This is a genomic window from Oceanisphaera psychrotolerans, from assembly GCF_001870485.1.
Taxonomy (GTDB): Bacteria; Pseudomonadota; Gammaproteobacteria; order Enterobacterales; family Aeromonadaceae; genus Oceanimonas; species Oceanimonas psychrotolerans.
On the sequence record NZ_MDKE01000006.1, the window covers coordinates 55,273 to 97,806 of the forward strand.

The window sequence follows — 42,534 nt, forward strand, 5'->3', positions numbered from 1 at the left end:
GGTTTGCTGTGGGGTCGATCATCAGGGCGAACTGGACGCGATTCGCATCATGAACGAGTCGCTGCTGGTACAGGGGGAGGCGGTCGGCGGCACGCTGTCGGTACAAGAGGTGACCGACTGGCTCAAGCGCCACCGCTATCAGTAGTCGGTGGCGCCAGGCGACATCAGTAGCGGCGGTCAGGACAGTCGTGCAAAGTGGTGGATGGTTTCGGCCAGCAACTGAATCTTGTGCACCATCCGCGACAACAGATCCTGATATTCATCATCGGTGGCCATTTCCAGCAGCTCCAGCTCTTCCGCCAGTTCGGCGACATAGGGCATGAAATGATCCGCATGAGTGATGAACTGGCTGTCTTCTCGCAGAACGGCGCTGAATTTTGCCTGTCCCTTGTTGCGCAGGGCCTGCAGTTTTTGATCGGCATCGATGGCCTGATGGTAAAGCTCTTTAATGGTGTCATGCAGTTTGGCAGTGACGGAATCGTGCATGGGTACTCCTTAACGGGGCTCAAGGCCAAGATCGACAGGGGTCTTGCTGGTTTCGCCACCGATTTCCCGCACCAGCTTGGGTACCAGAAAACCGGGCAGTCGGGTAAGCAGCTGGGCCATCAGTTGCCTGGCCTGTTGCTCCTCGACGTTAAAGTGAGCGGCCCCTTCGACCTTGTCCAGCAGGTATAGATAATAAGGTAAGACTCCGGCTTCAAACAGTCGCTCCGACAGCCGGCTCAGGGTGTCGGCATCGTCATTGACCCCGGCCAGCAGCACGCCCTGATTGAGCAGGGTAATGCCGGCGCTGCGCCAGTCCAGCAGTGTGCTTGCCAGCGTGTCGTCCACTTCATTGGCGTGATTGACGTGCAGCACCATCACCGTCTGCAGTCGGCTGAGACGGAGCCGTTGCAGCAGCCCATCGGTCAGCCGGCTCGGGATCACCACCGGCAGCCGGGTATGGATACGCAGTCGCTTCAGATGCGGAATGGCTTCCAGTCCGGTGATCAGGGTATCGAGATGCTCGTCCTTGGCCATCAGCGGGTCGCCGCCCGAGAGGATCACCTCGTTGATCTCCGGGTGCGCGGCGATATAGTCCAGCGCCCGCTCCCGGCCGGCCTTGTCCGGACTGTTGTCGTCGTAGGGGAAGTGGCGTCGAAAGCAATAGCGGCAATTGACGGCACAGCCACCCCGTACTATCAGCAATACCCGTGAACGGTATTTGTGCAACAGACCGGGGAGCGCGCTGTCGTGCTCTGCGAGCGGGTCCTTGACAAAGCCCGGAACCTGCAGGAACTCCTCGGCCAGAGGTAATACCTGGCGCAGCAGCGGGTCGTGTGGATTACCTTTTTCCATCTTGTCGGCAAAGGGGCGTGGCACCCGCATGGGGAACAAACGACGGGCGGTCAGCCCTGCCTGCCAGGGGCCGGGATCCAGTTCCAGGTACTCAAGCAGTTGTTCGGGAGAGGTAAAGACCTGGGCAAGTTCTTTTTGCCAGTTAATATGTGAATCACTCCCGTTTAGGGGTATCATTGCCGGCATTTTCTGCAACTCTGTCAAACTCACGAGGGTAAAATGGCCTCTTATAGTACCAATGATTTCCGCGCCGGCCTAAAGATTATGCTGGATGGCGAGCCGTGTGCCATTGTCGAAAACGAATTCGTCAAGCCCGGCAAGGGGCAGGCGTTCAGCCGCGTGAAGATCCGTCGTCTGCTCAACGGCAAGATGCTGGAAAAAACCTTCAAGTCCGGTGACACCGTGGAAGCCGCCGATGTGGTGGATATGGAACTGGCCTATCTGTACAACGATGGCGAGTTCTATCACTTCATGAACAACGAGACGTTCGAGCAGCTGGCCGCCGACGAGAAAGCCGTGTCTGATGCCAAGTTGTGGCTGAAAGAACAGGACGTGTGCACCCTGACGCTGTGGAACGGTGCCGCGATTTCCGTGACACCACCCAACTTCGTCGAGCTGGAAGTGGTAGAAACCGACCCGGGCCTGAAAGGCGATACCGCCGGCACCGGCGGCAAGCCTGCCACCCTGACCACCGGCGCCGTGGTACGAGTGCCGCTGTTCATCCAGATTGGTGAAGTGCTGAAGGTTGATACCCGCTCCGGTGAATACGTTTCCCGCGTGAAGTAAGCAGCGAGCCTTGCTCAATAAAACGGCGCCTTTCGGCGCCGTTTTTGTTGATCACTCTTTACCGTAGACGTTGTTTTCCTGCTCCCGCACCCGGATGAAGGTGGTGCGCTTGGTCAGCTCTTTCAGACGCTGTGCTCCCACATAGGTACAGGTTGAGCGCACACCACCCAGAATATCCTGAATGGTGTCTTCCACCGGGCCGCGATAGGCCAGCTCGACGGTCTTGCCCTCGGCGGCCCTGTACCTGGCCACGCCGCCGGCGTGTTTGTCCATGGCGCTGGCGGAGCTCATGCCGTAGAACTTCATGAATGTCTTGCCATCGCGCTCGACCAGCTCACCGCCGCATTCTTCGTGGGCCGCCAGCATGCCACCCAGCATTACGAAGTCGGCACCGCCACCAAAGGCCTTCGACACATCGCCAGGGCAGGTACAGCCACCGTCGCCGATGATTTGTCCGCCCAGACCGTGAGCCGCATCGGCGCACTCGATAATGGCCGACAGCTGCGGATAGCCGACGCCGGTCTTGACCCGGGTGGTACAGACCGAACCCGGGCCGATGCCGACCTTGACGATATCGGCACCGGACAGGATCAACTCTTCCACCATCTCACCGGTGACCACGTTGCCGGCGATAATGGTGTGCCCGGGCCATTGCCGGCGCGCCTTGCTGACAAAAGAGGTGAAGTGCTCGCTGTAACCGTTGGCCACATCGATACAGATAAAGCCGAGTTCATCGGACAGCGCCAGGATCTGTTGCAGCTTTTCAAAATCCTTGTCGGAGGTGCCGCTGGAGACGATAACGTGCTGCAGCACATCGGCGGTTTGCGCCTGTACGAAAGCCTGCCACTCGGCTACCGAGTAATGTTTGTGTACCGCGGTCAGGATTTGATGCCGGGCCAGGGCGCGGGCCATGGCAAAGGTGGCAACGGTATCCATGTTGGCGGCGATAATCGGCACGCCGGCCCAGCGACGAGCCGAATGCTTAAACACAAATTCGCGGCCCAGCTCTACCTGAGAGCGGCTGTTGAGAGTAGAGCGCTTGGGGCGAAACAGCACATCACTAAAGCCCAGTTTCAAGTCTTCTTCAATACGCATGGTATTACCTCGGTAAGTGACAGGCACAAAAAAACCGGGGGTTTCTTAGGCCCCCGGTTTTCAGCATTGTAGGTTTGTGAAAACTTTTTGCAACTATTCTGACTCTCTGTTCAAGAAATCAATCCCGACCGGGGATGGGACACCGAGGACTGGAAACGGATGCCGGGTCGATGTTATGGGAACTCGGTGCTGTTATTTTGTTCAAAACTACAGCATGCTGTTAGCATCTTGAGCGGAGGATTGCGTGATGTTCAAAATACTGGGGCTGGACCATCTGGTTCTGCGGGTGAGGCAACCGGAGCGGATGCTGGATTTTTACTGTCGTGTGCTCGGTTGTACCCTGGAGCGCCAAAAAAATGATATTGGTCTCTATCAATTGCGGGCCGGGGAGCAGCTTATCGATCTGGTCGATATTCGCGGGCCGCTGGGGGGCGACGGTGAAGCACCGGAACAGCGCAAGGCCAACCTGGATCACTTCTGTCTGAGAATAGATCCTTTCGATATCGACGCGCTTTGCACCTATCTCGCGCTGAACGGGGTGATCATCGAAGCGCCGGAGATACGTTATGGTGCCGAGGGGGAAGGGCCGTCGGTTTATCTGTTCGATCCGGAAGGGAATGAGATCGAGCTGAAAGGCTCCCTCTAGGCTGGCAAGCGCCCGTATTAAGAGTAAAATCCCCGGCTTTGGGCGCTGATTCCATGACTTCAACTACCTGGCCGCCGACGGCCTCTCTGGCGTTTTTACAACAACGAGCCCGGCTGCTGGCGCGGATCCGCGGTTTCTTTGCCGAGCGTGACGTGCTGGAAGTCGATACCCCGACTCTGGCCAGTGCCGGCGTGACCGATGTACACCTGAACAACTTCGATACCCGTTTCGTCGGCCCCGGTATGGCACAAGGGCTGGCGCTCTATCTGCAGACCTCGCCGGAATTTCATATGAAGCGCCTGCTGGCGGCGGGCAGCGGGGCCATCTACCAGATCTGCAAGGCCTACCGCAACGAAGAGGCCGGGCGGCTGCATAACCCGGAATTTACCATGCTGGAGTGGTACCGACCCGGCTTCGACCATCACCGGCTGATGGATGAAATGGCCGATCTGCTGCAGCTGGTGCTGGGGGGCGGTACGCCCTCGCGACTCAGTTACCAGCAGGCGTTCATCGACACCCTGGGGGTTTGTCCGCTGACCGGTTCGATGGATCAGCTGCGGGCCGCCGGGCGAGGGCTGGGGGCCGATGATTTGCTGGTGCGGGAACATCACAGAGACACCCTGTTGCAACTGCTGTTTGCGCTGGGAGTCGAGCCCCGCATCGGCCAGACCGAGCCCTGCTTCGTGTATCACTTTCCGGCCAGTCAGGCGGCCCTGGCCCGGATCAGTCCGCAGGATGAACGGGTGGCGGAGCGGTTCGAGGTCTATTTCAAGGGCGTCGAGCTGGCCAACGGCTTTCACGAATTGAGTGATGCCGGCGAGCAGCGCCGCCGGTTCGAACAGGATAATCGGGAGCGTATCCGGTGTGGATTACCGACCCGACCGGTGGATGAATATCTTCTGGCCGCACTGGAAGCCGGGTTGCCGGATTGTGCCGGGGTGGCGCTGGGAGTCGATCGCCTGGTGATGCTGGCGCTCGGTGCCGAGCGGCTGGAGCAGGTGATTGCCTTTCCGGTTACCCGCGCCTGACTCCGCAATCGGCCGCCTCAGGGCCGGGGCGGATAATTCTGCAGCAGCTCGGCGACCTGCTGTTCGATGCGCCGACGGCGCTCTGCACCCTTGATATTATCGCCGGGCAAGGCGCGAGGGTGCCTGCTGCGCCACAGTATTCGGTCGCTGTGTGGTGGCGTCAGCCACAGCACCAGTTTTTGTTCCTTCACCGCCCCATACACCCGCTCATCGTCGTCCCATGAACCAGGGTGAGGGGACAGCATGCGTGGCATCACCGTCAGCAGTCGGGTCTCTTCCTGAAGCCGGTAATGCAGCCACAGGGAGGCCTGGTCCGGGGTGGTCAGGCGCAGACCCTGTGCCGGCAGCATGGCCCTCGTTGCCGCACCGATGCGGGAGCCATCGAGGGAGCCGATATCGTTATCCGGCGCCAGCGCCACACTGGTGAAGCTGTGAAAGTCGACGTCTTCGGCATAGTCGTAGGGGGCGGCACAGCCGCCCAGCAGCAGTGCCAGAACGAACAGGCGGAACATGGACATGGAGAGAGCTCCGGCCGGGAGTGATGGCTTATTTACTCCCGGCCGGGCCGAAAAAGCAAGGGACGTGCTGGTTTATGAGGATATGTTGTCGAGCTGATTTTCTTTAACGTTATGTGTTAATTCAATATTTCTCTGGCCAGCTCCAGCAGGGCCATGCGCGAGGGATGGTCTCCCCTGTCCTTGTGCCAGGCGAAGTAGAAATAACGGCTCAGGGACAGCTCGGGCACCGGTAGGGCGACCAGCTGCCCACTGGACAGCTCCTCGGCCACGCTGAGTCGAGACATGCAGCTGAGCCAGGCCCGGGATTGCAGCAGCCGCTTGATGGTCGGCAGATGCGGATATTCCTGCCGAATGTTCAAGGGCCCGAGGCGACCCTGCAGCGCCTGTTCAAAGGTATCCCGGGTACCCGAGCCGGGCTCGCGCAGTATCCATTCGCAGTCTTCCAGCTGCGCCAGGGTTACGCTCTGTTCCTGGCATAATGGGTGCTGTGGTCTGCATACAATCACCAGCTCGTCCTGACACCAGGGTTCCAGTTTGAGCCATTTTTCCTGAGTATGGGCTTCAATCAGTGCCATTTCCAGCGTGCCACGATACAGCTGCTGCAACAGGCTGTGGGTATTGTCGACGCTGAGCCGGATATCGAGCCGGGGGTAACGGCGGGCGCTGTGGTCGATCAGCTCCGGGATCCAATAATCGGCGATGGTGCGGCTGGCGCCCAGGCGCAGCTGACCGGCGATGGGGCTCTTGCCTTTGAACCCCTGCTCGATCTGATAGCTTTCGGCCAGTATTTTCTGCGCTCTCGGCAGCAGCCAGAGCCCCCAGGCGTTGAGCCTGAGTCGGCGTCCGACCCGGTCGAACAGCGGATGAGCCAGCTGGCGTTCGAGCTCCTGCAACGACATGGTGGCCGCGGACTGAGTCATCGCCAGCAATTCGGCGGCCCGGCTCAGGCTGCCGTTTTCCGCCACGCTGACAAAGAGCCGCAGCTGTTTGAGGGTGAAGTTCATTTCAGGCCCATAGGTATCGGTGCATCATTGTTCGCGGTTCACGCCGGTCTGACATCGTCACCTCGCCGGGAGGAGGGGAGGATCGGCTGCTCACCGAGCAGACGGATATCCACCTGCTGGTGCGGTATCCTGATATCGTGCCGGCGCAACCGGGTCAGCAGCAGGTTATGCAGCTCGTGAGTCATGGGCATACGGTGACTCATGTCTTCCACATAGACCCTGACCTCATAGACCAGCGCCGAGTCGGTCAGCTCCACCAGAAACACTTCGGGTACCGGGTTATCCAAGATCCGGCTGCATTCACGGATGGCCTCCTGGGTGATCTGCTGCACCAGTTCGATGTCGGCGTCGAGTCGCACCCGTACCAGCAGTTTGACTCGGGTAATGGCATCGGACAGCGACCAGTTGACGAACTGCTCGGTGATAAAGGCCTTGTTGGGCACGATGATTTCGCGTCTGTCCCAGTCGACGATGGTGGTGGCACGGGTCTTGATCTTGGAGACGGTGCCGGTCAGCTCGCGGATGGTCACGGTATCGCCGATGCGAATCGGTTTTTCGAACAGGATGATCAGACCAGAAACGAAGTTGGCGAAGATCTCCTGCAGACCAAAACCCAGGCCTACCGACAGGGCCGCCACCAGCCACTGGGTCTTGGACCAGTCGATGCCCAGCATGGCGAAGGTGGTGAAGGCGCCGATCATCAGCACCAGATATTTGGAAATGGTGGTAATGGCAAAGCCGGTGCCCGGTGACAGGTTCAGGTGCTGCAGCAGGCTCAGCTCCATCAGGCCCGGCAGGTTGCGAGCGGTGATCCAGGTCAGCACCACCACGAACAGGGCAATTACCAGATCCTTGAGCGAGATGGGTACCAGGGTGTCTTCTCCGGCCAGGGAGCTGGAAACCTGCCACACCTCTATGCTGTCGAGGAAGCTGAAGGCGGTATTGATCTCGGACCACAGCAGCATCAGGCTGAGAATATAGCCCAGCATCAGCGCCGAACGCAGCAGCCCCAGCGACTGGGCGCTGATGATGTCCAGATCCACGGCGGCCACGGCGGCGGCTTCCGCCTCCGGACTGGTCTGGGTTTCGGGGGTGTCTTCTTTTTCCTTGCGCTGGGCGATGATCTCGGCGCGTCGGGCCTTGGCCCGTTCGAAGGCCAGCCGCCGGCGCTGGATCAGCATCCAGCGCCGCACCAGGTAGTAGAACATGAGGAAACTCATGCCGACCAGTACCGAAATTTCCAGCTGGCGCAGCAGGGTATGGGCGGTAAACAGATAGCCCATCACGGTGGCGACCAGCGCCAGCAGCGGCGCGACGATGAGCAGCCCCCACAGAATATGGTTCACCAGAGTCAGGTGTTCCTGCCGGGGCGGGGAGACCAGCAGTGGCAGATCTTCCTGATACAGACGCCAGGAAAACAGGCTGGTCAGCAGACAGATCACGATAAAGCTGAGTCGTCCCAGGGTATCGTACAGGGAGAAATCCCGATAATCCTGTGCCACATAAAACATCAGCAAGGCGGGGAGCAAGGCCAGCATCAGGGTCTGGAACTGGCGCCATACTCGCCGCACCCGCTCAACGGGCAGGTTGAAGTGCACCACCAGCAGCCCTTTGCTCATCATCAGATTACCGGCAAACAGCAGGATAAACACCGGCAGCATCAGTTGATGCAGGGCATGGGACAGGGCGACCACCACCTGTGGTGCCCAGGGCGAGTCGACCGCATTGCCGAGCAGCGACAGCAGGGCCGGTATCGGCATGGCGGTCAGCAGGCTCAGCAGCAGGGTATTGAAGGTATAGTCGTATCTGTCCTGGGTCACGTTGCCGATATGGGCGCTGATTTTGTCCAGATAGGCGCGCAGGCTGCGACGGCTCAATATCCACAGATAGAGCACCAGCACCGAGCTGAGACCATAGAGGGTCAGGCTGGCCCCGCTTTGCTGCAGCAGCGTCTGGGGCAGCGCCGTCCAGGTCGATAGGGTCAGCAACCAGCCGAGGGTTTCCATCAGCGCGGCCGGAAACTGGCTGCCGACGGGACGCAAATCCGGCAGCCAGAACAGGCGCTCGTCGGTGAGGGCCCGGATTTCCTGCAGCTGGCTGTTTTGCCGGCTGTAGGCCACTTTCAGGCGGGTCTGTTCGTGGATCTGGTTGTCGGTGGCACTGATCAGCCGCTCCAGCAGCCGACGCTGGGTGTCCAGCAGTTCATCTATTTGTTGTCGTTGCTGCTCGGTGATCCCCTGCGCCTTGTCGCTCAGCAACAATTCGGTCCGATAGCTGTTGTTTCGCAGGTTGTCGAGCGACTCCTGATAGCCGTATTTGTCGACCCGGCTTTGCACGATGCGGGCCTCAAGCTGGGGCAGGGAGTAGGGGGCGGGCAGTTCGCTCAGGCGGTTGCGCAGGTTTTCGCCGAAACCGCGGCTGACCTGCAGCCACTCCAGTTGCTCCTTGAGGTTGGCTTTCATGTCGGCCAGCTCGGAGGCGGCCCGCTCCACCGCCTGGTATTCCAGTTGCAGCGCTTCCACTTCCCGGCTTTTTTCACTCAGCAGCCCCGACAGGCGCTGGTTGGCTGCCTGTTGTTCGGCCAGCAGCAGAGAGTCGGTTTCCACTTCATCGAGCAGTCGATCACTTTCGGCAATGGCCGCTTCGGTGGTGGCGCGCCGCAATTCGTTCTGGCGCTGCTGCAGGGCTTCGATGATGGCGTCCTGATCCTGTATCTGGCGTTGCAGAATATCCAGTTTCAGCCGGTTGATGCTGTCTCTGTTCCCGGAGGACAACTGTTCCAGCTCCAGCGCCTGGATCCGGCGTTGCAGACTCTGCTCCCGTGCCATGGCGAGGATGCGGTTGGCAGTATGTTGCCGCCCCTGAGCCTCGACAAACTGGAACTCGTCCAGATTTTGCTGGGTGCGCCGAAGTTGCTGGCGCAGATCGTCGAGCAGGTTGTGCAGGCCGCTGTTGCTCAGCTCCTGCAGGTTGAGGGCATTGGTCAGCTCTTCACGTTGACGCCGGAGTTCGAGCCGTCGGGCCTGAGCTTCAACCAGCGCCTGTTGTACGCCTTCCTCATCCAGCTGTGAAATGTTACCGGTATCCGTTGGCTTGAGTCTGGCCTGTTGTTGTTCCAGTTTCTTGAGCTCGGCCGGATATTCATCCATGAATTTCTTGAGGCTCTTGGTCTGTTCTTTATAGCGTTCGCCTTCCCGCACCAGCTGCAGAGCCTGATTATAATTATCTCGCAGTTTCTTCAGTTCGGGTTTATCCCCTTCGGGGACTTCCGACAGCAGCGCCTCGATATCGGCAACGCTCTGATCGGCCAACAGTGGGGCCGGCAGCAGTAAGGCTAACAACAACAGGATGGGGGCAAACACGGTTGGCTCTCAACAAAAAGGAAGTTCGGGCCGCGGCCGCTTGTGCCGGCCGCGGCGATACAGGTTAATCCTGGTTCAGTCTGCCAAATTCAGTCCCCATACGAGTAGGGGTGCCGGGAAGCTGGCTTTCGGACAGTGTAACGCTGCCGGGCGCAAACAAACAGACGACGGTACTGCCCAGTTTGAAACGGCCCATCTCGTCGCCTTTGGCCAGACGGGGCGCGGTAGCGGGATCATAATCCCAGCGCTGAATACGCTTGCCCGCAGGCGGCGTCACGGTGCCGGCCCAGACGGTTTCGATGCTGGCCACTATGGTGGCTCCCACCAGTACCAGTGACATGGGGCCGGCCGGGGTATCGAAAATGCAGACGACCCGTTCGTTGCGGGCAAACAGCTCGGGGACGCGGGAGGCGGTCAGCGGGTTGACCGAGAACAGCTCACCCGGCACATAAATCATGGTTTTCAGTACACCGTCGATCGGCATGTGGATACGGTGATAATCCCTGGGTGCCAGATAGATGGTGGCGAAATCGCCCCCCATGAAGGGTGCGGCCAGCTCCTTGTCGCCACCGAGCAGGGTGCGAGCACTGTAATCGTGGCCCTTGGCCTGGATGATACGGCCCTGGGAGATGGGGGCGAGCTGGCTGATGGCGCCGTCGACCGGCATGGCCAGCAGTTGTTCGCCGGCCACCAGCGGGCGGGCGTCTTCTTTAAGGGCGCGGGTAAAGAAGTCGTTGAAGCTGGCATAGTGGGTTGGATCTTCATGCAGCGCTTCACTCATGTCGACCCGATACTGGCGGATAAAACGCCGGATCAGCCACTGAGTCAGCTTGCCGCCTTCCATGGCGGCCAGGCGGCCAATGAGACGAGACAGCAGGTGTTTGGGGAGCAGGTATTGCAGCAGAATTTTCAAATGGTCTGTCATGATGATTCCGAAAAATAACGGGGTGATAATCAGGCCTTGGGATGATGGCGACTGGGTTTGTCGGCCATGGCATCCATGATGCGGTGATAGCTCTCGAGACGCTCGGGATGAATGTGTCCCTCTTCCTTCGCCTGCTGCAGCAAACAGCCGGGATCGCTGCCGTGCTTGCAGTCGCGGAAGCGGCAACCGCCGAGGTAGTCCCGAAACTCGCGGAAACACCAGGCCACTCGTTCAGGTGCCAGGTGCCAGAGCGAAAACTCGCGAATACCGGGAGAGTCGATAAGCGATCCGCCGGACGGAAAATGATAGAGCCGGGCGGTGGTGGTGGTGTGCTGGCCCAGTCCGGAGTTGTCGGACACGGCGCCGGTGATGGCTTCTACATGCGGCATCACCGCATTGACCAGCGAGGATTTACCCACCCCGGACTGACCGACGAAGATGCTGGTATGATCCTTCAAGGCGTCCTTGAGCTCGTCCAGTCCTTCGCCGGTATCGCAACTGACCAGTAACAGCTGATAACCGATATCACGGTAGCGTTGCAGTGCCTGCTCCGCCTGTTGGCGCTGTTGGGCGCTGAGCAGGTCGGCCTTGTTCAGCACGATCATCGGCGGCATCTCGACGTCTTCGGCCGCCACCAGATAGCGATCGATCACGTGGCAACTCAGCTCCGGCAATACCGAAGACACCAGCACTATCTGGTCGATGTTGGCGGCGACTGGCTTGATGCCGTCATAGTAGTCGGGGCGGGTCAGCACGGTCTTGCGGGGGTGTACCGCTTCCACCACGCCGCTGATGCCCTGGCTGGTATCGAGGCCCGGACGCCAGACCACGCGATCGCCGGTGACCAGCGACGACAGGGTACGCCGCATGTTGCAGCGATGGATCTGCCGTTCATGGTCTTCGATATCGGCGTGCTGACCGAATCGGCTGATCACCAGCCCGTCCTGCCGGGGGCCGAGCTGGCTGTCGTCGATGGTTTCCGCCGACTGGCGCTTGAGACGACGGCTGTGATTATCACTGACCCGTCGTTTCTGGCCTTTGCTGAGCTTTTTTTTCTTGGTCACGATATCCTCGAACCTGCTTTCATTGCCGGCTATGATACACTTTCCCGCTGGAACTTGTCCCTATTGCCACCTTGCTTGCGAGATAACATGAGCCAAAATGCAGAAAATCTGGTCTGGATCGATCTGGAGATGACCGGCCTGGAGCCGGATGAACACAAGATTATCGAAATCGCCAGCATCATCACCGACAAAGAGCTGAATATACTGGCCGAAGGACCGGTATTGGCCATTCATCAAAACGAGGCCGAGCTGGCCAAGATGGACGAGTGGAACGTGCGTACCCATACCGGTTCCGGACTGGTGGCGCGGGTACAGGCAAGCAAGGTGACTGAAGAAGAGGCGGTGGCACAGACGCTGGCGTTTCTACGTGAATGGGTGCCGGAGCAGGCGTCACCGCTGTGTGGCAACTCCATCGGTCAGGACCGGCGTTTTCTGGTTCGACACATGCCGACGCTGGAAGCCTTCTTCCATTACCGCAATGTGGATGTCAGCACCGTCAAGGAACTGGTGCGCCGCTGGCAGCCGGCTTTGTTGGCGCAGTTCACCAAAAAAGGCAGCCATCAGGCACTGGATGATATCCGCGAGTCCATTGCCGAACTGCAGTTCTACCGGGAGACGGTGTTCAAAATCTGAGTGTATTTCGCTCTGATGCCGATGTTTTCGCCAAACGGAAAGCGGGGACGAAAAAAGTCTTGCATTCGATTAATCGGTTCGTATAATTCGCCTCCCGTAGCCAGTCGCAATTGTGAAGCAAGCCGCTGCCTACAAAAGAAATCTGCGGGAATAGCTCAGCTGGTAGAGCACAACCTTGCCAAGGTTGGGGTCGCGAGTTCGAATCTCGTTTCCCGCTCCAAATACAAAAAAACCGACCTTATGGTCGGTTTTTTTGTATTTGTCTCTGTCTCTCCATCAAGCACTTACGCATCCACCCCATTAAGCAAATGATCTGCTTCATTCCGGTGTATCTGCGTTAGGCCAAACCGATGCTACAGATCATCAGCGGGCGTGTTTGGGCATGCCCTTGTCCACCGCCCGGATCAGCCGTTCCGTCTTGCGGTCCACCTGTGCCAGTCCGGCCCGCTGTCGGGCCAGGGCCCAGTCGATATGCTCCTGCACCATTTCATCTGCTTCTTCCCGTTTCTGCTCCAGAGCGGCGATGATGGCCGGACTGGCCGGGGCATTGCCCAGGGCCACGGCGATATTGCGCAGCCAGCGCCGATGGCCGATGCGCCGGATGGGACTGCCTTCGGTCTGCTTGAGGAAGTGGGCTTCGCTCCAGTCGAACAGCGCCAGCAGCTCGGGCGCATGCAGGTTGTCCCGGGCGGCAAAGTCCGGCTCCTGACTGGCATTGGCGAACCGATTCCAGGGGCAAATCAACTGGCAGTCGTCGCAGCCGTAGATGCGGTTACCCATCAGCGGGCGAAGCTCCTCGGGTATGGGGCCGTCCAGCTCGATGGTGAGATAGGAGATACAGCGGCGGGCATCCACCACATAAGGGGCGACGATGGCGCCGGTGGGGCAGGCGGTGATGCAGGCCACGCATTTACCGCAGCCTTCTTCCACCGGCTGGTCGATAGGCAGGGGCAGGTTGACCAGCAATTCCCCGAGAAAGAAGAAGGAGCCCTGCTGGCGATTGAGCAGCAGCGAGTGCTTGCCGGTCCAGCCGAGGCCGGCCTTGGCCGCCAGCGGACGTTCCAGTACCGGTGCCGAATCGACAAAGGGGCGAGCGACCAGGTCGCTCGCCCGTTGCTCGATTTTATCGGCCAGTTTCTTCAGTCGTTGCCGCAGCACCTTGTGATAATCCCGGCCCAGGGCATAGCGGCTGATATAGCCCTGCTCGGCGTTGCTCAGCACCCGGGCAATGGCCGCCTGCTCCGGCAGGTAGTTCATGCGCACCGAGATCACCCTCAGGGTGCCGGGCAGCAGTTCGTGCGGGCGGGCGCGCATCATGCCGTGGCGGGCCATGTAGTCCATTTCACCGTGATAACCCTGGTCCAGCCAGTCGGCCAGCAGCGGCTCCTGTTCGGCGAGATCGGTATCGGTAATACCCACCTGGTCAAAGCCTAGCTCTGCTGCCCAGAGCTTGATATCGTGGGCCAAAGTCTCAAAGTCGGGAGCGGTCATGGGCATTATCGGTCTGGAAAAGTCTCACAGTTTAACACAGTCGCTGTGGAGCTCGGAGCAGATCCGGAAGGGCGAGCGGCAGGCGGCGGCCGCCTGTGGCATGGCCATGTTCGAGCTGATGACCCGGGCGGGGCTGGCGCTGTTCGAACTGTCCCGGGACCGTTGGCCCGACGCCCGGCACTGGTGGGTGTTCACCGGCGGTGGCAACAACGGCGGTGACGGCTACGTGGTGGCTCGCCTGGCCCGGGCGGCCGGTATTCGGGTGCAGCTGGTACAGTTGGGTGATGCCGAGCAACTGAGCGGCGACGCCGCCATCGCCCGGGATCACTATCGGGCCGATGGCGGCGCCATCGAAAGCCTGAATGCGCTGCAGGATACGCCCGATCTGATTATCGATGCCTTGCTCGGTACCGGCCTCAGTGGCGACGTAAGGGAAAATGCCCGGCGCCATATTCGCCTGATCAATCAAACCCCCGCACCGGTGCTGGCGGTGGATGTGCCGTCCGGGCTCTGCGCCGATACCGGACGCATACTGGGCGAGTCTGTCGAAGCCTGCATGACCCTGTCCTTTATCGGACTCAAGGCCGGCTTGCTGACCGGACGCGGACCCGATGTCACCGGTCAGGTACTGCTGGCGAGCCTGGGCATTCAGCCCCGCTTGCAACAAACACCGGTAGCCAGCCTGATGCACTGGGATCAACTGCGACGACAGTTGCCCCGCCGCCGCCGTGGTGCCCACAAGGGCGAAGCCGGACGCTTGCTGATTGTTGGTGGCAATGAAGGTATGAATGGTGCCGTTCGTCTGGCCGGCGAAGCGGCGCTGCGTTGCGCCACCGGGCTGGTGCGGCTGCTCAGCCATCCGGCCCATGCGCATCTGCTTAATCTGCCTCGACCCGAGCTGATGACGGCGGCTTTTCCCGGCTTTGACGACTGGCACTGGGGTGATGCTCTGGTGCTGGGGCCCGGTCTGGGACGAGACGTCTGGTCTCATGACCTGTTTGAGGCGGCGTACGAGGTCGGGCTTGAGGCAGATAAGCCCATGGTGATCGATGCGGACGGGCTCTGGTGGCTGGCTTGTCGGCAGGATGATTTACCGGTGCGGCGGCCCTGGGTGCTGACGCCTCATCCGGGGGAGGCGGCGATGCTGCTGGATTGCAATACTGCCGAGATAGAGGCGGATCGACTGGCGGCGGTGCGGGCCATTCAGCAAAAATATGGCGGTGTGGTGGTATTGAAAGGCGCCGGCTCTCTGATCGCAGATGAGCACCATGTCAGATTATGTCATTATGGTAATCCCGGCATGGCGTCGGGCGGGATGGGCGATTTGTTATCTGGTATAATTGGCGCCTTTATAGCCCAGGGACTGACTCCCTTTAATGCTGCCTCGGTGGCGGTATGTCTTCATGGCATGGCCGGTGACAGTGCCGCCAAAGGTGGCGGTATGCTCGGATTATTGGCATCGGATTTACTCTCTTCACTCAGAAGTCTTATTAATCAACATGATGAACATGACAACAAACACTCTGACCCTGACGCTTGCCGATGAGCAACAGACCCTGGCGTTGGGTAAAAAACTGGCGCAATCCTGTTGCGAGGCGAGCATCATTTTCCTGCATGGTGATCTGGGCGCGGGGAAAACCACCCTGAGCCGCGGGATAATCCAGGCGCTGGGACATGAAGGCAAGGTGAAAAGCCCGACCTATACCCTGGTTGAACCCTATCAGGCCGGTGGCTGGCAGGTCTATCACTTCGATCTGTATCGCCTGGCCGATCCGGAAGAGCTGGAGTACATGGGCATTCGTGATTATTTTACTCCGGATAGTCTCTGTCTGGTGGAATGGCCACAGCGTGGCCATGGCATGCTGCCGCCGCCGGATCTGGAAGTGACACTGAGCTATCAAGGCATACAACGACAGGCATTAATGGAAGCCCGCACCCCGACTGGCGTGGCGTTACTGGAGAAAATAAAAACGTGAAGTCGATACTGGCATTTTTCTGTTTGTGGTTCAGCGTATCGGCCTGGGCAAACCAGCTTGAAAGTATCCGTATCTGGCCGTCGCCGGATAACACCCGCATCGTGCTCGATATGGGCTCGGCACCAGCCTACGAGTATTTTATGCTCAATGGTCCTCATCGTCTGGTGGTGGATCTGAAGCAGACCCAGGGCCGGGTCAAATTTGCCGCGATCAACAATAACAGCGAGCTGATCACCCGGATTCGAAGCAGTAAGCCACCGGTGCCGAGCAGCTACCGACTGGTATTCGAGCTCAAGTCCGGAGTCAAGCCGGTGGTCTTTCCGCTGGCACCGGCCGGTGACTATGGCCACCGACTGGTGATCGACCTGCCTTATGCCGATCAGAGCCGGGCTCCGCAGCAGGTCGTACGCAAGGCGGCCCCGGTGGGACAGAAAGAAATCATCATCGCCATCGATCCGGGGCATGGGGGTGAAGACCCGGGCGCATAGGACCGAGAAAAAACCGTGAAAAACACATAACGCTCGCCATTTCCCGCCGTCTGGCCGACATCATCAATAAAGATCCGGGCATGAGGGCGGTGCTGACCCGTACCGGTGATTACTATGTCAATCTCAACCGGCGCTCCGAGATTGCACGCAAGGCCAAGGCGGATCTGCTGCTGTCCATTCATGCGGACAGCGTGGCCAACAGCGGGCCGCGTGGCGCCTCGGTATGGGTGTTGTCGTCCAACAGAGCCAACCGGGAGATGGCCGGCTGGCTGGAAAAGCAAGAGCGTCAGTCGGAGCTGTTGGGAGGAGTGGGCGCCGTGATTTCCCAGACCGATGGCAACCCCTACCTGACCCGCACCTTTCTCGACTTGTCGATGGACAAGTCCCGGGCCGACAGTTACGCCATCAGCGAACACATCCTGTCTGCCATGAGCAAGGTGGTACGGCTGCACAAGCGCAAGCCGGAGCATGCCAGTCTGGCGGTGCTCAAGTCACCGGATATCCCTTCGCTGTTGGTTGAAGCCGGATTTATTTCCAACCCGCAGGAAGAGCAGTTGCTGCTGACCGCGGCGCATCAGCAGCAGGTGGCGCAGGCGGTATTCAACGGGCTCAAGTCCTATTACCGGCAAAATCCGCCCGGTGGCACCATGATGGCCAGTCAGCCATCCGGTGGCCCGGCGCGTCAGCACAAGGTGCAGAGCGGAGAAAGCCTGTCGTTGATCGCTCAGCGTTACGGTATCAGCGTCAGCCGACTGAAGGGTCATAACAGCCTGAAGTCCGATGTGGTCCGCATCGGTCAGGTGCTGGATATTCCGGGGAGCTGATATGCCAATCCAGATACTCCCGGCCCGGCTGGCGAACCAGATTGCCGCCGGTGAGGTGGTGGAACGACCGGCTTCGGTGGTGAAGGAGCTGGTGGAAAACAGCTTGGATGCGGGGGCTACCCGTATCGAGGTGGATATCGAGAAGGGAGGCGCCAAGCTGATCCGCATCCGTGATAACGGCTGTGGTATCGGCAAGGACGAACTGACCCTGGCCCTGTCGCGTCATGCCACCTCCAAGGTCAGCACTCTGGAAGATCTGGAGCAGATCCTGAGTCTGGGCTTTCGTGGCGAAGCCCTGGCGTCGATAAGCTCGGTGTCACGACTGACGCTGACCTCCAGGCCGGCCGGACAAGGCGAGGCCTGGCAGGCGATGGCGGAAGGTCGGGACATGGAGGTCAAGCTTCAGCCGGCCTCGCATCCCGAGGGCACCACGTTGGAAGTGAGCGATTTGTTTTTTAACACGCCGGCGCGGCGCAAATTCATGCGTACCGAAAAAACCGAGTTCGGTCATATCGACGAGGTGATTCGCCGCATCGGCTTGAGTCGCTTCGACGTCGATCTGGTGCTGCGTCATAACGGCAAGCAGGTACGCCAGTATCGCGCCGGGCGGTTGCCGTCCCAGCAGGACAAACGGCTGGCGGCGGTCTGTGGTCCGGCCTTCATGAACTCGGCGTTGAAGCTCGACAGCGAACACCATGGCCTGCGGTTATGGGGCTGGCTGGCACCGCCGGAAGCGGCCCGGGCCCAGCCGGATGTGCAGTATACCTACGTGAATGGCCGCATGATGCGGGACAAGCTGCTCAATCATGCGGTACGCCAGGCCTATGGTGATCGTCTGCCGGCCGAGGGGCATGGAGCCTTTGTGCTCTATCTGGAGCTGGATGCGCGGGAAGTGGACGTGAATGTGCATCCGGCCAAGCATGAGGTGCGGTTTCATCAGTCCCGGCTGGTACATGACTTTATCTGCCAGGTGCTGTTACAGGTGCTGGAGCAGCAGCCGCTGCCCGATACCGGCACGGATGAAGAACCGGCACCGCCGGATGACATGTCGGCCAGAACGCGCGAGCCGGTCAGCTATCAGGCGCCCCGTCACGGTTATGGCGGGGCAATGGCGGCCCGGGAGCCTCGGCCGGCGGCGGTCAGCCGGGGGGAATGGCGGGGCCTCGACAGCCTGCTGACGACGCTGGCGCCCGCCGAACATGCACCGGGGCGCCATTCACCAACACCGCCGTCACCCCAGCACCGAGTTGATCAGTCGGTATCACCGACGGTGCATGCACCGAGCTTCGAGCATGGTCAACCGCTGCTGCTGGTCAGGGAGCGGGGGCTGGTGGTACTGCATCAGCAGCAACTCTGGCTGTGTGACCTCCATCGAGCCCAGGCCTACGCCGATGGCCTGGCCTTGTTTGACGTCTGGCAGCAGGGACTGACACCGCAACCGCTGTTGTTGCCGATCCGCATATCCCTCGAACCGGAGCAACAGGCGGCACTGGAGCGATATCAGGACCGGTTGCAAAAACTGGGGATAGAGTTGAAAACCGGCACTGGCGACACCATTATTCTGACCCGGGTGCCGCAGCCGTTGCGCCATGCGGATCTGGCGCGGCTGTTTCCCGAGTTACTGGTGCGGCTGGATCGGGAGGCGGAGCCATCGGCGTTGTGCCAGTGGCTGGCCGCGCAGGGAAAACCGGGGCCGCAACGGTGGTCGATGGCCGAAGCGGTGGCCTTGTGGCAGCGGTTGTTGCCGGCTTTGCCGAGCAGGCTTGACGAGCTGCCGTTCCTGCAACCGGTGGCAATAGAGCAACAACTAGACAGGTGGACAGATGGGGACTAAACCCCTTGCAGTATTTTTGATGGGCCCCACAGCTTCGGGGAAAACCGGTCTGGCCATGGAGCTCTGCCGGCAATTGCCCTGCGAACTGATCAGCGTCGACTCGGCATTGGTGTATCGGGGCATGGATATCGGTACGGCCAAACCCACCCCCGACGAGTTGGCGGTGGTGCCTCACCGCCTGATCGATTTGCTGGATCCCAGAGACGCCTATTCCGCCGCCAACTTCCGCAACGATGCGCTGGCGGCGATGGCCGAGATTTCGGCGGCCGGCCGGATCCCGCTGCTGGTCGGCGGCACCATGCTCTATTTCAAGGCCCTGCTGGAAGGGTTGTCGCCGTTGCCCGCTGCCGATGCCGCCATTCGCGCACAAATCGAGACCGAGGCCCGGCAACATGGCTGGGACACCCTGCACGAGCAGCTGGCCGAACTCGACCCGGTGGCGGCGGCGCGCATCCACCCTAACGATCCGCAGCGGCTGTCCCGGGCGCTGGAAGTTTTTCGTATTTCCGGTAAAACGCTCACAGAATTAACGCAGAGCAAGGGTGATCCCTTGCCTTACAAAGTGTTACAGTTCGCGATTGCGCCAACTGAGCGAGCCGAGCTGCACCGGCGTATTGCCGAGCGTTTCCGGCTGATGCTGACCCAGGGCTTCGAGCAGGAAGTCAGGGCACTGTATGAGCGGGGCGATCTGCATCCGGATCTGCCGTCCATACGTTGTGTCGGCTATCGCCAGATGTGGGATTACCTGGAAGGGGTTGTCGGCTATGATGAAATGGTGGAACGAGGCATTGCCGCGACCCGTCAGCTGGCCAAGCGGCAGCTGACCTGGCTCAGAGGATGGCCGGATTTGCATTGGCTGGATACGGATAATAAAGACGTCTGCCATGATGTGATCGCACAGATCAGGCGGGCTAATAATGAATGACAACAATAACAATTTTCCACTATGACAAAAAATAAGGACAACAAGATGGCTAAGGGACAATCTTTGCAGGATCCGTTTCTGAATGCGCTGCGACGAGAGCGGGTCCCGGTCTCTATTTATCTGGTGAATGGCATCAAGTTACAGGGACAGGTAGAGTCATTCGATCAATTCGTTATTCTGCTTAAAAATACCGTCAGTCAGATGGTGTACAAACATGCCATTTCGACCGTAGTCCCGTCCCGTCCGGTCAATCACCAGACACCGCCGGTGGCGGGTGCCGAGCCGGCCGAACCCGAACAGAATCAAGATTGATCTTGACTCACCGTCTTTTGCTGCAACCTTGCAGCCCATTGCCGTGCGTCTGTTCTGAACAATGGAGGAAGCGCCTTGTTTGAGCGTTATCAAGGTGGCGAGTCCGCCATTTTGGTTCATATTAATTTTGCCGACGACGACGAGCGGGAAGATCTCGAAGAGCTGGAATTACTGGCCGACTCTGCCGGGGTAACCACCTGCGCCGTGCTCACCGGCAGCCGGGGCTCGCCTCAGTCCAAGTATTTTGCCGGCACCGGCAAGGTAGAAGAGCTGGCGTCGCTGGTGCAGATGCATCAGGCCGATGTGGTGATCTTCAACCACAGCCTGAGCCCGGCTCAGGAACGTAACCTGGAGCGGGAAGTGAAGTGCCGGGTGCTGGATCGTACCGGTCTGATCCTGGACATCTTCGCCCAGCGCGCCCGAACCCACGAAGGCAAGCTACAGGTCGAACTGGCCCAGTTGCGTCATCTGTCGACCCGCCTGGTCAGAGGTTGGACCCACCTGGAGCGACAGAAAGGCGGTATCGGCCTGCGTGGGCCAGGGGAAACCCAGCTCGAAACCGACCGTCGATTGCTGCGTGATCGCATCAAATATATCCAGAAACGACTGGAAAAGGTGTCCCGTCAGCGGGAGCAGGGCCGGCGCGCGCGCAAGCGTAACGAGATCCCGACATTATCGCTGGTGGGCTATACCAACGCCGGCAAGTCGACCCTGTTCAACCGGCTGACGCAGGCCGGAGTCTATGCGGCGGATCAGCTGTTCGCCACTCTGGATCCGACCCTGCGCAAGATTGAACTGCCCGATGCCGGCCCGGTGATCCTGGCCGATACCGTCGGTTTTATTCGTCATCTGCCTCATGATCTGATCGCCGCCTTCAAGGCCACGCTGCAGGAAACCCGGGATGCGGACTTGTTGCTGCATGTGGTGGACTGTGCCGATGAGCAGATGCGGGAGAATATCGACGAAGTGAATTCGGTGCTCGAGCAGATTGATGCCGATGAAGTGCCGATGCTGCTGGTATTCAACAAGATAGATAAACTGGAACAACCCAGCAGCCGTATCGAGCTGGATGAGCAGGGGCAGCCCCGGGCCGTTTGGCTTTCGGCGCAAGAAGCACTGGGAATCGACGGTCTGCTGGATGCCTTGAACCGGCTGTTGGCCGGGGTGCTGGTGGAACACCGGCTGACCCTGCCACCGTCGGCGTCCAGGCTGCGCAGCAGACTCTATGCCCTGAATGGGGTAGTGCAGGAGTCCTTCGGGGAGCAGGGAGAGTTTGTGGTCGATATCCGGTTACAGCAGGCCGATTGGCAACGCCTGCTTAAACAGGAAGGTGAACAGCTAGAGCGCTTTATAAGCGATTGATTGCTTGGTAAAGTTACTTTCATAAACCAGAAAGACGGAGAGACAAATGGCTTGGAATGAGCCTGGAAATGGTGGCAAAGACCGTGATCCCTGGGGGAATAACGGCAAACATCAGGGCCCGCCAGATCTGGATCAGGTGATTCGTAACCTGAGTAGTAAATTGGGTGGCTTGCTGGGCAATCGTGGCTCCGGCGGCGGTGGTGTCGGCTCCTTCGGTATTGTGGTGGGGCTGGTACTCGCACTGGTGGTGTGGGTGGTCAGCGGCTTCTATACCATAGGGGAAGCCCAGCGTGGCGTGGTGCTGCGGTTCGGTAACTACTACCAAACCGTAGAGCCGGGCCTGAGCTGGAAGGCGACCTTTATCGATCGGGTGTTTCCGGTCGATGTGGAACCGTGCGTTCGCTGCCGGCATCCGGTTTTATGCTGACCCGGGATGAAAACCTGGTTCGTGTCGAAATGGATGTGCAGTATCGTGTGCTTGAGCCTCGTGACTACCTGTTCAACGTGACCAATGCCGACGACAGCTTGCGGCAGGCGCTCGACAGTGCCCTGCGCTATGTGGTGGGTCACAGCACCATGGACGATGTGCTGACCGTGGGCCGTGAACGAGTGCGTCAGGAAACGCGTGAGTTGCTGGAGCAGATTACCGAGCCTTATCAGCTGGGCCTGGCGGTGCTGGATCTCAACTTCCTGCCGGCGCGTCCGCCGGAAGAAGTAAAAGACGCCTTCGATGATGCCATTGCGGCACAGGAAGACGAACAGCGCTTTATTCGTGAAGCCGAAGCCTATGCCCGTGAAATCGAGCCCAAGGCTCGCGGTCAGGTACAGCGACTGCTGCAGGAAGCCGAAGCCTATAAAGAGCAGGTTTCCCTGCGTGCCGAAGGTGAAGTGGCTCGCTTCCGTGAGTTGCTGCCTCAGTATCAGCAGCAGCCCGAGTTGACTCGTGACCGTATTTACCTGGAAACGATGGAAGAGATCTACAGCAAGGTCAACAAGGTGATTGTGGATACGCCGGAAGGTAACAACAGCCTGCTTTATCTGCCGCTGGACAAACTGGCCGAGCAGAATGCCAACCGCGCCACCCGGGTTGATCCCAATATCATTACTTCCGACTATCTGAACGGTAATGTGCCTGCCAATCAAGACAGCGGACAGCTTAGACCCGGTTCCGATAACGGTTCCATTCGTCCGACAGGGAGAAACTAAGCGATGAAAAGAGTATTAATCGTGGTTCTTGCCCTGATTGCCATCGTGCTCTACTCCTCGGTATTTGTGGTGGTAGAAGGCGAGCGGGGCATTGTGCTGCAATTCGGCAAGGTGAAGCGGGAGCAAGGCTCCGATCTGCCTACCGTCTATGAGCCCGGTCTGCACTTCAAGGTGCCGATGATCGATCAGGTACGCAAGCTGGATGCCCGCATTCAGACGCTGGACGATCAGGTGGATCGCTTCGTGACCTCGGAGAAGAAAGATCTGATCATTGACTCCTACGTCAAGTGGCGCATCGATAACTTCGCCAACTACTATCTGGCGACCGGTGGCGGTAATCGCCTGCAGGCCGAAAGCCTGCTGCGCCGGCGGATCAACAACAGCCTGCGTTCCGAAATCGGTAGCCGCACCATTCGCGACATCGTGTCCGGTGAGCGGGGCGATGTGATGGAAAGCGCGCTGCGTGGCCTGTTGGAGTCGTCTTCCGAGCTGGGGATCAAGGTGCTGGACGTGCGGATCAAGCAGATCAACCTGCCGACCGAAGTGTCCAACTCCATCTACCAGCGCATGAGAGCCGAGCGTACCGCCGTGGCCCGTGAACACAGATCCCAGGGTCGTGAGCAGGCCGAAATCATCAAGGCCGAAGCGGATCGTCGGGTAACGGTAATGATCGCCGAAGCCCAGCGTAATTCCCGTACCCTGCGGGGTCAGGGAGACGCATTGGCTGCGAACATCTATTCCGATGCCTACTCGGTGGATCCGGAATTTTTCAGCTTTATCCGTAGTCTCGAAGCCTATCGCAAGAGTTTCGAGCAGGGGGACATGATGATCCTCAAGCCGGAGGGCGATTTCTTCCGTTATCTCAAAAATCCTTCGGGACTGGCTCAGTAAAATCAAAAGCCCGGGCAACCGGGCTTTTTTCTATCCGACATTTTCCATCAAACCATGTCTTATCATGTTCCGGCCTTGGTCAAAATTTGATAGACTCCATTTTTAATAACTTGACAGTTAGTGAAAGGAAAAATGGGACAAAACGTTGTTGTACTTGGCACCCAGTGGGGTGACGAAGGCAAGGGTAAGGTCGTAGACCTCCTTACCGACAAGGCCCGTTATGTTGTGCGCTATCAGGGCGGACACAATGCCGGTCATACTCTGGTCATCGACGGTAAAAAAACCGTACTCCATCTTATTCCATCAGGCATTCTGCGTGATAACTGTACCTGCATCATTGCCAATGGCGTGGTGCTGTCGCCCGAAGCTCTGCTGAAGGAAATGGCGGGTCTGGAAGCCAGCGGTGTACCGGTGCGTGAGCGCCTGGTGCTGAGCGAAGCGTGCCCGTTGATCCTCAAGTATCATGTCGCCATGGACGTGGCTCGTGAAGAAGCCCGTGGCGCCAAGGCGATTGGTACTACCGGCCGTGGTATCGGTCCGGCCTATGAAGACAAGGTAGCTCGTCGCGGTTTGCGCGTGGGTGACCTGTTCGATATGGCCAGCTTTGCCGACAAGCTGAAAGAAGTCCTGGCTTATTACAACTTCCAGCTCACCGGTTTCTACGGCGTTGAAGCCGTCTCCTACGAGGAAGTGCTGGAGCAGGCCAAGGGCTATGCCGAGTTGCTGACCAGCATGGTAGTGGATGTAACCGACGTGCTGGACCGGGCGCGCAAGAACGGTGAAAAGATCATGTTCGAAGGTGCCCAGGGCACGCTGCTGGACATCGACCACGGTACCTATCCTTATGTGACCTCGTCCAACACCACCGCCGGCGGCGTGGCCACCGGCTCTGGTTTCGGCCCCTGCTACCTGGATTATGTGCTGGGTATCGTCAAGGCCTATACCACCCGCGTGGGCTCGGGTCCTTTCCCTACCGAACTGTTTGATGACGTGGGTCAGCACCTGGGCGTCAAGGGGCAGGAGTTCGGTGCCACTACCGGTCGCAAGCGTCGCACCGGCTGGTTTGATGCGGTAGCCATGAAGCGCGCCATTCAGGTCAACTCCATCTCCGGCTTCTGCCTGACCAAGCTGGATGTGCTGGACGGTCTGGAAGAAGTGAAGATCTGCGTTGGCTATCAGATGCCCGATGGTTCGGTCAAGGATGTACCGCCGATGGCGGCCGAGGGCTATGAAACCGTCAAGCCGGTTTATGAGTCCATGCCTGGCTGGAGCGACAACACCTTCGGTGTGACCACGGTGGAAGGTCTGCCTCAGGCGGCCCGCAACTACATCAATCGTATCGAAGAGCTGACCGGTGTACCGGTAGATATCATCTCTACCGGTCCTGATCGTGCCGAGACCATGGTGTTGCGCCACCCGTTTGAAGCCTGATCCTCTGGTTCAGATGCCATTAAAAACGCCAGCCTTCGGGCTGGCGTTTTTTTATTGAGCTCGGGAAAGTGAGGGAATGGATGAGGAGGAAGACCTTTCAGCTCTAGGCGTTTAACACCTTACTGCTCACGCTTCCCCTTCACATTTCACCGCCTCTTAGCTACTGCGCTTTACCGCCATGTGAGCCAGTGCTACCAGCGCCGACTTGTGCTCGGAGTCGGGCAGTATCTCCAGGCTGTCGATGGCCTTCTGCGCCTCTTCCTGAGCCCGCTGCTGACTGTATTCCAGTGCGCGGGTATCGGCCAGGATGGTCATGATCTCGCCGAGATGTTCCATGCCGGTCCGGTTGGCGATGGCATCGCGGATACGCTCACGCTGGACATCATTACCGACAGCCATGGCACGCAGCAGCGGCAGGGTCGGTTTGCCTTCGGCCAGATCATCACCGACGTTCTTGCCCATGTCGCCGGCATCGGAACTGTAGTCCATGATGTCGTCCACCAGCTGGAAGGCGGTGCCCAGGTATTTGCCATAGTCGAGCATGGCCTGTTCGATTTCCGGTGGCTGATGAGTCAGCACGGCGGCCAGACGGGTGGCCGCCTCGAACAGCTTGGCGGTTTTACAGTAAATCACCTGCATGTAGCTGTCTTCGGTGGTGTCCGGATCGTTACAGTTCATCAACTGCAGCACTTCGCCTTCGGCGATGATATTGGTGGCGTCGCTCAGGATATTCATGATTTTCATGTTATCCAGCTCGGTCATCATCTGAAAGGCGCGGGTGTAGAGAAAGTCGCCGACCAGGACGCTGGCGGCATTGCCGAACAGCGCATTGGCGGTATCCCGGCCCCGGCGCAGATCCGATTCGTCCACCACGTCATCGTGCAGCAGGGTCGCGGTATGAATAAATTCGATGATGGCGGCGAGGGTAATGTGGGCCTCGCCTTCATAGCCGAGGGCTCGGGCCGCCAGCACGGTGAGCTGCGGGCGCATGCGCTTGCCGCCGGCGCTGACAATGTAGAAGCCGAGTTGGTTGATCAGGGCCACATCCGATTGCAGTCGCGACATGATCAGGGTGTTGACCGATTGCATATCCAGCTCGGTCAGTTGTTTTATCTTGTTGATATCTACCATAAAGTTATAAGCCGGACGATGCAGTCTAAAGCCATTGATGGTAGGATTTTACACTATTCTTCAAAGGGATAAAGTCACCCGGCCGGGCTTTGCTCGTAAACCGGAGCAGACTGATTTTTTTGCAGTTGCGCCCTTGTCTCGGGGTATCAAGTTGCGTACAATGCGCGACCATTGTAGAACAGTTTTAGTGCACGGCCCGAAGAGGGTAAAAGTGCCATATTCGGAGTTATAATCATGTACGCGGTAATCCAAAGCGGCGGAAAACAGCACCGTGTAGCCGAAGGGCAGGTGGTACGTCTGGAAAAGCTGGACGTTGAAACCGGCGCTTCTGTTGAATTCGACAAAGTGCTGATGGTTGCCCAAGGTGAAGACGTTAAAGTTGGTGTTCCTTACATCGACGGTAGCAAAGTAGTTGCTGAAGTCGTAGCTCACGGTCGTGGCAAAAAAGTCAAGATCGTCAAGTTCCGTCGTCGTAAGCACTCTCGCAAACAGCAGGGTCATCGTCAGTGGTTCACTGAAGTGAAGATCACTGGTATCAGCGCCTAAGAGAGGAGTTAAGTTCCATGGCACATAAAAAAGCAGGCGGCTCAACTCGTAACGGTCGCGATTCAGAAAGTAAACGTCTTGGCGTTAAGCGTTTTGGTGGTGAAAATGTCCTGGCGGGCAACATCATCGTTCGTCAGCGCGGCACCAAGTTCCATGCCGGCGACAACGTAGGCCTGGGCAAAGATCACACTCTGTTCGCCAAAGCCGATGGCAAGGTGAAGTTTGAGGTGAAAGGTCCCAAGAACCGCAAGTTCGTTAGCATTGTAGCCGAGTAAGCTGCAAGCTGGACTGAAAAAGCCCCGCCAACCGGCGGGGCTTTTTGCTTTACAGAAAGCACATTCGGCGTTTGAGCCGGATAGACTGGGCTCAGAAAACGAATGGGAGAGCAATGCAATGAAGTTTGTCGATGAAGCGGGAATCCGGGTTGAAGCCGGTGACGGCGGTAACGGTTGCGTCAGCTTCCGCCGAGAGAAATATATACCCAACGGCGGCCCCGATGGCGGCGATGGCGGCGATGGCGGCGATCTTTACCTGCTGGCCGATGAGAACCTCAATACCCTGATCGACTACCATTTCGAGCGTTTTCACCGGGCCGAACGGGGTGAGAATGGCCGCAGCAGTAACTGTACCGGCAAGCGCGGCAAGGATCTGGTGCTGACGGTCCCAGTGGGTACCCGCGCCAAGGATGAAATGACCGGCGAAATTCTGGGTGACCTTACTCGTCACGGCCAGAAGCTGCTGGTCGCCAAAGGAGGCTTCCACGGCCTGGGTAATGCGCGTTTCAAAAGCTCGGTCAACCGGGCACCCAGACAGAAGACCAACGGTACGCCCGGCGAAATCCGCAACCTGCTGCTGGAGCTGATGCTGCTGGCCGATGTGGGTCTGCTGGGCCTGCCCAATGCCGGCAAGTCGACCTTTATCCGTTCGGTGTCTGCCGCCAAACCCAAGGTAGCCGATTATCCTTTTACCACCCTGGTGCCCAACCTGGGCGTGGTACGTTGCGATGGTCACAAGAGCTTCGTGGTGGCCGATATCCCCGGTCTGATCGAAGGCGCAGCCGATGGTGCCGGCCTGGGCATTCGTTTCCTCAAGCATCTGGAACGCTGCCGGGTACTGCTGCACATGATAGATGTGCTGCCGGTGGATGAATCCGATCCGGCAGACAATGCGGATATCATCGTCAACGAACTGGTGCAGTACAGCGATGCGCTGGCCGCCAAACCGCGCTGGCTGGTATTCAACAAGTTGGATCTGGTGCTGGAAGACGAAGCGGAGGCCATCATACAACGGGTGGTTGAGCTGCTGGACTGGCAGGGGCCGGTATTCCGCATCAGTGCCATCGGCAAGGAAGGCACCAAGGAGCTGACTCAGGCGCTGATGGAGTTCCTGGATGAAAATCCGCGTACCCAGCAGGAGCTGGAAGCCGCCCGCGAGCCGGTCAACTTCAAATGGGATGAATATCATCAGGCGACCCTGAGCGAAAACAGCGAACAGGCTGACGATGATGATGACTGGGATGATGAAGACGACGACGGTCACGTCGTTTATACCCGGGAGTAAGGCATGATAGTGTCGTTGATCGTGGCGATGACCCGAGAGGGGGTGATCGGTAAGGATAACCAGATGCCCTGGCACCTGCCGGCGGATCTGGCTTATTTCAAGCAAACGACACTGGGCAAGCCGGTGGTGATGGGGCGTAACACCTTCACCTCCATCGGCAAACCTCTGCCCGGGCGGCGTAATATCATCGTCAGCACCCACCTGACCACGGCCCCGGCGGGGACCGAGCTGGTGGCTTCTCCCGTCGAGGCTCTGGCGTTGCTGGAGGGTGAAGCCGAGGTGATGATCATCGGTGGAGGGCAGCTTTACGCCGCCTTCATGTCGTTGGCACAGCGGCTGTACCTGACCCGTATCGAAACCAGTCTGGAGGGGGATACTCATTTTCCCCTGATCGAATCAGACTGGCGGCTGGTATCGGAGCAGTGGCGTCCGGCAGATGAGCGCAATCAATACGATTGCCGCTTTCAGATGCTGGAGCGGATCTGAGTGCGTAAAAAGCCCGGCGATGTGCCGGGCTTTTTGATGGCGTTATAACGCGGATACACCTCACACCTCTCGTGATCCTCAGGCATAAACCGGACAGGGAGTGGCGATACGTTCTCCGCTTTCCCAGCACAACAACGTCAAACTGCCGCCCCAGACACAGCCGGTATCCAGTGCATGGATGCCGGCTGTGTCGCATTTACCCTCCAATGCCGCCCAGTGGCCGAAGATCAGCGGTGGATCCTGATGATCGTGACGCAGTTCAAACCAGGGCTTCAGGGCCGTCGGCGCCTCGGACAGCCCGGCCTTGTGCGCGAAGTCCAGCCGACCATCCGGATGACACAGCCGCATGCGGGTAAAGGCATTGATGGTATAGCGTAACTGCTCTGTCTCGGCCAGTTCGGGTTGCCAGTAGTCCGGCTGATTGCCGTACATCTGTTGCAGCCGCTGCCGGTAACGGGGGGATTGCAGCTCGGCTTCGGCCAGCCGTGCGGCCTCTCTGGCCTGATCCAGACTCCATTGGGGAGGCAGTCCTGCATGGCTCATGGCAAAGCCATGCTGCTCATGCTCGGCCAGCAGTGGCTGATGGCGCAGCCAATACAGCAAATCGGCCCTGTCGGCCGCCTGCAGTATTTCATCGACTCTGTCGGCGGCTTTGGGGTGACGGATGCCGTGTGCCACCGCCAGCAAATGCAGGTCGTGGTTGCCCAGCACCGTGGTGGCGGCATCGCCGAGTGCGATGACCCTGCGCAGGCAACCCAGCGAGTCCGGCCCGCGAGCGACCAGGTCGCCGGTGAGCCACAGTTGGTCACGAGAGGGGTTGAACGCCACTTCGGCCAGCAGCTGATCCAGTTCTGTCAGGCAACCCTGCAGATCGCCAATCAGGTAGGTGGCCATTAGTTGATCAGGTTGGGCAGGGCAAGGCGAAAGGCATCGATAGGTGCCTGAAACTCACTGCCGTCTTCCCGGGTCATGGTATAGCTGCCTTCCATGACGCCGACTGGAGTTTCCAGACTGACACCGCTGGTATAGGTATAGTCCTCGCCGGGCGCTATGCTGGGCTGTTCACCCACCACGCCACTGCCTTCCACTTCGATTATCTTGCCGTTGGCATCGGTGATCACCCAGCGACGGCTCATCAGCCTGACCCGCTCATTACCCTTGTTATGAATGGTAATGGTATAGGCAAACACATAATGCTGCTCGTCGGGAGCAGAGCGGTCAGCCAGGTACTGGGGTTGGGTGGTGATATGAATCGCGCCGGGGGTCATGGTTATTCCTTTTGTTGGGCCAGGGCGTTGGCCAGGGTCACGTACTGGACCAGGGTCAGCTGCTCGGGGCGGGCCGAAGGATCCAGTCCCAGTGCGGTGAGCTGCTCGGCATTGAACAGGTGACTCAGGCTGTTGCGGATGGTCTTGCGCCGCTGGCCGAAGGCGTCGGCGGCAACCCGGGACAGGCAGCCGATATCCTTCGCCGGATGGGGCGGGGTTTCGTAAGGCAACAGCTTGACCACCGCCGACTCCACCTTGGGGGCAGGGCGGAAGGCCTCGGGCCCTACTTCCAGCACCGGCACTACCTGGCAGTAATACTGGGCCATGACGCTCAGCCGACCGTAGGCCTTGCTGCCGGGGCCGGCGGCAAGCCGGTTGACCACTTCTTTCTGCAGCATGAAGTGCATGTCTTCCACCTGCGCAGCAAATTCGAACAGGTGGAACATCAGCTGGGTGGAGATGTTGTAGGGCAGGTTACCGAAAATTTTCAGCTTCTTGCCGGACTCCTGCAACTGGGTGAAGTCAAACTTCATCGCATCGGCCTGATGGATATTGAGCTTGTCCTTTAAAAAAGGATGTTCGGCCAGGCGGGCGGCCAGATCCCGGTCCAGCTCCACCACGTTGAGGCGATTGATGCGCTCGCAGACCGGACCGGTGAGGGCGCCGAGGCCGGGGCCGATTTCGACCATGGTAAAATCATCGCTGGGATGAATAGCATTGACTATCTGATCAATGATGTAGTCATCGTGCAGAAAATTCTGACCAAAACGTTTGCGGGCCTTGTGACCCTGGTGGACCTTACTATTCATCGCGTTTTTCTATCATTTCAATGGCTTGATTAAGCGCGCACAGCATGCTGCCCGCATCGATTTTGTCGGTCCCGGCCAGTTCCAGCGCGGTGCCGTGATCCACGGAGGTGCGAATAAAGGGCAGCCCCAGGGTGATATTGACCGCCTGACCGAAGCCGATGTATTTCAGTACCGGTAATCCCTGATCATGGTACATGGCCAGGAAGGCATCCGCATCCTGCATGTATTTTTGCTGGAATACCGTATCCGAGGACAGCGGGCCGACCAGATCCATGCCCTCGGCTCTGAGCGTATCGAGGGTGGGGATGATGATATCCAGTTCCTCTCGCCCGAGATGGCCGTCTTCGCCGGCATGGGGGTTGAGACCACAGACATAGATACGGGGGCTGGGCAGGCCGAATTTGGCTTTGAGCTCGGCATGCAGAATGCGAATGATCTTGCTGAGCCGCTCTTCGGTAATGGCCTTGGCCACATAGGCCAGCGGGATATGGGTGGTGACTTGGGCGACGCGCAGGCCTGGCGTCGCCAGCAACATGACCACATCCGGCACATTGGCCTGCTGGGCAAAAAATTCGGTATGGCCGCTGAACGAGACCCCGGCCTTGTTGATGATGCCCTTGTTGACCGGGCCCGTGACCACGGCGGCAAACTCACCGTTCATATTGCCATCGGAGGCGCGCTTCAGGGTTTCCAGCACATATAGACCGTTGGCTTCGTCGAGCACGCCGGGCACCGCCGGCCTGGCCAGTTTGATCGTCTCAATGGTCAGGGTGCCCGCTCGCTGAGGCTGAGGGGGCTGTTCGGGCCGGTAAGGTTGCAGGGTCAGCGGTTTGCCGAGGGCGTCGGCCCGGCTCTGGATCAGATCCGGGTCGGCGATCACCACCAGCTCTACTGGCCAGTCCTGTTCGGCCAGCGCCAGCATCAGCTCGGGGCCGATGCCAGCGGGCTCACCGGGCGTTATTGCGATACGTTGACAAGTCACAGTTCACCGTTCGATAAATGGGTGTCGACAATACGGATATAGGCTTCGTCCCTCAGCTCGTCCAGCCAGGTCTGCACTTCTTCGGTAAAGCGACGATTAAAAATCAGCTGATAGGCTCTTTGCTCGGTGGCCTGCTCGGTGGCATCCATCACGCGCTTGTCTTCCAGCTGTACCAGGTGCCAGCCATGCTCCGAGCGGAAGGGGGCACTGAGCTGTCCCACCTCGAGTTGATTGACGGTGTCTCTAAAGCTGCTGACATACATTTCCGGTGCCGCCCAGCCCAGATCGCCACCATTGATGGCCGAACCGGGATCTTCCGAGAATTGCTCCGCCAGCTTGGCCATGCTGGCCTCACCGGCACGAATGGAGCGGGCAAAGCCGGCCAGTCGGGACTGGGCTTTCTCTTCACTCATGATGATGGAGGGCTTGAGCAGAATGTGACGGGCCCGGACTTCCACCGCCTGCACGGTTTTGGCCTTGCTGCCCTGGATATCGAAAATGGTGAGAATATGCAAGCCGGCACCGGAACGAATCGGTCCGATGATATCACCCTTGCGGTTATTCTTCACGGCTTCGCTGAACAGGGAGGGCATTTCATTGATGCCGAGCATGCCCCAGTCACCACCTTCCAATGCCTTGGGGCCAGCGCTGTGGGCGATGGCGAGTTTGCGGAAATCGGCCCCCTGCTTCAATTGGCTGAGCAGCTGTTCGGCCTGGCTGCTGGCCTGGCGCAATTGCTCGGTATCCGGATTGGCGGGCAGCGGCAGCAGAATATTGCCCACCCGATACCGGGTCTGATTCTGGCCCTGCTCCTTGATCATCTGCACGACCTGTTTGACTTCCTGATCGGAGATATTGATGCGACGGCGCACCTGGTTGCGCGCCAGCTCGCTCAGCAGGATTTCGTTGCGAACCTGCTCGCGAAACTGGGCATAGGTCAGGCCTTCGGCCTTGATACCGGCACGCAGTTGCTCGGGCGTCTTGCCTTCGCTACGGGCGATATTGACAATGGCTTGTTCCAGCTGGGTGTCGGTAATGCGCAACCCCAACCGTTCGGCCAGTTGCAGTTGCAGGCTCTCGAGCACCAGTCGTTCCAGTGCCTGACGGCGCAGCGGTTGTTCTTCCGGCAATGGCTGTCCGGCGGCGCGGGCACTTTGTTTGACCTGGTTGACCAGGCCCGTCAGCTGGCTTTCCAGCACCACGTCCTGGTTGACGACGGCAACCACTTTGTCCAGCAACTCCGCCGCCTGACTGGTGGCCGACAGCAGGCTCACGCCGGCGGCAATCAGCAGTTGTTTACATCTTTTATTCATGACAAGTCCTGTGCGCAATGAAAATCAGTTATTGAGGTTAAAGGGGCGATAATAAGGCAACAGGCTGGTACCCGGAGAAAATTCGCTGCTGCCGGTACCGAGCGAGCTTAACCCTTTCAGTTCGAATCGCAGCCCGATCAGCGTATCCTGCTGTACTTCGGTGGTGCTGAGCAGTGAGTCTTCTTCTTGCGATTGCTCCCATACCAGGCTGACGGCCCAGCAGCAGGAGTCGTAACGCAGCCCTATCAGAGTATCGATATTGCGACTTAGTTCAATATCCCGGTAATGACCGCCAATCAGCCGCCACTGAGGATCCAGCGGCCAGGAGAAGGTGCCGCCCAGCTGGTTCAGGTCGTTATCCAGGCTGGCATCGGTGTAGTAGGTCTGGTTCAGGTGACGAAAACCCAACTGGGCCAGCTTGCCCTCGTTGTTGTATTCCAGGGTGATGTTACCGGCGGCGAGTCGGTGGTTACGGGTATCCTGCTGAGCTTCGGTATGTACAAACCAGTTACCGTCCACGTTGAGGTCGCCCTCGAAGGTGAGGAAGGAACGATTGATATCACTGGCCTCATCGCTGGGAAACAGCGATAACCGCGGCGAGGTAAAGTTATAGGTCTGGGCCAGGGCCAGGCGCAACCGTTCGGTGCTGCTGTCGTCGTAGATACGGCTGGTGAAACCGGCGGTCAGTTGATTGGCGTCACTGATCCGGTCCAGGCCGGCATAGCGGCGATCACTGAACAGGCTGTAGTAGTCCTGGCGCATGTCGGTGGTGTCGTACAGGCCGATATTGTCCTGATCCTCGTAGGGAACATACAGATACTGCAGTTGCGGCTCCAGGGTCTGGGTGAAATCCTGTTCAAACCACCGGGCTTCCCGATCGAACACCAGGGTGCCGTTGAGTCGCAGGCGCGGCAGCAGGCGGTCGACGCTGGAGTCCAGGGTGTCGGTGGTGAAGCCCAGGCCGTCCGAGCCATAGTAATCCGAGAGGGTATCGGGAATATCCTGCTCGTAATGAGTGTAGTAGGCACCCACATCGGCGGTGAGCTTCGCACCCGGCTTGTCGACGACGGCATAAATCAGCCTGGGCTCGGCATGAAAACGGGTCGCCTGGTAGACATTTTCGTCGTCGTTTTTGAATTGAGTCAGCTCGGAGTCCAGCGCCAGATCGAAATCACCAAAGCCGCGATAACTGGTCAGGTTCAGGCTGGGGGCCAGCTGAAAAGGCTGGGTGTCCTGGTCGAGTTTCAGGATCTGATAATCCCTGATTTCCGTGGTCAGTTGCCAGTGGCGGTCATAATAGCCGCCACTGAGGGACTGCATCAGCTGGTCGTCAACCAGCTGGCCAACCGGCGGCGAAAAGTCGTCGAAATAGTCGACATCCCAGCCGGCAACCTTGGTGTAATCGAGGTTACCGCGCCAGTGACCTTCGCCGTCAAAGCGGGCGTTGTGACGCCAGTTAAACAACCAGCGAGCCTGGTCCTGCCATTCGGTCTCGCTCAGTTTCTCGTCACTCGACAGGTATTCGCCGTAGAGGGTGCCGCTTTGTCCTTCCTCCGGGAGATAGCGAAACTCGAGCTGGCTCATGGTGCCACGTTTTGCCATGTAACGGGGCGTCAGGGTGGCATCGTAGTTGGGCGCGATATTCCAGTAATAGGGCAGGCGGATATCGGTGCCGTTGTCGCTACCGAAATCGAAGGAAGGATAGAGCAGGCCGCTCTGGCGTTCGTCCTTGACCGGAAACTTGAGGTAGGGGAAGTAGAAGACCGGCACTTCGCCCAGCCATAACACCGCATTCCAGGCCTCACCGAACACTTCGTCCTGCTCGACACGGACCGAGCTGGCCTTGAGCTGCCAGGCTTCTTCGCCGGGGGGGCAGGTGGTGTAACTGGCCTCGTTTAAATCGACCTGATTGGTGTTATCGCTCAGTTGTACCCGGCGCGCCTGTCCCCGGCCCGGCTCGCCATGAAGCTGGTAACGGGCGTCGCCCAGCTCGGTCCGCTTGGTAACAAGATTACCGGTCAGCTTCTGGTCGCTGTCTACGCTGATGGTGCCATCGGTATAATGAATGTCGCCTTCGGCCAGCACATCCCGGCTGAGCTGCTCCAGTTCTACATAGTCGGCGTTGAACTGGCGCGCCCCCTGAGCCACCTGCACATCGCCCCGATACAGGATCTTGCCGTCCCGAGTGGCATTGAGCACTTCGGCGGTGACGGTAATGGGGGCATTGGGATCATTCTGGGAGGAGTCCACCCGCAGCGGGACATGGCTGAAACAACGGCTGAAGTTAAGGGGCGTTTCAGCGGCTGCGGTCGAGGCAGTTGTCTGAGCCTGGCTCAGGCCCGAGATAAACAGCAGGGGAAAGCCGATAATCCGTATTCTCATGGGTTGACGCTCGCATTTCTGTCGTGGCGACACCGCCCTGATCCCGGGGTTTAAGGCTGGTTGAGCTTTTGGTGTCATTACTTTATGGTAGCGGGCTATGATAAAGCATTCTTGCGGTCAGCACTATGGCCCTGCTTTAGCGTCACTTTTTCATCCGGGATCCTTTCATGAAGTTAGCTGTTCTCCATTGGCCCTCGCTCCCGATGTGCCTTGGTGTTGCCGTTCGGCAACGGATGCCGGTGAATGCCCCGGAGGCTTCATAAATGCTGGCACACATTAAAGGCAAATTGATTGGTTTTCTGTTCGGGCTGCTGATTGGCAATATTCCGGGCGCCCTGCTGGGATTATGGCTTGGACATCTGGTCGACAGGAAACTGGCCAACGCCTGGTTGTTCAACAAGGGGGCCCAGGCCGAGTTTCTTTACACCACCTTTGCCACCATGGGCCATGTGGCCAAGTCCAGCGGCCAGGTGTCGAGTGAGGAAATCCGTCTGGCCGAGCAGTTGATGAACCAGATGAGGCTACAGGGGGAACGGCGGGTGCAGGCCCAGAATGCCTTTCGTGAGGGCAAGAGCGCCGACTTCCCTCTGGTCGAGACCCTGCGCCGCTTTCGGGCCCGGGTCAAAGACAGCCGCAATCTGCTGCGCTTCTTCATGGAAGTTCAGTTACAGCTGGCCTTTGCCGATGGTGAGCTGCACTCGGCCGAACGTCGTTTGCTACTGACCATCGCCGTCGAACTGGGTTTTTCCGAAGCCGAGCTGAAGCAGCTATTGGCCTTTGCCGAGGCTCAGCTGCATGGTTTTCGACAGGGCCATGCTCATGGCGCCGGTGGCCACGCGCAACCGCCGGCGGAGCGACTGCGGGATGCCTATCATATTCTGGAAGTCGAAGCGGAAGCCGACGACAGTACGGTCAAACGCGCCTATCGCCGGCAGATGTCCAAGCATCATCCCGACAAGCTGGTAGCTCAGGGGCTGCCCAAGGAGATGATGGACATGGCCAAGGAAAAGGCCCAGGACATACAGCAGGCCTGGGAAACCATCAAGGCGGCACGAAATCTTCGCTGAAAGGCCGTGAACAGGGATTAGGGACTCTCAAATCCCCAATCCCGAGCCCCGCGTCCCCGGCTTTTTAAACCAGCCGGTGCTGCGGCTGGCCGGCGACGAAGGCGTCGATGTTGTCGATCAGCTGATCCGCCAGCCGTTGCATGGCGGTATGGCTGGCCCAGGCAACATGCGGTGTCAGGATAAAGTTGGGGTACTGCAGGGCCTGCATCAGCGGATTGTCCGGCGCCGGCGGCTCCTCGCTCACCACATCGAAACCGGCACCGCCAATCTGCTGCTCTTTCAATGCCGTCAGCAGGGCGGCCTCGTCCACCAGGCCGCCACGGCCAACATTAATCAGCAGTGCATCCTTTTTCATCCGTGCCAGCTCCGCTTCTCCGATCAGATGGCGCGTCTCGGAGGTCAGCGGACAATGCAGGCTGATGACATCGGCATCACTCAGCAGCTGCTCGAAAGGCACCCGGCCTTCGCCGGCGGGCTGTCCCTTGCGAGCACCGACGATCACCTTCATACCCAGCGCCGTCGCCAGTTGTTCCAGATCCCGGGCAATGGTGCCGTAACCGATCAGCCCCAGAGTCTGGCCGGCCAGATCCCGCACCGGATAATCGAAATAACAAAACTGGCCACTTTGTTGCCAGCGTCCGGCGGCAATGGAGGAGTGATAGGCATTGAGGCTGCGGTTCAGTGCCATGATCAGCGCCAGCGCGTGCTCCGGCACCGAATTTTTCGAGTAATCACGGATGTTGCAGACGGTAATACCGGCCTGGCGGCAGGCTTCCAGATCGACGTTATCGCTGCCGGTGGCGGCAATGGCCACCAGCTTGAGCCGGGGTAGCCGAGACAGCAGGTCGGCACCGAGTCGGACCTTGTTGACGATGGCGATATCCGCATCCTGCAGCCGCTCCAGTACCTGATGGGGGGCGGTTTCTTCATGGCTTTGCCAGTGATGGGGAAAGGAGGGCATCCGTAGGTTAATGTCCGTTGCCAGGGTCTTGCGATCCAGAAATACCAGCTTCATGGCGTTGTTCCTTTAAGTAATCCGGTGCGCCGGGTGGCAATGGTAGCCAGCCCTGGCGTACCAGCCAGCTTGAGATGAGTTTTTCCAGTCTGCCCAGATCGTCGATGTGCTGGACGGAATAACCGGTTTTTTCCCGTCGGGCAAGTTCTTGCTGGCGTTGTTGTAGATTGTGCCAGGATAGGGGACGGCTTGGCCGGCTGTAAATATCCAGCACCGGGTAAGGGCTGCGGGCCAGGCTCATGGCCAGCATTTTTTGCTGAGCCAAGGGGACAGGCAAGGCATCCATCAGCATCAGCCCGTCCGGTGGTGGCAGTGTCGCGCTGTCGACCAGCTGTTGATACCAGAGTGCGGCGCTGCCTTGGGCCATAACCAGCAAGGGAGGTGATGATTCGAATTCGGCCAGTGCTTCGCTCAGGCGACTGGCTTCCAATTCCAGCCATTGCCGTTGCGACTCGGTCGGCTGCTCGCTGGCCGGATCGAAAGACTGCTGCGCCGGGTCTGGCAACAGCAGAATAAAATTCCAGCCTCGCTGCTGCCAGTGTTTTGCCATCGATAGCCAGTGATGCATTTGCCCCAGCTCGGGCCAGATCAGCAGGGTACCGGCGGCGGTGGTACTGACGGCGTCGAAACGCAGCAGGCGCGTGGACGACTGGTATTGCTCAAAGGCGTTCCATGCCAGCCTGGCCTGGCTGTCCGTTGTGGTCAGCAGGATGAATGCCAGACAACACCCTGCCCACCATCCTGATCTCACGTTTCTATTCCATGTCGAAGGGCGCCGGCGCACTGAAGGTCAGCCACTCCTTGGTTCTGGGATGGCGAAACTCCAGTTCGGCGGCATGCAGTTGCAGATGGGGGGCCATGTGCAGAGCCTCCCCTTCGGCATAGAGGTTGTCTCCCAAAATCGGGTGCCCGATGCTCAGCATGTGCACCCGCAACTGATGGGAACGACCGGTGATCGGCGTCAGTTTGATCAGGCTGCGATCACCCAGCCGGCGCAGGCAGCGCCAGTGGGTGAGGGCGGCTTTGCCGTGCTCATGACTGACCATGTGGCGGGGCCGGTTGGGCCAGTCGCAGCACAGCGGCAGATCGATACTGCCCGCGCCTTGTTTGGGATTACCGTACACCCAGGCGTAATAGCACTTGGCGGTTTCACGCTCACGAAACTGCCGGCTCAGCTCCCGGTGTGCCTTGGGATGCAGAGCCATGACAATGACGCCGGAGGTGGCCATGTCCAGCCGGTGCACGACCTGAACGGTGGGATAAACGCGAGCTACCCGATAGGACAGACTGTCGTGATGAACCGGATCTCGGCCGGGTACGCTGAGCAGGCCGCTGGGCTTGTTCAGCACAATCAGGCTGTCGTCCTGATACAGCACGTCAAACTGGGGATCCATCGGTGGATCGTAACGCAGCAAAGCCATGGCAGCATTGTCCTTATTGGTGGCTGACTACAATATACCGAATTGCATCCAGTTTTAAGCGGGTATGGCTGAGCAGGCTGTCCAGCTCATCCTGCAGTTCCTGTACATGGGTGATTTCACTTTCCCGCACATTGGGGTTGACCTTGGCCAACTGCTGCAGACGCTGCAGTTCTTGACCGATAGACTCATGCATCCGCGACCGGGCCTGTTCCACCAGCACCTGCATTTGCTGCTCGGCGACCGGCTGAGCCTGTTGCAGCAGTTGATGGATAACGGTCTGGGAAGCGTTAACCAGCTTGCTGGCAAGATGGCGGTTGACGGGGCTGAGCTGCCGGTCGAACGACTCGAAGCTGACCTTGTCCGCCAGATCGTTGCCATTCTTGTCGAGCAGCAGACGGATAGGTGCGGGCGGCAGGAAGCGGTACAACTGGGCATGATGGGCCGATTCGGCCACGAAGATCAGTTCCAGGAACTGGGTGCCGACCGGCAGGGCCTTGTTCTTGAGAATGGCCACCGAAGTGGTGCCGATCTCGGAGCCCAGCACCAGATCGATACCACCGCGGATCATCGGGTGATCCCAGCTCAGCAGATGCAGGTCATCCCTGGCAAGGGCGGTGTCTCGGTCGAAGGTGATACTGGCACCATCTTCCGGCAGGCCAGGAAAACTCGGAATCAGCATCTGCTCGGTGGGGCGTAGCACGATGGCGTTTTCACCACGGTCGTCCTGATGCACACCGACTTCGTCAAACAGCTTGATGGCAAAGATGGCCAGGGTGGGATCCTGATCGATCTCGGTCAGCTCGGCGGCCAGGTCCCGGTTGAGGATCACTCCGCTGGAGTTCAGCTCCAGCAGGCGATCCCGGCCCAGTTCCATTTGACTGTTTAGCTCTTGAGTGAGGGAACGGGTATCGGCAATCAGCTGTTCCAGAGCCATTTCGTCCTGGCCGTGGTCGGCCAGCAGTGCCAGCAGTCGCTCGGAGACTTGCTGATAGACCGGCTGGCCGACCGCATTGGGCTTGCTGAAGGCATCCATCCCCTGGTGATACCACAGGGTCAGTGCCTGTTGTGCCGTCCCTTCGAGATAAGGTACGTGAATATCGATATTGTGCTGCTGGCCGATACGATCGAGACGACCGATGCGCTGTTCCAGTAGATCCGGATTAAGCGGCAGATCGAACAGCACCAGTTGATGGGCAAACTGGAAGTTTCGACCTTCCGAGCCGATTTCCGAACAGATCATTACCTGAGCGCCGCCTTCCTGCTGGGCAAAGTAGGCCGCAGCCTTGTCCCGCTCCAGCAGCGACATGCCTTCATGAAACACGGTGCCGCGGATGCCTTCTCTGACCCGCAGCACTTCTTCCAGCGCCAGCGCTACACCGGCCCTGGCGGTAATGATCAGGATCTTGTCGTTGCGCCTGGATTTGGTGTATTCCAGCAGCCATTCCACCCGGCTGTCGAATTGGGTCCAGGCGTTGTCACCACCTTCAAACTGGCGATAAATATCTTCCGGATACAGGGCTTGCAGCGCCTTGTCGGCGGTATCCTGATGGCTGCCCATCATGCCCGCCACGCGGATGGCGGTTTTGTATTGGTTGGGCAGGGGCAACGGGTGCAGCTGCAGCTGGCGTGCGGGAAAGCCCTTGATAGCCTGGCGGGTATTGCGGAACAACAGGCGACCGGTGCCGTGACGGTCGAGCAACTGGGCCAGCAGCTTCTGCCGCGTGGCAGGATCGGCCAGGTTGCCGTCATCCTGACCATCCATAAAGGGAGCCAGGCGGGCTTTGGCAGTTTCATCCAGCGGGGCGTCGGAGAGCAAGGCTTCCGCCGCCGCTGCCAACGGCTGATATTCTTCTTCCTCGGCCAGGAAAGCGTCGTAGTCGTAGAAACGTTCGGGATCGAGTAACCGCAGACGGGCAAAATGGCTCTCGTGGCCCTGCTGATCCGGGGTGGCGGTAAGCAACAACACACCGGGGGTGTGCTCGGCCAGGGCCTCGACCACCTCATAGGCCCGGCTGGGGCGTTCGGCATCCCACACCAGGTGGTGGGCTTCATCGACCACCAGCAGATCCCAGTCACTTTCCTGCAACTGTTCGAAGCGCTTGCGCTTCTTGGTAATGAAATCGAGGCTACACAGAATCAGTTGTTCGGTATCAAACGGATTGGCGGCGTCGGCAAAGGCTTCGACACAGCGCTCTTCATCGAACAGGGCAAAATGCAGGTTGAAGCGGCGCATCATTTCGATCAGCCACTGATGGATCAGCGCATCGGGTACCAGGATCAGGATGCGACCGGCTCGGCCCGACAACCATTGCTGCTGGATGATCATGCCGGCTTCGATGGTTTTGCCCAGGCCCACTTCGTCTGCCAGCAGCACACGGGGGGCATAGCGACCGCCGACTTCCTTGGCGATGTGCAGCTGATGCGGGATCAGGCTGACCTTGCCACTGGCCAGGCCGCGCAACGGCGAGCGGCGCTGATTGAACTGGTGCATCAGCGCCTGATAGCGCAGGTTGTAGCGCCCGATTTTATCGATCTGGCCGGCAAACAATCGTTCCTGGGGTTTGTTCAGCTTGATAAAGTGATTGAGAAAGGTTTCCTTCAGGCTGGCTGGCTCACCGGTATCCAGTCGAGTTCCGTGGTAGGTTAACAGACCGTTTTGTTCCGTGACGGAAGCCACTTCCAGCTCCCAGTCTTCATGGCTGCTGATGGTATCACCCGGATTGAACATCACCCGGGTAACAGGCGCGTCTTCCTTGGCATACATACGGTTTTCACCGCAGGCAGGAAATAGCATGGTCACCATACGCACATCGATAGCGACGATGGCGCCCAGTCCAAGATCGGTTTCTGTATCACTAATCCAACGTTGGCCGAGGGAAAAAGGCATTCAATTCTCCAAGCTGAAGAGGGGGAATAAAAAAGGGGGCGCTATCTTACCCCAAGCCCACAGAGGGCGCATCCGCCAAAGCGGTCTTGATGAAACAAGCCATAAGAATAGAAGTGGTAAAGACATCTATATAGGCAGAAAAGGGGTAAAGAATAACGGATCGTTCAAAACGTGAGCGAACGGCTTTTTTTATCAAAAAAGCCCTTGCGCAAAATCGGGCGGTCCCTATAATGCGCATCCACTGACACGGGGCAACACGCCAACGGTCACAAGGGTTCGAAACGAACGAAACAAAGTTTGCTTCAACGCTTGACGAACAAAACGGAATGCGTAGAATACGCATCCCTGACCTGAAACAAGGTCAACGCTCTTTAACAATATATCAAGCAAACTGTGTGGGCACTCGCAGGTAGTTGAGAAACAAAAAAATATTGTTTTTCAATGTCTTGTCGAAGTGCACTAGAAATAGCAACACTTCAGTAATTCATTGAGCATCAAATCTTTAATTGAAGAGTTTGATCATGGCTC

Annotated in this window: 38 protein-coding genes, 1 tRNA gene and 2 pseudogenes (1 of these 41 only partly in view); 21 read left to right on the forward strand and 20 right to left on the reverse strand. The window is 58.8% G+C overall.

Going from position 1 to position 42,534, the window contains the following annotated elements:
* On the forward strand, window positions 1-145 hold the 3' portion of the coding sequence (locus tag BFR47_RS02625) for a bifunctional diguanylate cyclase/phosphodiesterase (RefSeq protein ID WP_071471630.1). Its footprint begins 1,790 nt before the window's first position; 145 of the gene's 1,935 nt are visible here — the last part of the coding sequence; its start codon lies beyond the left edge, outside the window; it ends in the stop codon at window positions 143-145.
* A gap of 32 nt (window positions 146-177) precedes the next feature.
* Here the strand turns inward: BFR47_RS02625 and BFR47_RS02630 are convergent, their stop codons facing one another.
* Together BFR47_RS02630 and epmB are read right to left on the reverse strand one after the other, a co-directional pair.
* Window positions 178-486: a hypothetical protein gene (locus tag BFR47_RS02630; RefSeq protein ID WP_071471631.1), complete on the reverse strand. Its 309-nt coding sequence runs from the start codon at window positions 484-486 to the stop codon at window positions 178-180.
* Window positions 487-495: 9 nt separating this feature from the next.
* A complete protein-coding gene (gene epmB / locus BFR47_RS02635) occupies window positions 496-1,515 on the reverse strand; it encodes an EF-P beta-lysylation protein EpmB (RefSeq protein WP_217645427.1) in 1,020 nt (339 codons plus the stop codon).
* Between the two features lie 42 nt (window positions 1,516-1,557).
* On the opposite strand from epmB, the gene efp reads away from it, so the two are divergent.
* The gene (gene efp / locus BFR47_RS02640; protein ID WP_071471633.1) at window positions 1,558-2,124 is read left to right on the forward strand and encodes an elongation factor P; all 567 of its coding nucleotides are present in this window, start codon (window positions 1,558-1,560) and stop codon (window positions 2,122-2,124) included.
* Between the two features lie 51 nt (window positions 2,125-2,175).
* Here the strand turns inward: efp and BFR47_RS02645 are convergent, their stop codons facing one another.
* Entirely contained in the window at window positions 2,176-3,219 is a 1,044-nt protein-coding gene (locus BFR47_RS02645) for a GMP reductase (protein ID WP_071471634.1), read from the reverse strand.
* A 247-nt stretch (window positions 3,220-3,466) separates the two neighbouring features.
* On the opposite strand from BFR47_RS02645, the gene BFR47_RS02650 reads away from it, so the two are divergent.
* Complete coding sequence (locus BFR47_RS02650; RefSeq protein WP_071471635.1) at window positions 3,467-3,865, forward strand: VOC family protein; 399 nt, start codon at window positions 3,467-3,469, stop codon at window positions 3,863-3,865.
* 53 nt (window positions 3,866-3,918) lie between these two features.
* Window positions 3,919-4,893: an elongation factor P--(R)-beta-lysine ligase gene (gene epmA, locus BFR47_RS02655; RefSeq protein WP_071471636.1), complete on the forward strand. Its 975-nt coding sequence runs from the start codon at window positions 3,919-3,921 to the stop codon at window positions 4,891-4,893.
* Window positions 4,894-4,910: 17 nt separating this feature from the next.
* Here epmA and BFR47_RS02660 read toward each other — a convergent pair whose 3' ends face one another.
* From BFR47_RS02660 to rsgA, 5 genes are all read right to left on the reverse strand, one after another.
* Complete coding sequence (locus BFR47_RS02660; protein ID WP_245748772.1) at window positions 4,911-5,411, reverse strand: DUF4136 domain-containing protein; 501 nt, start codon at window positions 5,409-5,411, stop codon at window positions 4,911-4,913.
* A 116-nt stretch (window positions 5,412-5,527) separates the two neighbouring features.
* Window positions 5,528-6,415 carry a LysR substrate-binding domain-containing protein gene (locus tag BFR47_RS02665; protein WP_071471637.1) on the reverse strand — a complete coding sequence of 296 codons (888 nt, stop codon included), beginning with the start codon at window positions 6,413-6,415 and terminating at the stop codon, window positions 5,528-5,530.
* Window positions 6,416-6,453: 38 nt separating this feature from the next.
* Window positions 6,454-9,777 (reverse strand): miniconductance mechanosensitive channel MscM, encoded by a 3,324-nt coding sequence (mscM, locus tag BFR47_RS02670; protein ID WP_071471638.1) that lies wholly within the window; start codon window positions 9,775-9,777, stop codon window positions 6,454-6,456.
* 64 nt (window positions 9,778-9,841) lie between these two features.
* Entirely contained in the window at window positions 9,842-10,702 is an 861-nt protein-coding gene (gene asd / locus BFR47_RS02675; protein WP_139215088.1) for an archaetidylserine decarboxylase, read from the reverse strand.
* A 29-nt stretch (window positions 10,703-10,731) separates the two neighbouring features.
* Complete coding sequence (rsgA, locus tag BFR47_RS02680; RefSeq protein ID WP_071471639.1) at window positions 10,732-11,766, reverse strand: small ribosomal subunit biogenesis GTPase RsgA; 1,035 nt, start codon at window positions 11,764-11,766, stop codon at window positions 10,732-10,734.
* Between the two features lie 87 nt (window positions 11,767-11,853).
* Between rsgA and orn the strand changes: the two genes are divergently transcribed.
* Both orn and BFR47_RS02690 read left to right on the forward strand, forming a co-directional pair.
* A complete protein-coding gene (gene orn, locus BFR47_RS02685; RefSeq protein ID WP_071471640.1) occupies window positions 11,854-12,399 on the forward strand; it encodes an oligoribonuclease in 546 nt (181 codons plus the stop codon).
* Between the two features lie 144 nt (window positions 12,400-12,543).
* A tRNA-Gly gene (locus BFR47_RS02690) sits at window positions 12,544-12,619 on the forward strand.
* Between the two features lie 143 nt (window positions 12,620-12,762).
* Here BFR47_RS02690 and queG read toward each other — a convergent pair.
* Complete coding sequence (gene queG / locus BFR47_RS02695) at window positions 12,763-13,890, reverse strand: tRNA epoxyqueuosine(34) reductase QueG (protein WP_071471671.1); 1,128 nt, start codon at window positions 13,888-13,890, stop codon at window positions 12,763-12,765.
* On the opposite strand from queG, the gene BFR47_RS02700 reads away from it, so the two are divergent.
* From BFR47_RS02700 to BFR47_RS02745, 10 genes and pseudogenes are all read left to right on the forward strand, one after another.
* Window positions 13,889-15,436, forward strand: coding sequence for an NAD(P)H-hydrate dehydratase (locus BFR47_RS02700; RefSeq protein ID WP_071471641.1), 1,548 nt, complete (start codon window positions 13,889-13,891; stop codon window positions 15,434-15,436). The two genes, queG and BFR47_RS02700, sit on opposite strands and share 2 nt — an antisense overlap.
* Window positions 15,399-15,866 carry a tRNA (adenosine(37)-N6)-threonylcarbamoyltransferase complex ATPase subunit type 1 TsaE gene (gene tsaE / locus BFR47_RS02705; protein WP_071471642.1) on the forward strand — a complete coding sequence of 156 codons (468 nt, stop codon included), beginning with the start codon at window positions 15,399-15,401 and terminating at the stop codon, window positions 15,864-15,866. The genes BFR47_RS02700 and tsaE overlap by 38 nt, the downstream gene beginning before the upstream one ends.
* A pseudogene (locus tag BFR47_RS02710) lies at window positions 15,863-17,178 on the forward strand (N-acetylmuramoyl-L-alanine amidase). The gene tsaE and the pseudogene BFR47_RS02710 overlap by 4 nt, the downstream one beginning before the upstream one ends.
* A 1-nt stretch (window position 17,179) precedes the next feature.
* Window positions 17,180-19,012, forward strand: a complete 1,833-nt coding sequence (mutL, locus tag BFR47_RS02715) for a DNA mismatch repair endonuclease MutL (RefSeq protein WP_071471643.1) — start codon at window positions 17,180-17,182, stop codon at window positions 19,010-19,012.
* Window positions 19,002-19,937, forward strand: a complete 936-nt coding sequence (gene miaA, locus BFR47_RS02720; RefSeq protein WP_071471644.1) for a tRNA (adenosine(37)-N6)-dimethylallyltransferase MiaA — start codon at window positions 19,002-19,004, stop codon at window positions 19,935-19,937. The genes mutL and miaA overlap by 11 nt, the downstream gene beginning before the upstream one ends.
* Window positions 19,938-19,982: 45 nt before the next feature.
* Entirely contained in the window at window positions 19,983-20,249 is a 267-nt protein-coding gene (gene hfq / locus BFR47_RS02725) for an RNA chaperone Hfq (RefSeq protein ID WP_071471645.1), read from the forward strand.
* Between the two features lie 75 nt (window positions 20,250-20,324).
* Window positions 20,325-21,611 (forward strand): ribosome rescue GTPase HflX, encoded by a 1,287-nt coding sequence (hflX, locus tag BFR47_RS02730; RefSeq protein WP_071471646.1) that lies wholly within the window; start codon window positions 20,325-20,327, stop codon window positions 21,609-21,611.
* Between the two features lie 46 nt (window positions 21,612-21,657).
* Window positions 21,658-22,817 (forward strand): annotated as a pseudogene (gene hflK, locus BFR47_RS02735) (FtsH protease activity modulator HflK).
* A gap of 3 nt (window positions 22,818-22,820) precedes the next feature.
* On the forward strand, window positions 22,821-23,708 hold the full coding sequence (hflC, locus tag BFR47_RS02740; RefSeq protein WP_071471647.1) for a protease modulator HflC: 888 nt from the start codon (window positions 22,821-22,823) through the stop codon (window positions 23,706-23,708).
* Window positions 23,709-23,840: 132 nt separating this feature from the next.
* Window positions 23,841-25,139, forward strand: a complete 1,299-nt coding sequence (locus BFR47_RS02745) for an adenylosuccinate synthase (RefSeq protein ID WP_071471648.1) — start codon at window positions 23,841-23,843, stop codon at window positions 25,137-25,139.
* A 156-nt stretch (window positions 25,140-25,295) separates the two neighbouring features.
* On the opposite strand, the gene ispB is transcribed toward BFR47_RS02745, so the two are convergent.
* Window positions 25,296-26,270: an octaprenyl diphosphate synthase gene (gene ispB / locus BFR47_RS02750; protein ID WP_071471649.1), complete on the reverse strand. Its 975-nt coding sequence runs from the start codon at window positions 26,268-26,270 to the stop codon at window positions 25,296-25,298.
* Window positions 26,271-26,504: 234 nt separating this feature from the next.
* Here ispB and rplU point away from each other — a divergent pair, with 234 nt between their 5' ends.
* The 4 genes from rplU to folA all read left to right on the forward strand — a co-directional run bounded on the left by rplU (window position 26,505) and on the right by folA (window position 28,862).
* Window positions 26,505-26,816, forward strand: coding sequence for a 50S ribosomal protein L21 (gene rplU, locus BFR47_RS17360; RefSeq protein ID WP_083398978.1), 312 nt, complete (start codon window positions 26,505-26,507; stop codon window positions 26,814-26,816).
* Between the two features lie 17 nt (window positions 26,817-26,833).
* On the forward strand, window positions 26,834-27,091 hold the full coding sequence (gene rpmA, locus BFR47_RS02760) for a 50S ribosomal protein L27 (protein ID WP_071471651.1): 258 nt from the start codon (window positions 26,834-26,836) through the stop codon (window positions 27,089-27,091).
* Window positions 27,092-27,209: 118 nt separating this feature from the next.
* Window positions 27,210-28,376 carry an Obg family GTPase CgtA gene (cgtA, locus tag BFR47_RS02765; RefSeq protein WP_071471652.1) on the forward strand — a complete coding sequence of 389 codons (1,167 nt, stop codon included), beginning with the start codon at window positions 27,210-27,212 and terminating at the stop codon, window positions 28,374-28,376.
* Between the two features lie 3 nt (window positions 28,377-28,379).
* Entirely contained in the window at window positions 28,380-28,862 is a 483-nt protein-coding gene (folA, locus tag BFR47_RS02770) for a type 3 dihydrofolate reductase (RefSeq protein WP_071471653.1), read from the forward strand.
* Between the two features lie 78 nt (window positions 28,863-28,940).
* Here the strand turns inward: folA and BFR47_RS02775 are convergent, their stop codons facing one another.
* Genes BFR47_RS02775 through lptD form a run of 6 tightly spaced genes read right to left on the reverse strand, consistent with a single transcriptional unit; the run spans window position 28,941 to window position 35,616 of the window.
* Entirely contained in the window at window positions 28,941-29,756 is an 816-nt protein-coding gene (locus tag BFR47_RS02775; protein ID WP_071471654.1) for a symmetrical bis(5'-nucleosyl)-tetraphosphatase, read from the reverse strand.
* Complete coding sequence (apaG, locus tag BFR47_RS02780; protein ID WP_071471655.1) at window positions 29,756-30,130, reverse strand: Co2+/Mg2+ efflux protein ApaG; 375 nt, start codon at window positions 30,128-30,130, stop codon at window positions 29,756-29,758. The genes BFR47_RS02775 and apaG overlap by 1 nt, the downstream gene beginning before the upstream one ends.
* Window positions 30,131-30,132: 2 nt before the next feature.
* Window positions 30,133-30,939: a 16S rRNA (adenine(1518)-N(6)/adenine(1519)-N(6))-dimethyltransferase RsmA gene (gene rsmA / locus BFR47_RS02785; RefSeq protein WP_071471656.1), complete on the reverse strand. Its 807-nt coding sequence runs from the start codon at window positions 30,937-30,939 to the stop codon at window positions 30,133-30,135.
* Window positions 30,932-31,921 (reverse strand): 4-hydroxythreonine-4-phosphate dehydrogenase PdxA, encoded by a 990-nt coding sequence (gene pdxA / locus BFR47_RS02790; RefSeq protein ID WP_083398979.1) that lies wholly within the window; start codon window positions 31,919-31,921, stop codon window positions 30,932-30,934. The genes rsmA and pdxA overlap by 8 nt, the downstream gene beginning before the upstream one ends.
* Window positions 31,918-33,234 (reverse strand): peptidylprolyl isomerase SurA, encoded by a 1,317-nt coding sequence (gene surA, locus BFR47_RS02795; RefSeq protein ID WP_071471658.1) that lies wholly within the window; start codon window positions 33,232-33,234, stop codon window positions 31,918-31,920. Before surA ends, pdxA begins: the two co-directional genes overlap by 4 nt.
* A gap of 24 nt (window positions 33,235-33,258) precedes the next feature.
* Entirely contained in the window at window positions 33,259-35,616 is a 2,358-nt protein-coding gene (gene lptD, locus BFR47_RS02800; RefSeq protein WP_071471659.1) for an LPS assembly protein LptD, read from the reverse strand.
* Window positions 35,617-35,879: 263 nt separating this feature from the next.
* On the opposite strand from lptD, the gene djlA reads away from it, so the two are divergent.
* Window positions 35,880-36,683 carry a co-chaperone DjlA gene (gene djlA / locus BFR47_RS02805; protein ID WP_071471660.1) on the forward strand — a complete coding sequence of 268 codons (804 nt, stop codon included), beginning with the start codon at window positions 35,880-35,882 and terminating at the stop codon, window positions 36,681-36,683.
* Between the two features lie 64 nt (window positions 36,684-36,747).
* On the opposite strand, the gene BFR47_RS02810 is transcribed toward djlA, so the two are convergent.
* From BFR47_RS02810 to rapA, 4 genes are read right to left on the reverse strand one after another with little or no spacing between them, the layout of a single operon-like run.
* Window positions 36,748-37,698: a D-2-hydroxyacid dehydrogenase gene (locus BFR47_RS02810; RefSeq protein WP_071471661.1), complete on the reverse strand. Its 951-nt coding sequence runs from the start codon at window positions 37,696-37,698 to the stop codon at window positions 36,748-36,750.
* Window positions 37,652-38,449 (reverse strand): DUF3530 family protein, encoded by a 798-nt coding sequence (locus tag BFR47_RS02815; RefSeq protein WP_245748773.1) that lies wholly within the window; start codon window positions 38,447-38,449, stop codon window positions 37,652-37,654. The genes BFR47_RS02810 and BFR47_RS02815 overlap by 47 nt, the downstream gene beginning before the upstream one ends.
* Window positions 38,450-38,453: 4 nt before the next feature.
* Window positions 38,454-39,113, reverse strand: a complete 660-nt coding sequence (locus tag BFR47_RS02820) for an RluA family pseudouridine synthase (RefSeq protein WP_217645429.1) — start codon at window positions 39,111-39,113, stop codon at window positions 38,454-38,456.
* A 19-nt stretch (window positions 39,114-39,132) separates the two neighbouring features.
* Window positions 39,133-42,006 carry an RNA polymerase-associated protein RapA gene (gene rapA, locus BFR47_RS02825; protein ID WP_071471663.1) on the reverse strand — a complete coding sequence of 958 codons (2,874 nt, stop codon included), beginning with the start codon at window positions 42,004-42,006 and terminating at the stop codon, window positions 39,133-39,135.
* Window positions 42,007-42,534: the final 528 nt, after the last annotated feature.

What these genes read in the sequence shown, in the direction of transcription:
- BFR47_RS02630 (WP_071471631.1), bottom strand. Translation starts at nt 486, where the DNA reads ATGCACGATTCCGTCACTGCCAAACTGCATGACACCATTAAAGAGCTT.
- epmB (WP_217645427.1), bottom strand. Translation starts at nt 1,515, where the DNA reads ATGATACCCCTAAACGGGAGTGATTCACATATTAACTGGCAAAAAGAA.
- efp (WP_071471633.1), top strand. Translation starts at nt 1,558, where the DNA reads ATGGCCTCTTATAGTACCAATGATTTCCGCGCCGGCCTAAAGATTATG.
- BFR47_RS02645 (WP_071471634.1), bottom strand. Translation starts at nt 3,219, where the DNA reads ATGCGTATTGAAGAAGACTTGAAACTGGGCTTTAGTGATGTGCTGTTT.
- BFR47_RS02650 (WP_071471635.1), top strand. Translation starts at nt 3,467, where the DNA reads ATGTTCAAAATACTGGGGCTGGACCATCTGGTTCTGCGGGTGAGGCAA.
- epmA (WP_071471636.1), top strand. Translation starts at nt 3,919, where the DNA reads ATGACTTCAACTACCTGGCCGCCGACGGCCTCTCTGGCGTTTTTACAA.
- BFR47_RS02660 (WP_245748772.1), bottom strand. Translation starts at nt 5,411, where the DNA reads ATGTCCATGTTCCGCCTGTTCGTTCTGGCACTGCTGCTGGGCGGCTGT.
- BFR47_RS02665 (WP_071471637.1), bottom strand. Translation starts at nt 6,415, where the DNA reads ATGAACTTCACCCTCAAACAGCTGCGGCTCTTTGTCAGCGTGGCGGAA.
- asd (WP_139215088.1), bottom strand. Translation starts at nt 10,702, where the DNA reads ATGACAGACCATTTGAAAATTCTGCTGCAATACCTGCTCCCCAAACAC.
- orn (WP_071471640.1), top strand. Translation starts at nt 11,854, where the DNA reads ATGAGCCAAAATGCAGAAAATCTGGTCTGGATCGATCTGGAGATGACC.
- BFR47_RS02700 (WP_071471641.1), top strand. Translation starts at nt 13,889, where the DNA reads ATGGGCATTATCGGTCTGGAAAAGTCTCACAGTTTAACACAGTCGCTG.
- queG (WP_071471671.1), bottom strand. Translation starts at nt 13,890, where the DNA reads ATGACCGCTCCCGACTTTGAGACTTTGGCCCACGATATCAAGCTCTGG.
- tsaE (WP_071471642.1), top strand. Translation starts at nt 15,399, where the DNA reads ATGACAACAAACACTCTGACCCTGACGCTTGCCGATGAGCAACAGACC.
- mutL (WP_071471643.1), top strand. Translation starts at nt 17,180, where the DNA reads ATGCCAATCCAGATACTCCCGGCCCGGCTGGCGAACCAGATTGCCGCC.
- miaA (WP_071471644.1), top strand. Translation starts at nt 19,002, where the DNA reads ATGGGGACTAAACCCCTTGCAGTATTTTTGATGGGCCCCACAGCTTCG.
- hfq (WP_071471645.1), top strand. Translation starts at nt 19,983, where the DNA reads ATGGCTAAGGGACAATCTTTGCAGGATCCGTTTCTGAATGCGCTGCGA.
- hflC (WP_071471647.1), top strand. Translation starts at nt 22,821, where the DNA reads ATGAAAAGAGTATTAATCGTGGTTCTTGCCCTGATTGCCATCGTGCTC.
- BFR47_RS02745 (WP_071471648.1), top strand. Translation starts at nt 23,841, where the DNA reads ATGGGACAAAACGTTGTTGTACTTGGCACCCAGTGGGGTGACGAAGGC.
- ispB (WP_071471649.1), bottom strand. Translation starts at nt 26,270, where the DNA reads ATGGTAGATATCAACAAGATAAAACAACTGACCGAGCTGGATATGCAA.
- rplU (WP_083398978.1), top strand. Translation starts at nt 26,505, where the DNA reads ATGTACGCGGTAATCCAAAGCGGCGGAAAACAGCACCGTGTAGCCGAA.
- rpmA (WP_071471651.1), top strand. Translation starts at nt 26,834, where the DNA reads ATGGCACATAAAAAAGCAGGCGGCTCAACTCGTAACGGTCGCGATTCA.
- cgtA (WP_071471652.1), top strand. Translation starts at nt 27,210, where the DNA reads ATGAAGTTTGTCGATGAAGCGGGAATCCGGGTTGAAGCCGGTGACGGC.
- folA (WP_071471653.1), top strand. Translation starts at nt 28,380, where the DNA reads ATGATAGTGTCGTTGATCGTGGCGATGACCCGAGAGGGGGTGATCGGT.
- BFR47_RS02775 (WP_071471654.1), bottom strand. Translation starts at nt 29,756, where the DNA reads ATGGCCACCTACCTGATTGGCGATCTGCAGGGTTGCCTGACAGAACTG.
- apaG (WP_071471655.1), bottom strand. Translation starts at nt 30,130, where the DNA reads ATGACCCCCGGCGCGATTCATATCACCACCCAACCCCAGTACCTGGCT.
- rsmA (WP_071471656.1), bottom strand. Translation starts at nt 30,939, where the DNA reads ATGAATAGTAAGGTCCACCAGGGTCACAAGGCCCGCAAACGTTTTGGT.
- surA (WP_071471658.1), bottom strand. Translation starts at nt 33,234, where the DNA reads ATGAATAAAAGATGTAAACAACTGCTGATTGCCGCCGGCGTGAGCCTG.
- lptD (WP_071471659.1), bottom strand. Translation starts at nt 35,616, where the DNA reads ATGAGAATACGGATTATCGGCTTTCCCCTGCTGTTTATCTCGGGCCTG.
- djlA (WP_071471660.1), top strand. Translation starts at nt 35,880, where the DNA reads ATGCTGGCACACATTAAAGGCAAATTGATTGGTTTTCTGTTCGGGCTG.
- BFR47_RS02810 (WP_071471661.1), bottom strand. Translation starts at nt 37,698, where the DNA reads ATGAAGCTGGTATTTCTGGATCGCAAGACCCTGGCAACGGACATTAAC.
- rapA (WP_071471663.1), bottom strand. Translation starts at nt 42,006, where the DNA reads ATGCCTTTTTCCCTCGGCCAACGTTGGATTAGTGATACAGAAACCGAT.